Origin of the sequence: Bacillus sp. NPDC057893, assembly GCF_042796455.1 — a bacterium.
Classification (GTDB): domain Bacteria; phylum Bacillota; class Bacilli; order Bacillales; family Bacillaceae_G; genus Bacillus_A.
The window spans coordinates 1-55,910 of record NZ_JBHVNG010000015.1; the positions used below are offsets into that span (position 1 = coordinate 1).

66 protein-coding genes and 2 pseudogenes (1 of these 68 running past the window's edge) are annotated in these 55,910 nt (G+C 36.6%); 30 read left to right on the forward strand and 38 right to left on the reverse strand.

The features are described 5' to 3' along the window. The first annotated feature begins 424 nt into the window (after positions 1–424). Both ACFVQC_RS27495 and ACFVQC_RS27500 read left to right on the forward strand, forming a co-directional pair. A complete protein-coding gene (locus ACFVQC_RS27495; RefSeq protein ID WP_377894362.1) occupies positions 425–1,105 on the forward strand; it encodes an MgtC/SapB family protein in 681 nt (226 codons plus the stop codon). Between the two features lie 370 nt (positions 1,106–1,475). Continuing rightward, on the forward strand, positions 1,476–2,471 hold the full coding sequence (locus ACFVQC_RS27500; protein WP_377894364.1) for a potassium channel family protein: 996 nt from the start codon (positions 1,476–1,478) through the stop codon (positions 2,469–2,471). Here the strand turns inward: ACFVQC_RS27500 and ACFVQC_RS27505 are convergent. Then, positions 2,458–2,871, reverse strand: a complete 414-nt coding sequence (locus tag ACFVQC_RS27505) for a YugN-like family protein (RefSeq protein WP_377894366.1) — start codon at positions 2,869–2,871, stop codon at positions 2,458–2,460. The two genes, ACFVQC_RS27500 and ACFVQC_RS27505, sit on opposite strands and share 14 nt — an antisense overlap. Before the next feature lie 108 nt (positions 2,872–2,979). After that, positions 2,980–4,332, reverse strand: a complete 1,353-nt coding sequence (locus ACFVQC_RS27510; RefSeq protein ID WP_377894367.1) for a glucose-6-phosphate isomerase — start codon at positions 4,330–4,332, stop codon at positions 2,980–2,982. 281 nt (positions 4,333–4,613) lie between these two features. Here ACFVQC_RS27510 and ACFVQC_RS27515 point away from each other — a divergent pair, with 281 nt between their 5' ends. Next, complete coding sequence (locus ACFVQC_RS27515; RefSeq protein ID WP_002034535.1) at positions 4,614–4,847, forward strand: DUF378 domain-containing protein; 234 nt, start codon at positions 4,614–4,616, stop codon at positions 4,845–4,847. A 112-nt stretch (positions 4,848–4,959) separates the two neighbouring features. Here the strand turns inward: ACFVQC_RS27515 and yugI are convergent, their stop codons facing one another. The 3 genes from yugI to ACFVQC_RS27530 all read right to left on the reverse strand — a co-directional run bounded on the left by yugI (position 4,960) and on the right by ACFVQC_RS27530 (position 7,242). Beyond that, a complete protein-coding gene (gene yugI / locus ACFVQC_RS27520; RefSeq protein ID WP_002015848.1) occupies positions 4,960–5,304 on the reverse strand; it encodes a S1 domain-containing post-transcriptional regulator GSP13 in 345 nt (114 codons plus the stop codon). A gap of 253 nt (positions 5,305–5,557) precedes the next feature. Next, positions 5,558–6,748, reverse strand: coding sequence for an aminotransferase (locus ACFVQC_RS27525; RefSeq protein ID WP_377899870.1), 1,191 nt, complete (start codon positions 6,746–6,748; stop codon positions 5,558–5,560). Continuing rightward, on the reverse strand, positions 6,745–7,242 hold the full coding sequence (locus tag ACFVQC_RS27530; protein ID WP_002124435.1) for an Lrp/AsnC family transcriptional regulator: 498 nt from the start codon (positions 7,240–7,242) through the stop codon (positions 6,745–6,747). Before ACFVQC_RS27530 ends, ACFVQC_RS27525 begins: the two co-directional genes overlap by 4 nt. Before the next feature lie 448 nt (positions 7,243–7,690). Between ACFVQC_RS27530 and ACFVQC_RS27535 the strand changes: the two genes are divergently transcribed. Together ACFVQC_RS27535 and ACFVQC_RS27540 are read left to right on the forward strand one after the other, a co-directional pair. After that, positions 7,691–8,683, forward strand: a complete 993-nt coding sequence (locus ACFVQC_RS27535) for a 2-hydroxyacid dehydrogenase (RefSeq protein ID WP_033707944.1) — start codon at positions 7,691–7,693, stop codon at positions 8,681–8,683. 110 nt (positions 8,684–8,793) lie between these two features. Then, positions 8,794–9,633, forward strand: a complete 840-nt coding sequence (locus ACFVQC_RS27540) for an alpha/beta fold hydrolase (RefSeq protein WP_002112576.1) — start codon at positions 8,794–8,796, stop codon at positions 9,631–9,633. A gap of 211 nt (positions 9,634–9,844) precedes the next feature. Here the strand turns inward: ACFVQC_RS27540 and ACFVQC_RS27545 are convergent, their stop codons facing one another. Continuing rightward, the gene (locus ACFVQC_RS27545; RefSeq protein ID WP_002015854.1) at positions 9,845–10,096 is read right to left on the reverse strand and encodes a YugE family protein; all 252 of its coding nucleotides are present in this window, start codon (positions 10,094–10,096) and stop codon (positions 9,845–9,847) included. A 117-nt stretch (positions 10,097–10,213) separates the two neighbouring features. Here ACFVQC_RS27545 and ACFVQC_RS27550 point away from each other — a divergent pair, with 117 nt between their 5' ends. Then, entirely contained in the window at positions 10,214–11,365 is a 1,152-nt protein-coding gene (locus tag ACFVQC_RS27550; protein WP_377899871.1) for a MalY/PatB family protein, read from the forward strand. Positions 11,366–11,482: 117 nt separating this feature from the next. On the opposite strand, the gene ACFVQC_RS27555 is transcribed toward ACFVQC_RS27550, so the two are convergent. After that, positions 11,483–12,022, reverse strand: coding sequence for a superoxide dismutase family protein (locus ACFVQC_RS27555; protein ID WP_377899872.1), 540 nt, complete (start codon positions 12,020–12,022; stop codon positions 11,483–11,485). A 68-nt stretch (positions 12,023–12,090) separates the two neighbouring features. Continuing rightward, positions 12,091–12,267 carry a hypothetical protein gene (locus ACFVQC_RS27560; protein ID WP_000982763.1) on the reverse strand — a complete coding sequence of 59 codons (177 nt, stop codon included), beginning with the start codon at positions 12,265–12,267 and terminating at the stop codon, positions 12,091–12,093. Between the two features lie 174 nt (positions 12,268–12,441). Here ACFVQC_RS27560 and kapB point away from each other — a divergent pair, with 174 nt between their 5' ends. Continuing rightward, a complete protein-coding gene (kapB, locus tag ACFVQC_RS27565; RefSeq protein ID WP_001209324.1) occupies positions 12,442–12,825 on the forward strand; it encodes a kinase-associated lipoprotein KapB in 384 nt (127 codons plus the stop codon). 41 nt (positions 12,826–12,866) lie between these two features. Here the strand turns inward: kapB and kapD are convergent, their stop codons facing one another. After that, on the reverse strand, positions 12,867–13,490 hold the full coding sequence (gene kapD, locus ACFVQC_RS27570; protein WP_219920706.1) for a 3'-5' exonuclease KapD: 624 nt from the start codon (positions 13,488–13,490) through the stop codon (positions 12,867–12,869). A gap of 290 nt (positions 13,491–13,780) precedes the next feature. On the opposite strand from kapD, the gene ACFVQC_RS27575 reads away from it, so the two are divergent. Further along, positions 13,781–15,106: an ArsB/NhaD family transporter gene (locus ACFVQC_RS27575; RefSeq protein ID WP_002145115.1), complete on the forward strand. Its 1,326-nt coding sequence runs from the start codon at positions 13,781–13,783 to the stop codon at positions 15,104–15,106. Positions 15,107–15,209: 103 nt separating this feature from the next. Here the strand turns inward: ACFVQC_RS27575 and ACFVQC_RS27580 are convergent, their stop codons facing one another. Then, the gene (locus ACFVQC_RS27580; RefSeq protein WP_002015861.1) at positions 15,210–15,677 is read right to left on the reverse strand and encodes a hypothetical protein; all 468 of its coding nucleotides are present in this window, start codon (positions 15,675–15,677) and stop codon (positions 15,210–15,212) included. A gap of 118 nt (positions 15,678–15,795) precedes the next feature. Here ACFVQC_RS27580 and ACFVQC_RS27585 point away from each other — a divergent pair, with 118 nt between their 5' ends. Together ACFVQC_RS27585 and ACFVQC_RS27590 are read left to right on the forward strand one after the other, a co-directional pair. Beyond that, complete coding sequence (locus ACFVQC_RS27585; RefSeq protein ID WP_377899873.1) at positions 15,796–16,509, forward strand: DNA alkylation repair protein; 714 nt, start codon at positions 15,796–15,798, stop codon at positions 16,507–16,509. A gap of 581 nt (positions 16,510–17,090) precedes the next feature. Further along, positions 17,091–18,467, forward strand: coding sequence for a glycine--tRNA ligase (locus tag ACFVQC_RS27590; protein ID WP_002015863.1), 1,377 nt, complete (start codon positions 17,091–17,093; stop codon positions 18,465–18,467). 38 nt (positions 18,468–18,505) lie between these two features. On the opposite strand, the gene ACFVQC_RS27595 is transcribed toward ACFVQC_RS27590, so the two are convergent. Beyond that, positions 18,506–18,889, reverse strand: coding sequence for a hotdog fold thioesterase (locus tag ACFVQC_RS27595; RefSeq protein ID WP_002145111.1), 384 nt, complete (start codon positions 18,887–18,889; stop codon positions 18,506–18,508). A 97-nt stretch (positions 18,890–18,986) separates the two neighbouring features. Between ACFVQC_RS27595 and ACFVQC_RS27600 the strand changes: the two genes are divergently transcribed. Then, a complete protein-coding gene (locus ACFVQC_RS27600; RefSeq protein ID WP_016096630.1) occupies positions 18,987–19,730 on the forward strand; it encodes a DUF3298 and DUF4163 domain-containing protein in 744 nt (247 codons plus the stop codon). 50 nt (positions 19,731–19,780) lie between these two features. After that, complete coding sequence (locus tag ACFVQC_RS27605; RefSeq protein ID WP_377894379.1) at positions 19,781–20,374, forward strand: biotin transporter BioY; 594 nt, start codon at positions 19,781–19,783, stop codon at positions 20,372–20,374. Between the two features lie 45 nt (positions 20,375–20,419). Here the strand turns inward: ACFVQC_RS27605 and galU are convergent, their stop codons facing one another. Beyond that, complete coding sequence (galU, locus tag ACFVQC_RS27610) at positions 20,420–21,307, reverse strand: UTP--glucose-1-phosphate uridylyltransferase GalU (protein WP_002067929.1); 888 nt, start codon at positions 21,305–21,307, stop codon at positions 20,420–20,422. 152 nt (positions 21,308–21,459) lie between these two features. Next, positions 21,460–23,184 carry a phospho-sugar mutase gene (locus tag ACFVQC_RS27615; protein ID WP_377899874.1) on the reverse strand — a complete coding sequence of 575 codons (1,725 nt, stop codon included), beginning with the start codon at positions 23,182–23,184 and terminating at the stop codon, positions 21,460–21,462. Positions 23,185–23,327: 143 nt separating this feature from the next. Between ACFVQC_RS27615 and cdaS the strand changes: the two genes are divergently transcribed. Further along, on the forward strand, positions 23,328–23,933 hold the full coding sequence (cdaS, locus tag ACFVQC_RS27620) for a sporulation-specific diadenylate cyclase CdaS (protein WP_377894382.1): 606 nt from the start codon (positions 23,328–23,330) through the stop codon (positions 23,931–23,933). A gap of 79 nt (positions 23,934–24,012) precedes the next feature. Here cdaS and ACFVQC_RS27625 read toward each other — a convergent pair whose 3' ends face one another. The 4 genes from ACFVQC_RS27625 to ACFVQC_RS27640 form a co-directional block, all read right to left on the reverse strand. Further along, a complete protein-coding gene (locus ACFVQC_RS27625; RefSeq protein WP_377899876.1) occupies positions 24,013–25,494 on the reverse strand; it encodes a leucyl aminopeptidase in 1,482 nt (493 codons plus the stop codon). Positions 25,495–25,649: 155 nt separating this feature from the next. Beyond that, complete coding sequence (locus ACFVQC_RS27630; protein ID WP_002089307.1) at positions 25,650–26,276, reverse strand: 3D domain-containing protein; 627 nt, start codon at positions 26,274–26,276, stop codon at positions 25,650–25,652. Between the two features lie 86 nt (positions 26,277–26,362). Then, positions 26,363–26,680: a YuiB family protein gene (locus ACFVQC_RS27635; protein WP_002089308.1), complete on the reverse strand. Its 318-nt coding sequence runs from the start codon at positions 26,678–26,680 to the stop codon at positions 26,363–26,365. After that, positions 26,677–27,183: an NUDIX hydrolase gene (locus ACFVQC_RS27640; protein ID WP_002067921.1), complete on the reverse strand. Its 507-nt coding sequence runs from the start codon at positions 27,181–27,183 to the stop codon at positions 26,677–26,679. The genes ACFVQC_RS27635 and ACFVQC_RS27640 overlap by 4 nt, the downstream gene beginning before the upstream one ends. A 315-nt stretch (positions 27,184–27,498) precedes the next feature. On the opposite strand from ACFVQC_RS27640, the gene ACFVQC_RS27645 reads away from it, so the two are divergent. Beyond that, positions 27,499–28,545 (forward strand): FUSC family protein, encoded by a 1,047-nt coding sequence (locus ACFVQC_RS27645; RefSeq protein WP_377899878.1) that lies wholly within the window; start codon positions 27,499–27,501, stop codon positions 28,543–28,545. Between the two features lie 193 nt (positions 28,546–28,738). Further along, positions 28,739–28,918: a hypothetical protein gene (locus tag ACFVQC_RS27650; protein ID WP_377894391.1), complete on the forward strand. Its 180-nt coding sequence runs from the start codon at positions 28,739–28,741 to the stop codon at positions 28,916–28,918. On the opposite strand, the gene ACFVQC_RS27655 is transcribed toward ACFVQC_RS27650, so the two are convergent. After that, positions 28,915–30,123, reverse strand: a complete 1,209-nt coding sequence (locus ACFVQC_RS27655; protein WP_002067919.1) for an NAD(P)/FAD-dependent oxidoreductase — start codon at positions 30,121–30,123, stop codon at positions 28,915–28,917. The genes ACFVQC_RS27650 and ACFVQC_RS27655 overlap by 4 nt on opposite strands. A gap of 461 nt (positions 30,124–30,584) precedes the next feature. Here ACFVQC_RS27655 and ACFVQC_RS27660 point away from each other — a divergent pair, with 461 nt between their 5' ends. The 3 genes from ACFVQC_RS27660 (at position 30,585) to ACFVQC_RS27670 (ending at position 33,639) form a co-directional block, all read left to right on the forward strand. Continuing rightward, the gene (locus ACFVQC_RS27660; RefSeq protein WP_002145100.1) at positions 30,585–31,574 is read left to right on the forward strand and encodes an NAD(P)/FAD-dependent oxidoreductase; all 990 of its coding nucleotides are present in this window, start codon (positions 30,585–30,587) and stop codon (positions 31,572–31,574) included. Between the two features lie 166 nt (positions 31,575–31,740). Next, positions 31,741–32,217 (forward strand): GyrI-like domain-containing protein, encoded by a 477-nt coding sequence (locus ACFVQC_RS27665; protein ID WP_002112609.1) that lies wholly within the window; start codon positions 31,741–31,743, stop codon positions 32,215–32,217. Between the two features lie 174 nt (positions 32,218–32,391). After that, a complete protein-coding gene (locus ACFVQC_RS27670) occupies positions 32,392–33,639 on the forward strand; it encodes an MFS transporter (protein ID WP_002145098.1) in 1,248 nt (415 codons plus the stop codon). A gap of 17 nt (positions 33,640–33,656) precedes the next feature. Here ACFVQC_RS27670 and ACFVQC_RS27675 read toward each other — a convergent pair whose 3' ends face one another. Beyond that, the gene (locus tag ACFVQC_RS27675) at positions 33,657–34,538 is read right to left on the reverse strand and encodes a helix-turn-helix domain-containing protein (protein WP_377899879.1); all 882 of its coding nucleotides are present in this window, start codon (positions 34,536–34,538) and stop codon (positions 33,657–33,659) included. 80 nt (positions 34,539–34,618) lie between these two features. On the opposite strand from ACFVQC_RS27675, the gene ACFVQC_RS27680 reads away from it, so the two are divergent. Then, positions 34,619–35,080 carry a 2-thiouracil desulfurase family protein gene (locus ACFVQC_RS27680; protein ID WP_016096624.1) on the forward strand — a complete coding sequence of 154 codons (462 nt, stop codon included), beginning with the start codon at positions 34,619–34,621 and terminating at the stop codon, positions 35,078–35,080. Between the two features lie 30 nt (positions 35,081–35,110). Here the strand turns inward: ACFVQC_RS27680 and ACFVQC_RS27685 are convergent, their stop codons facing one another. The 8 genes from ACFVQC_RS27685 to ACFVQC_RS27720 form a co-directional block, all read right to left on the reverse strand. Beyond that, entirely contained in the window at positions 35,111–35,464 is a 354-nt protein-coding gene (locus tag ACFVQC_RS27685) for a YxeA family protein (RefSeq protein ID WP_377894401.1), read from the reverse strand. A gap of 105 nt (positions 35,465–35,569) precedes the next feature. After that, positions 35,570–36,208: an O-methyltransferase gene (locus tag ACFVQC_RS27690; protein WP_000809684.1), complete on the reverse strand. Its 639-nt coding sequence runs from the start codon at positions 36,206–36,208 to the stop codon at positions 35,570–35,572. Next, complete coding sequence (locus tag ACFVQC_RS27695) at positions 36,195–36,536, reverse strand: hypothetical protein (protein ID WP_377894403.1); 342 nt, start codon at positions 36,534–36,536, stop codon at positions 36,195–36,197. The genes ACFVQC_RS27690 and ACFVQC_RS27695 overlap by 14 nt, the downstream gene beginning before the upstream one ends. A gap of 158 nt (positions 36,537–36,694) precedes the next feature. Beyond that, a complete protein-coding gene (locus tag ACFVQC_RS27700; RefSeq protein WP_377894420.1) occupies positions 36,695–36,874 on the reverse strand; it encodes a hypothetical protein in 180 nt (59 codons plus the stop codon). 27 nt (positions 36,875–36,901) lie between these two features. Then, on the reverse strand, positions 36,902–37,660 hold the full coding sequence (locus ACFVQC_RS27705) for a hypothetical protein (protein ID WP_377899880.1): 759 nt from the start codon (positions 37,658–37,660) through the stop codon (positions 36,902–36,904). A gap of 268 nt (positions 37,661–37,928) precedes the next feature. After that, positions 37,929–38,282, reverse strand: coding sequence for a HesB/IscA family protein (locus ACFVQC_RS27710; RefSeq protein ID WP_016106515.1), 354 nt, complete (start codon positions 38,280–38,282; stop codon positions 37,929–37,931). A gap of 41 nt (positions 38,283–38,323) precedes the next feature. After that, on the reverse strand, positions 38,324–39,190 hold the full coding sequence (dapF, locus tag ACFVQC_RS27715; RefSeq protein WP_002145090.1) for a diaminopimelate epimerase: 867 nt from the start codon (positions 39,188–39,190) through the stop codon (positions 38,324–38,326). A gap of 328 nt (positions 39,191–39,518) precedes the next feature. Continuing rightward, entirely contained in the window at positions 39,519–39,758 is a 240-nt protein-coding gene (locus ACFVQC_RS27720) for a YuzB family protein (protein WP_002015892.1), read from the reverse strand. 426 nt (positions 39,759–40,184) lie between these two features. Here ACFVQC_RS27720 and ACFVQC_RS27725 point away from each other — a divergent pair, with 426 nt between their 5' ends. The 4 genes from ACFVQC_RS27725 (at position 40,185) to ACFVQC_RS27740 (ending at position 43,156) form a co-directional block, all read left to right on the forward strand. Next, positions 40,185–41,255 carry an NAD(P)/FAD-dependent oxidoreductase gene (locus ACFVQC_RS27725; protein WP_377899882.1) on the forward strand — a complete coding sequence of 357 codons (1,071 nt, stop codon included), beginning with the start codon at positions 40,185–40,187 and terminating at the stop codon, positions 41,253–41,255. Positions 41,256–41,480: 225 nt separating this feature from the next. Next, the gene (locus ACFVQC_RS27730; RefSeq protein ID WP_033717633.1) at positions 41,481–41,654 is read left to right on the forward strand and encodes an aspartyl-phosphate phosphatase Spo0E family protein; all 174 of its coding nucleotides are present in this window, start codon (positions 41,481–41,483) and stop codon (positions 41,652–41,654) included. Positions 41,655–41,718: 64 nt separating this feature from the next. Further along, on the forward strand, positions 41,719–42,378 hold the full coding sequence (locus ACFVQC_RS27735) for an ABC transporter ATP-binding protein (protein WP_377894410.1): 660 nt from the start codon (positions 41,719–41,721) through the stop codon (positions 42,376–42,378). Beyond that, positions 42,362–43,156 (forward strand): ABC transporter permease, encoded by a 795-nt coding sequence (locus tag ACFVQC_RS27740; protein WP_377899883.1) that lies wholly within the window; start codon positions 42,362–42,364, stop codon positions 43,154–43,156. Before ACFVQC_RS27735 ends, ACFVQC_RS27740 begins: the two co-directional genes overlap by 17 nt. Before the next feature lie 50 nt (positions 43,157–43,206). On the opposite strand, the gene phnA is transcribed toward ACFVQC_RS27740, so the two are convergent. The 5 genes and pseudogenes from phnA to ACFVQC_RS27765 form a co-directional block, all read right to left on the reverse strand. Beyond that, on the reverse strand, positions 43,207–43,548 hold the full coding sequence (phnA, locus tag ACFVQC_RS27745; protein ID WP_002112620.1) for an alkylphosphonate utilization operon protein PhnA: 342 nt from the start codon (positions 43,546–43,548) through the stop codon (positions 43,207–43,209). Between the two features lie 259 nt (positions 43,549–43,807). Further along, positions 43,808–44,593 carry a DUF2628 domain-containing protein gene (locus ACFVQC_RS27750; RefSeq protein WP_377899884.1) on the reverse strand — a complete coding sequence of 262 codons (786 nt, stop codon included), beginning with the start codon at positions 44,591–44,593 and terminating at the stop codon, positions 43,808–43,810. 270 nt (positions 44,594–44,863) lie between these two features. Then, complete coding sequence (locus ACFVQC_RS27755) at positions 44,864–45,826, reverse strand: Rpn family recombination-promoting nuclease/putative transposase (RefSeq protein ID WP_377899886.1); 963 nt, start codon at positions 45,824–45,826, stop codon at positions 44,864–44,866. 130 nt (positions 45,827–45,956) lie between these two features. After that, positions 45,957–46,331, reverse strand: a complete 375-nt coding sequence (locus ACFVQC_RS27760) for a hypothetical protein (protein ID WP_377899887.1) — start codon at positions 46,329–46,331, stop codon at positions 45,957–45,959. A 45-nt stretch (positions 46,332–46,376) separates the two neighbouring features. Then, a pseudogene (locus ACFVQC_RS27765) lies at positions 46,377–46,607 on the reverse strand (DUF7660 family protein). 89 nt (positions 46,608–46,696) lie between these two features. On the opposite strand from ACFVQC_RS27765, the gene ACFVQC_RS27770 reads away from it, so the two are divergent. Next, a complete protein-coding gene (locus ACFVQC_RS27770) occupies positions 46,697–47,167 on the forward strand; it encodes an SMI1/KNR4 family protein (RefSeq protein ID WP_377893048.1) in 471 nt (156 codons plus the stop codon). A 26-nt stretch (positions 47,168–47,193) separates the two neighbouring features. After that, positions 47,194–47,700 (forward strand): annotated as a pseudogene (locus tag ACFVQC_RS27775) (DUF4304 domain-containing protein); the annotation flags it as partial. Here ACFVQC_RS27775 and ACFVQC_RS27780 read toward each other — a convergent pair. The 4 genes from ACFVQC_RS27780 to ACFVQC_RS27795 form a co-directional block, all read right to left on the reverse strand. Continuing rightward, a complete protein-coding gene (locus tag ACFVQC_RS27780; protein WP_377899888.1) occupies positions 47,683–48,486 on the reverse strand; it encodes a leucine-rich repeat domain-containing protein in 804 nt (267 codons plus the stop codon). The pseudogene ACFVQC_RS27775 and the gene ACFVQC_RS27780 sit on opposite strands and share 18 nt — an antisense overlap. 11 nt (positions 48,487–48,497) lie before the next feature. Beyond that, the gene (locus ACFVQC_RS27785; RefSeq protein WP_377899889.1) at positions 48,498–49,166 is read right to left on the reverse strand and encodes a hypothetical protein; all 669 of its coding nucleotides are present in this window, start codon (positions 49,164–49,166) and stop codon (positions 48,498–48,500) included. 126 nt (positions 49,167–49,292) lie between these two features. Further along, positions 49,293–50,087 carry a nucleotidyltransferase domain-containing protein gene (locus tag ACFVQC_RS27790; protein ID WP_377899891.1) on the reverse strand — a complete coding sequence of 265 codons (795 nt, stop codon included), beginning with the start codon at positions 50,085–50,087 and terminating at the stop codon, positions 49,293–49,295. Between the two features lie 52 nt (positions 50,088–50,139). Further along, positions 50,140–50,448: a YuzD family protein gene (locus ACFVQC_RS27795; RefSeq protein ID WP_002145082.1), complete on the reverse strand. Its 309-nt coding sequence runs from the start codon at positions 50,446–50,448 to the stop codon at positions 50,140–50,142. Between the two features lie 206 nt (positions 50,449–50,654). Here ACFVQC_RS27795 and ACFVQC_RS27800 point away from each other — a divergent pair, with 206 nt between their 5' ends. Beyond that, complete coding sequence (locus tag ACFVQC_RS27800) at positions 50,655–50,891, forward strand: NifU family protein (protein ID WP_000431159.1); 237 nt, start codon at positions 50,655–50,657, stop codon at positions 50,889–50,891. Between the two features lie 333 nt (positions 50,892–51,224). After that, entirely contained in the window at positions 51,225–51,440 is a 216-nt protein-coding gene (locus ACFVQC_RS27805; protein WP_002068096.1) for a hypothetical protein, read from the forward strand. A 79-nt stretch (positions 51,441–51,519) separates the two neighbouring features. On the opposite strand, the gene yutH is transcribed toward ACFVQC_RS27805, so the two are convergent. Beyond that, complete coding sequence (gene yutH, locus ACFVQC_RS27810; RefSeq protein WP_219920735.1) at positions 51,520–52,521, reverse strand: spore coat putative kinase YutH; 1,002 nt, start codon at positions 52,519–52,521, stop codon at positions 51,520–51,522. Between the two features lie 120 nt (positions 52,522–52,641). Here yutH and ACFVQC_RS27815 point away from each other — a divergent pair, with 120 nt between their 5' ends. Further along, positions 52,642–53,133 (forward strand): phosphatidylglycerophosphatase A family protein, encoded by a 492-nt coding sequence (locus ACFVQC_RS27815; protein WP_002145078.1) that lies wholly within the window; start codon positions 52,642–52,644, stop codon positions 53,131–53,133. 19 nt (positions 53,134–53,152) lie between these two features. Here ACFVQC_RS27815 and ACFVQC_RS27820 read toward each other — a convergent pair whose 3' ends face one another. Then, positions 53,153–53,632 carry a GNAT family N-acetyltransferase gene (locus ACFVQC_RS27820; RefSeq protein ID WP_377893051.1) on the reverse strand — a complete coding sequence of 160 codons (480 nt, stop codon included), beginning with the start codon at positions 53,630–53,632 and terminating at the stop codon, positions 53,153–53,155. A 163-nt stretch (positions 53,633–53,795) separates the two neighbouring features. On the opposite strand from ACFVQC_RS27820, the gene ACFVQC_RS27825 reads away from it, so the two are divergent. Further along, positions 53,796–54,899, forward strand: coding sequence for an HpcH/HpaI aldolase/citrate lyase family protein (locus ACFVQC_RS27825; RefSeq protein ID WP_002145076.1), 1,104 nt, complete (start codon positions 53,796–53,798; stop codon positions 54,897–54,899). Further along, on the forward strand, positions 54,844–55,910 hold the 5' portion of the coding sequence (locus ACFVQC_RS27830) for a phosphoribosyltransferase family protein (protein ID WP_016096613.1). The gene runs 298 nt beyond the window's last position; only the first 1,067 of its 1,365 coding nucleotides appear in the window; it begins with the start codon at positions 54,844–54,846; its stop codon lies off the right edge, out of view. The genes ACFVQC_RS27825 and ACFVQC_RS27830 overlap by 56 nt, the downstream gene beginning before the upstream one ends.

The window sequence follows — 55,910 nt, forward strand, 5'->3', positions numbered from 1 at the left end:
CAGGATCAAACTCTCCAATAAAGTTAGTTTGTCTAGCATCTAAAAATAAAAATTGACGTTCACGTTGTTTGTTTCGTTCAGTTTTCAAAGAACTTATCTGCCGCTTCAGAAGCGACTTCATCATATTAACATCTTCATTTTTCGATGTCAACTATGTTTTTCAATTTCTTTTTTGTCGTTTTCTGCGTTTCTGCATCAGCGACGTTTATTAATATATCATGTGAAAAAATGAAATGCAACACCTTTTGAAAACTTTTTTGAAACCAACTACATTTCTTTTTTAATATCATATACTTAAACGAAACATCTCTTTCATTTCTAAGTAATTCCTACATATATTCTATAGAAAGTCACTCTGCCCAAAAGTGTTTCTTTCTATAGAAACGTTTTATTCATATACCATATCATACAAGGAGGAATATACATGGACTACACCGACTTATTAATAAAACTAGGTCTCTCGGCCATTTTAGGATTCGCCATCGGTTTAGAGCGCGAATTAAAACGTAAACCACTCGGTTTAAAAACGTGTTTAGTTATTTCTATAATTAGTTGCCTCCTGACGATTGTTTCTATTAAAGCAGCTTACAACTTACCACATACCGATCATATGAATATGGATCCACTTCGACTTGCCGCTCAAATTGTATCAGGAATCGGTTTTTTAGGTGCCGGTGTAATTTTACGAAGAGGAAACGATAGTATTGCGGGATTAACGACCGCCGCTATGATTTGGGGTGCTTCTGGCATTGGCATTGCCGTTGGAGCTGGTTTCTATATCGAGGCTACTTTCGGAATGTGTTTCCTTATGATTAGTGTAGAACTTATACCCTTAACGATGAAATTCGTCGGTCCTAGATCATTTCGTCAACGTGATATCGCAGTTAAACTCGTTGTACGAAATATGGACAATATCCCCATTGTAATTGAAGAAATAAAAGAAATGGATATAAAAGTTAAAAACATGAAGCTCAAAACATTGGAAAATGGTTCGCACTATTTACATTTGAAATTGTCTATCGATCAAAAAAGACATACTGCCGATGTTTACTATGCTCTTCAGCATCTTGAAAGTGTTCAACAAACTGAAGTGGAGAGTATGTAACATAAAGAAAAACGTAACTACTCAGCCATACATTTCATTCAGAATTTTGATAAGGAGTGTTAGTCCAGCGAAAATACGTACCTTATCGCCTATATTTTTCAGCATATGGATTGCTGCCATTGAGATAAGAATGGACCTACATCTTGCTACCTTTCTTTGTTTTAAAACTTTGCACGTGGCAGGAAAAGGCACTGACCGCTCCTATACATAGCCAGTCCCTCTCGACCATTTAAAAAAATGCTTTTCTGGCATTTTTTCATAGAGTGACTGAGTAGTTACAGAAAAACTCTCTTTTTAATTAGAGAGTTTTTCTTTTTTCTATAATGGTAACAATGAATGTAGTCCTGAAACGTAAGGAGGAATAAGGAACTTGAAATCCCGCTCGAATTTAGTAGATACATTTCGTGATTCCATTATTTTTCGTTTAATTTGTTTTATTATTGTACTTACTGCTTTTTCTGGCTTTCTTATACATACACTCGAGCCAGATCACTTCACCACATGGTTCGACGGGGTTTGGTGGTCAATCGTTACCATTTTCACCGTTGGATACGGCGATTTCGCCCCCCATACAACGATAGGAAAACTTATTGGTATCTGTATTATTTTATTAGGAACTGGATTTTGTTCTTATTATATGGTTCTATTCGCTACCGACATGATTAGTAAACAATATATGAGAATTAAAGGAGAAGAAGCTGCTACCTCTAATGGTCATATGATTATCGTTGGCTGGAATGAGCGTGCAAAACATGTTGTAAAACAAATGCACATATTACAACCGAACCTTGATATCGTTTTAATTGATGAAACACTTTCTTTACTTCCAAAGCCATTTCATCATTTAGAATTTATAAAAGGTTGTCCGCATCACGATCAAACTTTATTAAAAGCTAACATCGCAACAGCTCACACTATATTAATAACATCAGATAAAGAGAAGAACGAAAGCTTAGCAGATACACAGTCCATTTTAAATATTTTAACTGCAAAAGGACTTAATCCAAACATTCACTGCATCGCTGAACTTCTTACTTCTGAACAAATCCAAAATGCAACGAGAGCTGGCGTATCAGAAATTATAGAAGGAAATAAATTAACGAGCTATGTATTTACCGCTTCTCTTTTATTCCCTTCCATTTCAGGTGTACTATTCTCACTTTACGATGAAATCTCCGATAACAAATTACAACTGATGGAGATTTCCCCGTCCTGCACCGGACAATCCTTTGCAAATTGTAGCTATACTCTTTTAAAGCAAAACATTCTCTTACTAGGTGTAAAGCGCGACGAACAATATATGATCAATCCAGTTCATTCTTTCATTCTCATCGAAAGCGACATACTCATCGTTATTCACCATTAAAAAAATGATTTTCTAGTTCTTGTACCAGTACTTTACCAATACTGATATATTTTCTTTTCACGTCTCCATCGGGATCTTTCGGCTCAGCAAATTGATCAACTCCACTCGTTCCAGCTGTTAAAGAATTAACATTATCATCTAGTTCGTCTTGATATACGTGCGAAAGAATATACGGCGTTTCAAGACGGACTATTACCTCGGGCACATCTAGTTCTCCATCCACCGCTGTAAATGGTACTCGTAAAAATTGATAGCCATCTTCTTCGTCGATTTTATAATCAAAACATCCTTTATCATAATCCCAATTACCACCAATACTATATCCGAGTGGTTTCATAATCTCTTCTAACTTATATAACGCATATGTACGTCCTTCTAAATTTGATTGAATCGGAATCAAGCCCATCCCTCCTAGACTTTTCCTTTAGCATACCCATTCTAGTTTGAATATACCGATGTACTTTTTCGTAAAACAACAAAAAGCGACCGGAGACCCGATCGCTTTTTATTATTTTAAACGCTCTTCTAATTCTGCTTTTAACTCTTCAAATCCTGGTTTTCCAAGTAGAGCAAACATATTTTTCTTGTACGCTTCTACTCCTGGTTGGTCAAATGGATTTACGCCTAATAGGTAGCCGCTCATCGCACATGCTTTTTCGAAGAAGTATACAAGGTAACCGAATGTGTACTCGTTTAGTTCTGGAATGTTTACAATTAAGTTCGGTACTCCGCCATCGCTATGTGCAAGTAATGTACCTTCGTATGCTTTTGTGTTTACGAAGTCTATCGTTTCACCAGCAAGGTAGTTTAATCCATCTAAATCGTTGTCGTCTAATTCGATTTTTAGTTCGTGTGTAGATTTACCTACTTTAAGAACTGTTTCGAATAGGTCACGACGACCTTCTTGAATATATTGACCTAATGAGTGTAAGTCAGTTGAGAAGTTTGCTGAAGATGGGAAAATACCTTTTTGATCTTTCCCTTCACTTTCACCAAATAACTGTTTCCACCACTCAGAGAAGTAGTGAAGTGCTGGCTCATAGTTAACAAGCATTTCAATTGTTTTCCCTTTATTGTATAGGGCATTACGAACTACTGCGTATTGGTAAGCTGGGTTTTCTTCAAGTTCTGATTTCGCGAAATCATTATGACCCGCAGCTGCACCGTTCATCATCTCTTCAATGTTTAGGCCACTTACTGCGATTGGCAATAAACCTACTGGTGTTAATACAGAGAAACGACCGCCAACATCATCTGGAATAACGAACGTTTCGTAGCCTTCATTATCAGATAATGTTTTTAAAGCACCGCGCGCTTTATCTGTAGTCGCATAAATACGTTTGCGTGCTTCTTCTTTTCCATACTTTTCTTCTAATAATTTACGGAAAATACGGAATGCGATTGCAGGCTCTGTTGTTGTACCTGATTTGGAAATAACGTTAATAGAAAAGTCTTTCCCTTCTAGTACGTCCATTAAATCTTTCATGTAAGTGGAGCTAATGTTTTGTCCAACAAATAGCACTTGTGGAGTTTTACGTTGTTCTTTAGAAAGCGTGTTATAGAAAGAATGGTTTAACATTTCGATTGCTGCGCGTGCTCCTAGGTAAGAACCACCAATACCTACAACAAGTAAAATGTCAGAGTCATTTTTAATTTTTTCTGCGCATTTTTGAATGCGAGCAAATTCTTCTTTATCATATTGAAGCGGAAGCTCTACCCACCCAAGGAAATCGTTCCCAGCTCCAGTTTTTTCGTGGATTGCATGATGTGTTACTTTTACTGCATCACGTAAATAAGTTAGTTCATTTTCACCGATGAAGGATAACGCTTTAGAATAGTCGAACGTTACATGTGTACTCATCTTTTTCCCTCCAATTATGTATATGTATTTCTGTATTCACTTTAGCGAAACTAAAGTTGTAAATCAAGCGATTCAATAATTGTAAACGTAACCATTATTTATTTTTTAGAAAAAGTTCATTTTTTGCATAAAAATTCGCATTTTTCGGTATAGATGTATATACATCGTTTTTCGTACATTTTTTATGTATAAAAACACCAAAACTACCCCATTATATAAAGGAGTTAAATTTTCTTATTAACTCTTCACTTGCTCATGCTTCACATTAAGGGGGCTTTTTCATGAGTACATTGCAACGTATCGCATTAGTCTTCACTGTAATCGGCGCTGTTAACTGGGGACTGATCGGGTTCTTCCAGTTTGACTTAGTAGCAGCTATTTTCGGTGGGCAAAACTCCGCTCTTGCACGTATTATTTACGGCATCGTTGGTATTTCTGGGCTTATCAATCTCGGCTTACTATTTAAACCATCCGAGAATCTTGGTACTCACCCAGAAACACATGAAATTCAATAGTCAGTATGTCTTTTTCGCCTCCGACATACGAATATGATTGCATGCAATCATATTTGCAAATATATATATCATAAGTCACAGTAAAAGAGGAACGCTCATATGCGTTCCTCTTTTACTTTATTACCTCCGATTCTTCAATCCATTCTGCTAGCTTTTCACGCAGCGTATTAAATCCATTCTCAGATGGATTCGGTATAAGAATTCGTCCTTGCTTTCTTTTCGCCGCTTTTAACGATAAACTCATTTTTCTGTGTTCTTCATCAATTGAAAGTACTTTTACTTCTACTGTATCCCCGACCTTTAAAAAGTCATGAATGTCTTTTACATACCCATTTGTGATTTCAGATATATGCACAAGTCCTTGTGTTTCTGCATCCAAAGCTACAAATGCACCGTAATCTTGAATTCCAGTTACTTTCCCTGTTACAACCACTCCCGTTGTATATTGTTCTGACATGTGAAACACTCCCATACGTTTACCATTTTCTCTACAATTGTAAATAGCAAAGCAGATGTATTTATTGTTAAATATCCGATTAGTGAGTAAGTATCCTAAGTAAAACACCGGGGATACTCCCACCTTATATTAGTAAATTATACCACTTTGATAGAGCTCATTCAAAATTCACGAAAAAATTTCCTGTAATACGTATAATTCTCCAATATTAGGATAGAATACTAACACATGGCTTTCTAGTATTCCCCCCCTTTTATGGACAAAACGTATTGTGTTTTGTCCTTTTTTTATTCTCTATGAACCGTTCCATTCTCTTCATTGCTTCCATAAGTTGCTCAAGCGATGTTGCATATGAACAACGAATAAATCCTTCACCACTCCCGCCAAACACATTTCCAGGAACAACAGCCACTTTTTCTTCTAATAATAATTGTTCTGCAAATTCTGCTGAAGATAGTCCGGTTGAAGCTATAGAAGGGAAGACATAAAATGCCCCGCCTGGTACATGACATGTTAAGCCCATTTCATTGAAAGATGTCGTCATAAAGTTACGACGTTGTTTATAGCTATCTCTCATTCGAATTACTTCATCATTTCCCCCGCGTAATGCTTCAAGTGCTGCAAATTGAGACATCGTCGGTGCACACATCATTGAATACTGGTGGATTTTGAGCATTAATTCTGAAAATTGCACAGGGGCTGCAATCATCCCAAGACGCCATCCTGTCATCGCAAATCCTTTTGAAAACCCTGAAATTAAAATTGTATGGTCACGCATATTTTTAATACTCGCGAAACTCGCATATGCTTCGTCGTATACGAGCTCTGCATAAATTTCATCAGATAACACGATTAAATTATACTTCTCAACAATAACTGCTAGCTTTTCTAATTCGGATTTATTTAACATTGCGCCTGTTGGGTTATTGGGAGAACAAAGTAATATTGCCTTTGTTTTCGTTGTAATAGCTGCTTCAATTCGATCTGGCTGTACTTTAAATTCATCTTCTAATGAAGTCGCTACTGGAACTGGGACCCCGCCCGCTAACGTAACAAGTGGTGCATACGAAACGAAACTTGGTTCAATAATAAGTATTTCATCATCAGGGTTTACAATAGCGCGCATCGCTACATCTAGCGCTTGACTCGCCCCAACTGTAACAATGATTTCATCATTCGGATCATAAGATACTCCAAATTGTTTTTTTAGATACTTTGCTATTTCTTGACGGAGCTCCAATAATCCTGCATTTGCTGTATATGACGTATATCCTTGTTCTAAAGAACGAATACATGCTTGCCTTACATTCCAAGGTGTAACAAAGTCCGGCTCCCCCACTCCAAGTGAAATAACACCTTTCATACTTGCCGCTAAATCAAAAAACTTTCGTATACCGGACGGTTGTAAAGATTCTGCTACTCTAGATAGGTCAAATTGCTTCACGGTGTCACCACAATTCTCTTATCATCATCTGTCTTTTCATAAATAATCCCCTCATGTTTATACTTCTTCAAAATAAAATGAGTTGTCGTTGAAACGACAGATTCAATTGTTGCTAATTTCTCAGAAACAAACATCGCTACTTCTCCCATCGTCTTCCCTTCTAATGTAATAGAAAGGTCATATGTCCCAGACATTAAATAAACGGATTTCACTTCTGAATAGCGATAAATTTGTTCAGCTACCGCATCAAAACCCACACCACGCTTCGGTGTAACTTTCACATCAATCATCGCCGTTAAACCAGTATGTTCTTTCACTTTTGTCCAATCGATATGTGTTACATAGTCCACGATAATCTTTTCACTTTCTAATTTCGCAACCATTTTTTTCGCTTCTTCTACTTCTATATTTAACAACTTCGCTAATGTATCTACAGATAAACGACTATTCTTTTCAAGACAAGCTAATAATTCCAATTCTTTCTCTGTCACCATATAAATCATCCTTCCTTTTAGTTTGTGTCTAAATTATACAAATACTCTTTCCAGTTTGAAAAGAAGATTTTTTTTGAGAATTATGTCAAAATAAAGTGAAACTTTAATCAGTGGAATGCTTTATCCCGCTGATTATTAGCACACACCAATCGGGCCTTTACGGACAGTTGCTTTCTAACTTATATTCTTTGCCTTAGCTGTTCTTCAAGGCGGAAAGCTTACTGCCCGCAAATAGCGGGGTAAAGTGAAACTTGAATCAGTGGGAGGGTTCATACCCGCTGATTATTAACCCGCACCAATCGGGCCTTTACGGGCAGCCCGGACTCCCACCTAACCTCTTTGTGTCAGCCGTTTTGGGAGCCGGGAGTCTTACCGCCCGCAAATAGCGGGGTAAAGTGAAACTTGAATCAGCGGGAGCTTCATACCCGCTGATTATTAGCACACACCAATCCAGGTAAAGAGGAAAGGGGATGGAACCGTGAAACCAAAAGTATATATTGCCGAACCTGTTCCAACATTTGTAGAAAACTATTTATCAGAACACTGTGATTTTGAAAAATGGGATCAAAACGAAAAAGTACCTCGTGATGTTCTATTAGAAAAAATAAAAGATAAAGATGGGTTATTAAATTTCGGATCTACTATAAATGAAGAGTTATTGCAGGTTGCTCCTAATTTAAAAGTAGTAAGTAATATTTCTGTTGGCCATGATAACTTTGATTTAAAAGCGATGGAAAAACAAAATGTTATCGGAACGAATACGCCATATGTGTTAGATGATACAGTAGCCGATCTCGTTTTCGCTCTTATGCTATCTGCTGGTCGCCGTGTTTGCGAACTCAATTCCTATGTAAAAAATGGTGAATGGAACGCTGAAATTGGAAAAGAACACTTCGGACTAGATGTACATCATAGTACGATTGGTATTATCGGAATGGGACGAATTGGAGAAGCTGTCGCAAAACGAGCGAAATTCGGCTTTGATATGAATGTCCTTTACTATAACCGTCGCCGTAAAGAAGAAGCTGAGCAAAAATTTGATGCTACATATTGTGATTTACAAACTCTAATCAAACAATCTGATTTTATTATTCTTCTTACTCCATTAACAGATGAAACGTATCATCTTATCGGTGAAAAGGAATTTTCACTAATGAAAGAAACAGCAATTTTCATTAATGCTTCTCGCGGGAAAACAGTAGATGAAACTGCATTAATTCATGCGTTAACAGAAAAGAAAATATTTGCAGCCGGCATCGACACATTTACACAAGAGCCGATTCAAAAAGAGAATCCGCTCTTATCATTACAAAATGTTGTAACTTTACCGCACATCGGATCTGCAACATTAAAAACTCGGCAGCAAATGGCAATGACAGCTGCTGAAAATTTAGTAGCAGGATTACAAGGGAAAACACCACCTAATATTGTGCGTGGGTAATTATAAATACGCAAAAGGCAAGATGACGATGTCATCTTGCCTTTTTTTGTTAACATATTTTGTTTCTTGTCTGGAGATGATATGAACAAAAATCAATGGAGTGAAAAAAAATGAACCATGAATGCAAATGCCCTTACTTCACTTTTTCCACTCGCGGGACTACTATTCATTACGAATTGTATGAACATAATACTAAAAAAGAACGACCTACTTTCGTACTCGTTCACGGCTTCCTCTCTTCCTCATTTAGCTATCGACGACTCATTCCTTTACTAACAAAGGAAGGTACAGTAATTGCCCTTGATTTACCACCATTCGGAAAGAGTGATAAATCTCATCTCTTTAAATATTCTTATCACAATTTAGCAGCTATTATTATCGATTTAATCGAACATTTATCTCTTTCGAATATTGTATTAGTTGGTCATTCTATGGGCGGACAAATTTCACTCTTTGTAAACCGCCTGCGCCCTGAATTAATTTCAAAGACGATTTTACTATGTAGCTCTAGTTATTTAGCACGTGCAAACTTCCCTTTACTGTACTCCTCTTATTTACCGTTCTTCCACTTATACGTGAAGAACTGGATTATTCGAAGGGGCATCGTTCATAACTTAATGAATGTCGTTCATGACCATTCATTAATTGACAATGAAATGATGGAAGGCTATGCTGCTCCTTTTTATGATGATCGTATATTCCCTGCTTTAACTCGAATGATAAGAGACCGTGAAGGTGACTTATCTTCAACTGAATTGCAAAAAATCGAAACCCCAGTATTACTCATTTGGGGTGAAAAAGATCGCGTCGTCCCTGTACATGTAGGACACCGTCTCCATAAAGACCTACCTAATTCAACTTTCATTTCTTACGAAAATACAGGACACTTACTACCTGAAGAAAAGCCCGATCATGTTTATGAAGAAATTATTGCGTTTGCGGCGCAATAAAGTGAAGCTTTAATCCGTGGGAGGCTCTACCCCCACGGATTATTAGCCTTCACCAATCGGGTTTTTACGGGCAGTTTGATTTCTCGCCTAACCTCTTTGCTTCAACCGAATTTTGAGGCGGGAGTTTTACTGCCCGTTAAAACGGGATAAAGGGAAGCTTTAATCAATCCGAACGAAAACAAACAAAAAGGCTGTCGTAAATTCCGACAGCCTATAATGAACAACTTCCGCCTTCTTTTAGTACGAGTAACTCTACTGCTAATTTTTCGCATTTTTCAAGTGCAGGTACTTCTTCAAAAGACATAAAGTATATATGTTGAATCTTCTTTGCGATGTATTTCGGATCATCAAACACACTTACGACGTTTACGACATCGCTCGCTTCTGTTTCATAAAACTCCGGTCCCATTTGAAACGGATCCCAATTTTTCACAACCTCAATCATTTTGTCATATGCACCCATCTGATTCCCGCCTTTTCACTTTTTAATGCTTTTCTTTATCGTATCATATCAGCTATTCTATAAGAAGAGTGAGAATTTTCATAACTTAACAGTTTGACAGAAGAAAGGAGCAAACATATGCAACTATTTCATAAAACGGTAAATCGTCGCGGAACACATAGTACAAAATGGGATACATATAAAAATGAAGAGCTCATCCACGCTTGGATTGCCGATATGGATTTTGAAGTACCAAAACCAATTCAAACTGCATTACAAAAACGCATAGAACACCCTATTTTCGGCTATACACTTCCTCCTGAAAATATTGGGGATATCATTTGTAATTGGACGAAAAGCCAATACAATTGGGAAATACAAAAAGAATGGATTGTATTTAGCGCAGGTATCGTTCCAGCTCTTAGTACGAGCATACAAGCTATAACGAAAGAAGAAGATGCCGTACTCGTACAACCTCCTATTTATCCACCATTTTTTGAAATGGTCAAAACAAATAATAGACAATTATGTGAGAGTCCCTTGTTTAAACAGAATGGCATATATAAGATAGACTTCGAGCATCTAGAAACTCAGTTTAAACAAGGTGTAAAACTAATGCTTCTTTGCAGCCCTCACAATCCTATCGGACGCGTTTGGACGAAAGAGGAGCTAATAAAACTCGGTGCGTTATGTACGCAATATAATGTAACCGTTGTCGCGGATGAAATTCACGCCGATATTATTTATAGAGGCCATACTCATACACCGTTTGCTTCTTTATCTGAAGAATTAGCAGCACGCACTATTACTTGTATGGCTCCGAGCAAAACATTTAATATCGCTGGATTACAATCATCAACCATTATTATTCCGAATGAAAATCTCCGTAATGCCTTTATGTCTATCCAACATAGACAAGGATTCCACGGATTAAATACATTTGCTTATACAGCAATGCAAAGTGCCTATACAGAATGTAATGATTGGCTAAATGAAATTCGATTGTACGTTGAAGATAACGCTCAATTTGCTTGTGAGTATATTCAAAATCACATACCAGCTCTTTCTATAATTAAACCAGAAGGCAGTTTTTTACTGTGGATTGATTGTTCCCACTTGGACCTTTCTCAAAATAAACGAACAGCCTTGCTTGAAGAGAAAGGTAAAATCATCGTTGATCCTGGTGAGAAATACGGAACAGGTGGAGAAGCCCATATAAGAATTAACATTGGCTGTCCTAGATCTGTTTTAGAAGAAATTTTAAACAGACTGCGTCATACATTCTCCTAACAAAAAAAGAGGCTGTTCCAAAATCATTTTGGGACAGCCTCCTTTTTTCGGTAAATCGATATAATTCCACTTACTATCATGTGGTTTCTCAACAAAATCTACCATTCACGGTACATTCTATTTTTTCTTCATGTCCGACGCTTTTTTTACGATAACACCGCAAACAATTCGATCACCAGATTTTCCTGTTGGTTGTGTCATACCATCATCAGGGTTTTCTGTAATTATAATAGACGCTCCATCTTTTCTATGAATCGTCGTTTTTCCTTCTTCAAGCGTTATATGCGGCGCATCGATTTCCGCTTTAATCTTTCCAGAACCGTCTGCAATTACGTTCGGTAAATCACCATTTTCTGCACCCTTCGGATTGAGGCGTCCGTGCTTTTTATTGTCTGGATTAAAATGATTCCCAGATGATTCAAAACGAGGTGCTTTACACTCTCCAATTTCGTGTACATGTATTCCATGCGGGCCTGGTGTAAAACCTTCCGCTTTAATCTTAATCTTCACTCCACTTGTTTGCTGAACTACTTTTGCAGTCCCAACTTCATCACCTGAAGCATTATGTAATTTCACGTCAATTTCTTTCGGCTTTCCTTGGTCACAACCCGCCATCAGAAATAACAAACAACAACTGAAAAAAAGCCGTCTTTTCATTCAATTCCCTCCAAAATACTTTCTGCCCTTAGATTGTCCGAGCATAGAGGGAAACATGCAAAAATGAATTACTGTTTCTTTTCAGCTAAAAGCTTTTCTTCTACTTTCTGTAATCGCTCTGCTTCTCGTTTTGATACACGAATAAACATACGCCACGTAGCAACCGCACCGATGATAAATAGAACGCAAACAATACCTGGAATAATATACTCCGTTTTATCTTCAGGAAAATATAAAGGCATCATACAGAACACTCCTTATCGAGGAATTTATGGCGAAAATAAACATCAGAATTTTCTGTTTTATCATCTTAAATTATAATTGAAGCCTGTCATATTCTCAAGGGGGGCGTTCCGAAAGCGAATGATTTCTTTGACTCCTTCGCGCACTTTCCTTACTATAAACTTGAGGTGAAAAATATGAGAGAAACATTTGAAATTGGTGAAATCGTTACTGGTATTTATAAAACTGGAAAATACATCGGCGAAATTACAAATAGCCGTCCTGGCAGTTACGTCGTAAAAGTATTAGCTGTTTTAAAACATCCGGTGCAAGGTGATTTACATAATGTAAAACAAGCTGACGTACCATTCTTCCACGAAAGACGCGCTTTAGCTTTTCGTGAACAGACGAACATTCCAGAGCAAATGGTGAAGAAATATGAAGGAGAAATTCCGGATTATACAGAGTCACTAAAATTAGCATTAGAAACTCAAATGAATTCATTTTCTGAAGATGATTCACCTTTTGCGGGGCGTAGTCTAGAAACACTTCAACAATTGAAGCAAGATTACAAACTTTAAAAAAACAAAACGACCAAATTACATGTTTTGCAATTTGGTCGTTACTGTGTACTCACATTCTTTAACACTTTCGAAAAATCAACAAGTTCTCCTAATGTCGGAGGTGCTGGTTTGACTAAATACTCTTTATCTTTTTCTACTAACTTAAAAATATTATATGTCGTCATCGCATCATCAAGCGCACAATGATGCTTTCCTGTTCCTGCTTTTCCATAAGCCTCAATTGCTTTCCACAGCCCTGTTTGATTTCTTTCTCCAAAAAACTTCTTATACTCAAGCGATAAATCACGACACTGTCCAAAGAATGGAAATTCTACTCCCGCCATTTCGCAATTTTGCTTTAAGACTTTCATATCCATATTTCCCCACGTTACAATTGTCGGTTTACACCTCTTTTCATATTCTGCAAGTTTCTCAACAAGTTCATGAAAAGAAATTCCTTTGTCCACTACTTCCTGTTTAATTCCTAAAAATTTTTTACATCGATCCGTTAAAGACGGAAATGTTTTCGGTCTAACATGCGATGAATACGTATCTTCCACCTTACAACCAACAACTGAAACGAGTCCGACCTCAATAATTTCTGGGAAAAAACCTTTTGGCTTTTTTCTATGCTGGGGCATCGTAAACTCAAAGTCTAAAAACAAAAATCGTTGTTCATCCATACGATCCCTTCCTTATCATCTTTGTCATTCCTTTCTATTTGACACTCCTACACGAACAAGCTCGAATGCTGATTCGATTTTAAATATTCAGATTGGATGTATCTTATATATATGTCAGATGCCCACAAATATTTTTAAAAATAAGAAAAAATGACCTATGCAGAAAATATGACAAAATAAACCCTTTCATTTACATCCGCCATTTTTCTACTTTATAATGACGTTATGTGTGTTTCATCTAGTTAATTTTTTGACACACTAAGAAAAGTGAATGAAAGGAGATGAGAGTTTTGCACGAAACAACGCAAGAACTCGCAAACTGGCAGTATTATTTCGCTATCGCAGTCTTTTTAATTACATATGCCATTATTATTTCTGAAAAAATTAACCGCGCTGTCATCGCACTTCTTGGTGCAGCATTTATGGTAATTGCCGGGGTCGTTGACTTACACAATGCCTTTACGAAACATATTGAATGGGGAACAATTACATTACTCATCGGTATGATGATACTGGTAAACATTACAAGTAAGTCAGGTGTCTTCCAATACGTTGCCATTAAAGCCGCAAAAGGAGCACAAGGAAATCCAATTAAAATTTTAATTTCACTTTCCTTACTTACCGCGCTTGGCTCCGCATTTTTAGATAACGTTACAACCGTACTTCTTGTTGTTCCAGTTACTTTATCTATTACGCGCATCTTGCAAGTAAATCCTGTTCCATATTTACTTTCTGAAATTATTTTTTCAAACATCGGAGGAACAGCAACATTAATTGGTGATCCGCCAAATATTATGATTGGTTCTGCTAATAAACATTTAGATTTCAATGCTTTCTTATTCAACTTAGCACCTATCGTAATCATCATTATTGCTGTTACAGCAACAATTCTTTACTTCATGTACCGTAAGCAATTAATTGCTGATCCTGTACAAATTAAAAAATTAATGAGCTTAGATGAAAAACAATACATTAAAGACCCAGTATTAATGAAGAAATCTTTAACAGTACTTGGCCTTACTATTTTAGGTTTCATGACTCATTCCATTTTCCATATTGATGCAGCTATCATCGCCTTAACTGGCGCTACTGTACTTATGCTAATCGGTGTGAAAGAGCATGAAATTGAAGAGGTATTCGCAAGTGTAGAGTGGGTAACAATCTTCTTCTTCGCGGGACTATTCGTACTCGTTGGAGGACTTATTGATATCGGGCTTATCAAAATGTTAGCTCAAAAAGTAATTGGAATAACAGGCGGAGATATTTCTCAGGCATCTATCCTTGTTCTATGGGTATCTGGTATCGCCTCTGCAACAATTGATAACATTCCATTCGTTGCAACAATGATTCCACTTATTAACGATATGGCAGTTGGGCTAGGTTTATCACCTTCCGACGCACAAATCGACGTACTATGGTGGGCATTAGCATTAGGTGCTTGCTTAGGTGGAAACGGAACATTAATCGGGGCTTCTGCTAACGTAATCGTAGCCGGAATCGCAAGTCGTGAAGGACATAAATTCAGCTACATGGAATTCCTTAAAGTCGGCTTCCCAATTATGATCGTTTCATTAATCATTTCTCACATTTACATTTACTTACGCTATCTTATGTAGTAGAAAAAAGCGCCCTGCTCAGCAGGGCGCTTTCGTTCTTTTTTCAGCATATCCGAATTATTATGAAACCAAATATATCGACCGCTCGACAACTTTGATACGCCTACTCGTTATACCTCACCGGCTCATTCCGAATAATGAACAAATGAATCGGCAAGAAAACCGAAAATGTGATTGTATGAATGATCGTAAATAGTATGGAATTCGTTCCGTATCTATCCAAAATAGCGTAGATAAGATAAATAGACAGTACAAGTGATACAGCTGTTGCTAATATATATAGAATTGGTACGAAATTAAAGATGAAGCATCCGACATATATGCCAAATACTTTCCACCCTGCTTCTTCTTTCAAGAAATCTGGTAATTTATCTTTCGCTAAATCACCCCATATCTTACTATTGATAAACGGAATAAAAGCAAGAACACCATCAGTTGCACCATCATTTTTCGCCATCGTATAAAGTGCAAAAGCCGTTAACAAATACGAAATAATTGCCCAAATTATTATAACAAGAATAAACGCAAAACTAAGAGCAAAGAAACCTGCTAGTACGCCTTGATCTTCCATCTTATCCTCTCCTCTCTCTTCTCAACATATTTCATTACAGTGCAAGTTATGTTTTAAAATTCAACCAAACTCTCTGTATAATAAGAGGAGAATGATAATAAGAGAGGAGCCCATACCTATGCATCCATTTGTAAAAGCATTACAAGAGCATTTTACAGCTCATCAAAACCCAGCAAAAGCAGAACCAATGGCACGTTATATGAAAAATCACTTCCCATTTCTCGGTATTCAAACACCTGAAAGACGACAATTATTGAAAGACGTCATTCAAATACATACTCTCCCAGATCAAAAAGACTTCCAAATTATCGTACGTGAGCTTTGGGATTTACCAGAACGTGAATTTCAGGCAGCTGCACTTGATATTATGCAAAAATATAAAAAGCATATTAACGAAACTCATATCCCCTTCTTAGAAGAACTGATTGTAACAAAGTCTTGGTGGGATTCTGTTGATAGCATCGTCCCTACATTTTTAGGTGATATCTTTTTAAAACATCCAGAATTAATTTCTGCATATATTCCAAAGTGGATTGCATCAGAAAACATATGGTTACAACGTGCCGCTATTTTATTCCAGCTAAAATATAAACAAAAAATGGATGAAGAACTCCTTTTCTGGATTATCCGACAACTACATTCCTCAAAAGAATTTTTCATTCAAAAAGCAATCGGCTGGGTCCTTCGTGAATACGCAAAAACAAAGCCAGATGTCGTTTGGGAATACGTCCAAACTAACGAGCTCGCTCCATTAAGTAAACGCGAAGCAATTAAGCACATTAAAGAAAATTACGGAATAAATAACGTCAAAATAGGCGAGACTCTATCATAGATAGGCACGTCCCTCTATTGTGATTTAAAAAAGAACGTGTTAGAATATGTTCATTATTATTAATATAAGTAGCGATGACGGACTTATAAGTACTTGCACAAAAAGCGATTCAGGGATAGTGAAAGCCTGAAGCCGCAAGGAAACGGCAGTCTCGAGCAATACGTGATGAAAGTGGATGCGTCAAATGCGCATCAACTAGGGTGGAACCGCGGGTATATACAAGCTCGTCCCTAGGCATGATTGCCTAGAGACGAGCTTTTTTGTATTTAATTTAAAAGCGGAGGTGACTCGCTCAGAACAGGAGGGCATTGGAGCTCCTGACGAAGAGGCGCTTTTCGCCTCACAGGAAGGCGCGAAATGACCGACTGTTCTAGTCACCGGAGCTGGATAATTTAAAAGCGGAAGCGGCTCGCTCAAAATGTGAGGAGGATGGATCTTCTGACATAGAGGCGCTTTTTGCCTCGGCGGAAGAAGCGAAGCCACCGAACATTTTAGCCGCTGGAGCTAGCGGAGATGCCCCGTTTCCAAAGTACCCATCACGTCATCGCAAATACGTTAACTTTCAAAAGGAGGATTTTATTATGTATTCAATGGAACAAGTTGTAAACTTAGCAAAACATCGCGGTTTCGTTTTCCCTGGTTCTGAAATTTACGGTGGTCTTGCAAACACATGGGATTACGGTCCACTTGGTATCGAATTAAAAAATAACGTTAAAAAAGCTTGGTGGAAAAAATTCATTCAAGAATCTCCACACAACGTTGGTTTAGATGCTGCTATTTTAATGAACCCAAAAACTTGGATCGCTTCTGGTCACGTTGGTAACTTTAATGATCCAATGATCGACTGTAAAAAATGTAAAGCTCGTCACCGTGCTGACAAATTAATTGAAGATGCATTAGACGCAAAAGGCATCGAAATGGTCGTTGACGGTCTTACTTTCGACCAAATGGCTGACTTAATGAAAGAACATGAAGTAAAATGCCCTGATTGCGGTAGCCAAGAATTCACGGAAATCCGTCAGTTCAACTTAATGTTCAAAACATTCCAAGGTGTTACAGAGTCTAGCACAAACGAAATCTTCCTTCGTCCTGAAACAGCACAAGGTATTTTCGTAAACTTTAAAAACGTACAACGCTCTATGCGTAAGAAACTTCCATTTGGTATCGGTCAAATCGGTAAAAGTTTCCGTAACGAAATCACACCTGGTAACTTCACATTCCGTACACGTGAATTCGAACAAATGGAACTTGAATTCTTCTGTAAACCTGGTGAAGATTTAGAGTGGTTCGCATTCTGGCGTGAAACTTGTAAAAACTGGTTACTTTCACTTGGTATGACTGAAGAAAGTATGCGTCTTCGTGACCACGGTGAAGACGAATTATCTCACTACAGTAACGCAACAACTGATATTGAATTCAGATTCCCATTCGGTTGGGGCGAACTATGGGGCGTTGCATCTCGTACAGACTTCGATTTAAAACGTCACATGGAACACTCTAACGAAGACTTTAACTATATCGATCCACAAACGAATGAGCGTTACGTACCATACTGCATCGAGCCATCTCTAGGTGCAGACCGTGTAACATTAGCATTCTTATGTGATGCATATGAAGAAGAGCAATTAGAAAACGATTCTCGTACAGTTCTTCGTTTCCACCCTGCTTTAGCACCATATAAAGCAGCTATCTTACCATTATCTAAAAAGCTATCTGAAGGTGCTACTGAAGTATTCGCAGAACTAGCTAAAGACTTCATGGTAGACTTTGATGAAACTGGTTCTATCGGTAAACGTTACCGTCGTCAAGACGAAATCGGTACACCATTCTGTATCACATACGACTTCGACTCTGTTGAAGACAAAGCTGTTACAGTACGTGACCGTGACACTATGGAACAAGTTCGTATGCCAATTAGCGAACTAAAAGGTTTCTTAGAGAAAAAAATCCAGTTCTAATTATAAAAAAGAGGCAGCTCATAAGAGCCGCCTCTTTTCTATTTTTCACGTTTTTCTTTAATTGCTACTGTACATCTTGATATGCATAGTAAATCATCATTTTCATCAATGATGCGAATATCCCAAACCATTGTCGATTGTCCTCTATGTATCGGTGTTCCGATTGCTGTTACAATTCCATCTTGCTTTGAGCGAATATGATTTGCATTAATTTCTAATCCGAAACAAATACATTTCTCTTGATCAATTAAATTGTATGAACCAACACTTGCCACAGTTTCTGCTAATGCAACAGATGCACCGCCATGTAAAAATCCAAACGGCTGATGCGTACGTTCATCAACAGGCATTGTAGCAACTACTTTATCCTCTGTCATTTCTAACAACTCAATTCCAAGCGAATCCATTAAAGTTTTTGACATATCGTTTCCCCCTTTTCCTCACTTTTAATTAAATGTATATTTTTACCTATTTACTTTCAAACTACCTATAACACTTATATAAGGAGGTTTCACCTAAATGAAACAGAAATTTTGTATACTACTGCTTATGTTCTCCTTACTCACTATTGTACCAAATTGTACGCATGCAGCCAAAGCATCCAACCTGACAATCGATGTGAAGACTGTAACGCAAAAAGGTAAGAAACCTTATATAGAATATCAAATTAATAGGCCTTCTTTTCACAATTTTTCTGATTCACAATTCCAAAATAAGCTGAATTCCTATTACAAAAACTCTACTACTAAATTTAAAAGTAAATTAGAAAAAGAAGCGAAGAAATATTATAAAGAAACAGAAGGATCTAGCACACCTTTTCATCCCTACGTTGCAAATGTTGACTATAAAGTAGCTTTAAACAAACCACCTTTCCTAAGTCTATATGTGAATTACTATCAATATACAGGCGGAGCGCACGGACTTTATACGTGGAAGGCAAATACATTTGATTTAAACGAAAAAAAATTATTACACTTAGACGATTTATTTCAGCAAGAGGATAAATATAAAGAAATAATTCGCACAGAGATTGTAAGACAAATTAAACAAAATGAAAGCATTTATTTTCCTGATGCAGCCGAAAAGGTAACGAGCACTAAAAAGTTTCACTACTTTTTAGAACCGGATAATCTTGTAATTTATTTCCCTTTATATGAAATTGCTCCTTATTCAAGCGGAATTCCGCAATTTCGTATTCCATACACATTGCTTAGAGACTATTTAAAGCCTTCTTATCAAAATATTTTGATTGACAACAAGTAAATATTTTCGCTACGATAATGTTAACCTAAACACAACTGGAGGTTAACATTATGAGGAAGCTTCATGTTTTAGATTTAGCATTAGCTGCCATGTTCGTCGCTCTTATGGCTATTGGTGCAAATATTGTATCTTGGGCGCCATTCTTACAGGTAGCGGGCGTTCCATTATCTATGCAACCATTTTTCGCAATTTTAGCAGGTCTTCTTCTTGGAAGTAGACTCGGGGCATTATCAATGACTGTTTACATGCTTGTTGGAGTAGCAGGTGCACCAATATTCGCTAACTTCAAAGCTGGATTCGGAGCACTTTTAGATCCTACTGGTGGTTTTATTATCGCATTTATTATCGTTGCTTACGTATCAGGAAAAATAGTAGAACAAAAAGAACGACCAACATTCAGCACCTTTGCAATTGCTTCTTTCGTCGGAATCATTTTAACGTATATTATCGGTACTACTTATATGTACGGGGCAGTGAATATTTTCATGGGTGGTAATATGAGTTATAAAGCTGCCTGGATGATTATGATGTGGTTTGCAGTAAAGGATATTGCGTTTACAATTATCGGCGCTATTATCGCACCTCGCATATACTATGCTGTACGTCGTTCGGCTTATCAGCGTTCTCATTCGACGATTTCATAATAAACAAGGAGCTGTTCCTATAGGAACAGCTCCTTGTTTATTATATTAAGACTCTTGCTTCATTTGCTCTTCTAAAATTTTCTTCATCATTACTAGCATATCATCACGTAATTCTGGGTGTTGCAATGCCATTTCAATTGTTGTTTGAACAAATCCTAATTTTTCACCAACGTCATAACGCTTTCCTTCGAAATCATATGCAAATACACGTTGAATTTCATTTAAGCTTTGAATTGCATCCGTTAACTGAATTTCGCCGCCCGCTCCCACTTGTTGCTGTTCCAAGAACATAAAGATTTCAGGAGTTAAAATGTAACGTCCCATAATCGCTAAGTTTGAAGGTGCAGTACCTTGCGTTGGTTTTTCAACGAAATTACGAACTTGATAACGACGTCCCTCTTGCTCTAACGGATCAATAATTCCGTAGCGATGTGTTTCTGCTTCAGGAACAGTTTGTACACCAATAACAGAAGAAAGTGTTTTATCATACTCGTCCATTAATTGACGTAAACATGGTTTTTCAGCTTGAACGATATCATCGCCTAATAATACTGCAAACGGCTCATCACCAATGAATTTACGCGCACACCAAACAGCATGTCCTAATCCTTTTGGTTCTTTTTGACGAATGTAATGGATATCTACCATTTTAGAAGAAGCTTGTACTTTTTCAAGTAACTCATACTTTTTCTTCTCTAATAAGTTTTGCTCTAATTCAAATGCGTTATCAAAATGATCTTCGATAGAGCGCTTTCCTTTACCAGTAACGATAATAATATCTTCGATGCCTGATTTTACTGCTTCTTCTACGATGTATTGAATTGTTGGTTTATCTACAATTGGAAGCATTTCTTTTGGCATTGCTTTCGTTGCTGGTAAAAAGCGTGTTCCTAATCCCGCTGCCGGGATAATTGCTTTTCTCACTTTTTTCATGACAAATACCCTCGCTTTTCATTCTAATTCTCTTAGTAAAGTGCAAATTTATAACACTCGCTCGTAATAATCCTCTACATCAAACAAAACTATAAGAAAAGAGGAGGCCGTTCTCCGTTCTCCTCTTTTCCTATCAGTAGCACTCTATTCTATTATAAACGATTCATAATATCTTCTTTAATAGTAAGTAACTTTTGTTCACTATTTTGTAAGGAATCATCTTGTACACCAAAGTAGAATTTAATTTTCGGCTCTGTTCCAGATGGACGTAAGCAGAACCAAGAACCATCTTCTAATTGATATTTTAACACATTTGATTTCGGTAAGTGAATCTCTTCCTTATTTCCATCTTGTAACGTTGTAATGATGCTTTCCTTATAATCCTCAACTGCAACGACTGTTAAACCAGCTACTTCTTTCGGAGGATTCCCGCGGAATGTTGCCATCATCTTTTGAATCTGTTCGGCACCGTCTTTTCCTTTTAACGTTAACGATACAAGGTCCTCGCGGAAGAACCCATACTTCTTAAATACTTCTAACAGGCCATCATATAACGTTTTACCTTGTGATTTGTAGTACGCAGCTACTTCACATGCAAATAGAACGGATTGTACTGCATCTTTATCACGGCAGAATGGACGGATTAAATAACCATAGCTTTCCTCATAACCGAATTGGAATTCATATTGTCCGCTTTCTTCATACTGTTTAATTTTTTCACCGATAAATTTAAATCCAGTTAACGTATCAACTGTATCTAAACCGTATGCTTTTGCGATTGTACGGCCAATTTCAGACGTTACGATTGTTTTTAAAACAACACCGTTCTCTGGAAGCGTTCCGTTTTTTTTCTTTTGAGATAATAAATAATCAAGCATTAATGCACCTGTTTGGTTACCAGTTAATACTTGAAACTCACCATCATGATTACGAACTGCTACACCAAGACGGTCTGCATCAGGATCTGTTGCGATTAACACATCAGCGCCTACTTTTTCACCGTCGCGAATTGCATACTCAAACGCTGCATGCTCTTCTGGATTTGGTGATTTTACTGTAGAGAAGTTTGAATCTGGTAACTCTTGCTCTTTTACAACTGTTACATCTGCAAATCCAACTTCTTCTAAACCACGGCGTACCGAAATATTTGATGTTCCATGTAATGGTGTAAAGACGATTTTTAAATCTTTTCCTACTTCTTTCACCATCTCTTTATTAATAATGACATTGTTCAATTCTGCCGCATATGCATCATCTACTTCTTGTCCAATTATATGTAATAAACCGTCAGCTTTTAATTGCTCAACATCAGCAACTTCAACTGTTAATTCATTTTCTACTGCATTTACGTAGCTAATTAACTCATCAGCTTCTTTTGGAGGCAACTGCCCACCATCTTCACCATATACTTTATAACCGTTATATTCGGGCGGATTATGGCTTGCCGTAAGAACGATTCCACTTACTGTATGTAAATGACGAACTGCGAAAGAAAGCACTGGCGTTGGACGTAAGCTTTCAAATACGTATGTTGTAATACCCTGTGCACCAAGAGTAGCAGCTACTTCCATTGCGAATTCAGGTGATTTATGACGAGAATCATACGCGACAACAACACCACGTTTTTTCGCGTCTTCACCTAATTTTTCAATAAACCTAGCTAATCCTTTTGTTGCTTTACGAACTGTATATACATTTAAACGGTTCGTACCAGCACCAAGTTCACCACGCATACCACCTGTGCCGAACTCTAGATTTTTATAAAAGCTATCCTCGATTTTCTTCTCATCTTGCTTCATGTTTTCTAGCTGTTCTTTTAATTCTGCGTCTAATTCTGCATATGAAAGCCAGCGACTAAATTCTTGTTTCCAATTCATACTTCCATCTCCTCTCGCCTGTCGTACCTTCATTATATGAAAAAAACAACCTGCATCTCAATATTTTTTAAAATCTAACAGGATTTTACTATAAATATTTGTATACACTATGGTTAAATACTCCACCAAAGGGAATGAGGATTATGCAAGAATGGGGCTTGTCAGAAGAGCTCAAAATAAAAACAAAGCAGATGATTGAAATTGCTGAAAAAGAATTATCAAACATGAAGCATGCAATCGATAAAGAAGATGAATGTATTTTATGTAAAATGGAAGATATTCATCATATGTTAACAAATGTACAGACGTTAGCAGCTACATATTATATTCAAGCATATTTATCACCTTATACGGAAAGTTCACATTTCATCACTACAGCTGTCCAACATTTAAGCGCTCGAAAACACGGTGCTCTTATTATCGTGGAACGAAGTGACGCTCTTGATTCTTTCATTCAAACTGGAACGACATTAAACGCACACTTAACCGCGCCACTACTTGAATCGATCTTTTATCCAGGGAACCCTCTTCATGACGGAGCCGTTCTCATTAAAAATAATCATATTCTCTCAGCAGCTAATATTCTTCCATTAACAAAAAGCACAGAAATCAATCCTGAGCTAGGAACACGTCACAGGGCTGCAATTGGCTTATCAGAGAAAAGTGATTCACTTATATTAGTTGTCTCTGAAGAAACTGGTCGTACTTCATTCGCTTTAAATGGAACGTTATATACGATTTCTTTATAGAATACCTATAAAATAAAAAAAGCTGTTCCGGAAAGGTTCATTATGTAATGACCTTTCCAGACAGTTTTTTTTGCATTCTTTATTCTTCTCCGAAACGCTCAACAAGTGTTGCAAGTGTACGCACCATTGCACCTGTTGCCCCGGCCGGTCCTAAATCATGTGTTCCTGTTGTTTCAGATGTTCCAGCGATGTCTAAGTGTACCCATGGTGTTTCTTCTGCAAATTCACCAAGGAATGTCCCAGCCATAACCGCATGTCCTTCACGGCCTGGTGAGTTATTTAAATCAGCAAATTTACTGTTTTTGACACGTTCTTTATCACGTTCAAAAATCGGCAATTGCCAAATTGGCTCATCCGTTTCCATAGAAGCCTCTAACACTTGTTCAAACAATTCTTCATTATTTGTCATTGCACCTGTTGTATGATTTCCAAGTGCAACAATTATACCGCCTGTTAATGTTGCAACATCAACTAAGTAATTTGCACCAAGTTTCTTCGCATACGTAATACCGTCAGCTAACGCTAAGCGACCTTCTGCATCTGTATTTAATACTTCAATTGTTTTTCCGCTCATAGATGTAATAACATCATCTGGCTTAAATGCTGTACCACTTACAACGTTGTCAGTTGATGGAATAACAGCAATTACATTTTGCTCAGGGCGAAGTTCACCGATGATCTCCATCGCGCCAAGAACAGCTGCAGCGCCGCCCATATCACCTTTCATACCAACCATGCCTTCACGTGGTTTTAAAGAATAGCCGCCAGTATCATATGTAATCCCTTTTCCAACAAATCCAATTACATCTTTCCACTCTTCTTTTCCTTTATAAATAAGAGCAATCATTTTTGGCGGTTCAGTAGATCCTTGGTTTACTGCAAGTAATGCACCCATACCAAGCTCTTCCATCTCTTCTTTCTCAAGAACCTTATAATCCATATCGTATTTTTCCGCTAATTCAACTGCATACTCAGCAAGCTTTGTCGCTGTTAATACGTTTGGCGGCATATTTACAAGCGTACGAGCTGAATTCGTTGCACGTCCATGTACGTATCCTACCGTTAATGCTGCTTCAATTTCTTGTGCATCTTCTGCTGTAATAGCAATCAGTTTTTCTAACTCTACTCTTTCTTTTTCATCCGTTTTATATGTTTGTAATCCGTATGTACCAAGGCAATATACTTCCGATGCAATATGAGCTACATCAATCGCGTCTAATTTATCTGTTACGAAAGAGTCAAGTAAGATTGCTGCGTCTTTTACTTTTGCTGATTGTAACGATTTAAAAGCTTTACTAAGAGCCGCACGTAACGTTTCTGTTGTATATGACTCTTTCTTACCTAAACCAACAAAATAATAACGTTTAACATTTGTTTTTCCTAAGCTATGTACTTTTGAAATGGCTTTCTTCTTAGTTGAAAGTTCTTCTTCTAATAAAACTTGTAATTGTCCTTCAAACGCTTTATCCAGTTCTTGTACAAAGCTACTCGTTTTATCTTCTTCAAATAAGGCAACAATTACCGCTTCATGACTTGCTAATTCTTTTTGTACTTGAAACATGTTCAGACCCCCTAAATTTCTCTACGTCCATTATAACTTTATTTTCGATAAAATGCGACAATTCTAAATTCTATCGTTTCATATGAAGATACTATTTCCAATATCTTCTATGGTGAAATAAGACAAGAAAAAAGTCTAGCGTTATTACCACTAGACTATCTTTGTTTTAAATATTGTCCACGAAACACTTGCATCGTTTCGTCTTGATTTAACATCGTTAACTCTTCTTCCGAAAACTTACCATTTCCTATTTTCACTATATACACATTTACTTTTTTCTTACCCCATTGGCTATAAACATCTTTCACCGTATCATAATATAAATCGAGACGATTTCCTTTTATAGCACCGCCCTTATCAGCTACAACACCATATCCGTAACCTGGCACGAATAGAATTGTCCCGAGCGGGAATACGCGCAAGTCAGCAGCGATTGTGGAATATAAATCCCTTTTTGCTTTAACACCTGAATATGTAATGCCATACTCTGGATGCCCCGGTCTCTTTCCAGTTGACTCTATACCTGATGTATAACCAGTTGCAGTCATTTCTATAACACGATATTTAGACCAGTCATTTGCCTGTTCTAAAGCATTTATCACTTCTTTACTCGGAGCAACTTTTTTCTCAATTTCTGCTGCATGTACTTCTTTTACACTTGTTCCTTCATATGATTTTATAATCTCTAATAAAGAAACTCCTGTGAAAGCCTGCCATGTTACGCATAATGCGAATGCAAGTAAACAAGTCATCATAATGCGAATACAATATCGTTTTAACATTTTTATATTCCACACTCCTTCATCGTTAATCATTCCCTATACGATGAAGGAATATGCAAAAAAATAATCTCCAAATTGATTGGAGATTAAAACATTTGATATCCACTTTTCCGAAGCTTCTTAATTATAATTCCTGCTAAAGCAGCACCTACTAATCCAGTAGATAGAATAAACACATCTGCGTGTCCTAAATGCGATACACTTGTCCCAAATGAAGAAAATGTTTCTTTTGGCTTTGAAAAATAGTCCCATACACTCGCTTTATTAATAATAAGCATACAAATAATCGGATACACAATAACCATTACCCACGTAGCTCGCAAAATCATGTTGAGTAAAAATCCAATTCCAAAAAATAAAATAAAGAACAACATCATTGAAATAAGTAGTACCGGTATACTCACTTCTTCTCCCTCTCCTTCGCATACGCCGTAAACACATGATAAGCCGTATAACCAAACTGCTCTCCTGGATTTAATGTTGTGTCCATTTCAAAATGCGACTCTGCTCTTCCTTCTAATAAATATTTGATGAGTACAGAAGTATTTTGATCATCTGCAATGTTTTCTGGATGTAAAAAAGCTACTTCCGACAATTCTTTCTCCTGTACGATAACGTCTTCTCCCTCTGGCTCTAAAAGAAAAATAATCATATTATCACTAATTTCATTATGAATAACACCTGAGCGAATACCAATAATCCCCTTTACATGAGCAACAATGCCTGTCTCTTCCAAAATTTCACGTTTTACAGCTTCATCAACAGTCTCGCCTTCATTAACAAAACCAGCAGGTAAAGACCATTGCCCTTTCAATCCACCGTATTTTTTCTTAACGAATAGCCATCTCCCATCTTTTGTAGCTACTAAACCACTGACAGCTAACCACACTTTCCCTCGCTTCCCCATGATATAACCTCCTCCACCGAACGGACAGAATATTCTTTCTTTTTTATATATTATACTATATTTTTAAGTACACTGTGATTTTTCCTTTCTTAGGGTAATGCCCCATTACCATCAACTTAAAAAATTGGCATTTCCCCATATTGAAAAAAATGAGCTGAATTATTATAAATAACTCTGGAAAGATAAAGTTTTCATTTTGGGGATACTTCAAAATATTAGCCTGATGGACATAGGTATCACCACATGTCCACGGATTAAAGAAAGAGCCTATTATTAAACTGTACCCTACTCTTTGGGTCTGAAGAGGTGCTATAGATGAATGTAAAGACATATAGGGCTCAAGTGTTTTCTTGGTCTAAGGAGACCAAGGTAGAAATAGTAGAACTCATTTCCGCCGGCATAGGTATGGCCGGACCTGTTCTGTTCGCCACAGTTCTAGGCTATCCCGCTCTTGGTTTTGCTGCATCAGTCGGCAGTTTGGCAGTCAGTAGCGTGAAAGTCGGTTCGAGTTTTATAAATCACGGGAAAAATTTGGCATCAGCACTGATATCAATAGTGCTTGCTGCGATTGCTGCTGTTCTCTCTTTCGGACATGGCTATCTAACATTTGGAGTCTTGATCCTGCTGGTAAGCCTTGCTGCGTTAATTGGCGGATATAGTCGTGCCTTGGCGGTGGAAACAACACGCTTTTTCGTATTCCTGATCATCATCCTCAATATGGTCGATCAGACGGAGTACCGGATGGAACTAATTTTTTCAATCTTAGCAGGGGCGATTTGGACCGTCAGTATCAGCTTGGTGCTAGGCATCTGGGTACACCGTTGTTTTAAATCATCGCTGGATGGAGCTGTGAAAGGGCCAACATCGAAAAAAATCATTCTATGGCGGAATTCTCTTGCACACCTATCCGGTTGGCAATTCCCAATCAGGCTCGCATTATGTTTAGGTATAGCTGAGGGATTGCGAATACTTTGGCCCGAGCACCACTTCTATTGGATTGCAATTACCGTAGCGATCCTTACTCAGCGGAAAATAGAACTCTTTCCAATCAAAACAACACAACGAGTGCTTGGTACAGTAATCGGCGTGATTGTTGCGAGTTTGCTTCTCGCAACTAGCCTACCAATTTGGGGGTTGGTTATAAGTATCGGGCTATTTGCAGGTGTTCGACCTCTTCTAAAGGTTCGAAATTATCTTGTATACTCTGCAACCATGATCCCGCTCATTATTTTGATCATGGAAGCCGGAAAACCGTTCCAGTTTATCATTCTGTTCGACCGTGTATTTGCAACCCTTATCGGCGCAGTCATCGTGATTGCAGTGAACTTGATATTCAGTAGAGCGATGGCGAAATCAGTGTAAAGGTGGTTATCTAGCGAAAGATGCTTTAATATTTCGGGTATCTTTTCTAGTTGAACAAAATCCCCCCTAAAATGAAAAAATACGCTATTCTTTCTGTAGAATCATAAGAAAGGATGGCGTTTTTGTATGTCTATTTCTGTATCTGATGAATTACAACTATTTGCTAAAAAACTATATGGAAGGGAAAGTAAGTATGAAGAAAACGAAACAGTGGCCTGGCGAATCTGCATTTTCTTTCTTCGGAAACGCAATTATTCTATATGGAATTCCTTTCACTTTTCACCCTCTTTTTATTACTATATCGAAAACGTGTATTATACAAAAAAAGCAGAAACAGCTCATAGCCGTTTCTGCTTTTTCTACTATATATTAAAAGAACTTCAATTTACCTTTTTTAAGAACTAATAAAGGTCCGCCTAGTAAGAATAAGTAACGGTTGTCGATTACTTTCTTCATGAATGAAGCTTTCCAACCTGTTAACTTTTTACCCATAACAACGCCCATTGCATCGTCATGACCTAATGAACATACAGATCCTTTATTATCAAATGCAAACTTTTTCATTTCGCCTTTGCCGCGAACTAACACAGTTAAATTGTGTGCAATATTATAACCTTCTTGAATTGCAATCTGTGCTGTTGGTGGGTATGGACGGTTAATCTCCTCATTGATGATTAACGCTGCGTCACCAACCATGAATACATCCTCATGACCCGGAGCGTGCATGTACTCATCCACTTTAATACGTCCGCGCATTGCTTCAAATCCAGACTCTTCCACAATACCGTTACCACGAACACCTGCAGCCCAAACTACAGTTTCAGATTTAAGAAGTTCAGCATCATCACCGTTTGCAACGATAATACCTTCTTCAGTTGCTTCCTTAATTGCTGTACCGATGCGGAATTCTACACCTTTTTTCTCAAGTTGTTTTACAGCGTACTCTACTAATGCTGGATCGAAACCAGGAAGTGCTGTTGGAGCAGCTTCTACACAGATGATACGTGCTTTTTCACGTGGAACGTCGTACTCTTTGCAAAGTTCAGGAATACGATTTGCAAGCTCACCTACGTACTCGATGCCAGTAAATCCAGCGCCACCAACAACGATTGTTACTAACTCATCGCGTTTTTCAGTCGCATATTGAGCGAATTTTTCTTCCATATGCTCACGAATTTGACGAGTTGCATTAATGTTAGTGATTGAGAATGCATGCTCTTTTAATCCTTTAATTCCGAACGTTTCTGATTCGAAACCAAGACCGATTACTAAGTAATCATACTCTAATTCACCATCTTTTAAGATAATACGTTTTTCAGCAGCTTTAATCTCTACTACTGTATCTTGTACAAAGTTCACTTTATTTGTATCGATAACGTCTTGAATATCTAGACAGATTTTATCATCTTGTAATGTACCAGCTGCACTCTCATGTAACCAAGTTGCTTGGTAGTGATAGCTGTTGTTGTTTACTAACGTAATTTCAGCTTCACTTACAGATAATGTTTTTTGCAGACGAACAGTCGTAATCATCCCGCCATAACCTGCACCTAAAACTACGATTTTTGGAGTCTTCACCAAATCACAACCCTTTTCTTTATATAATAGTAATTAAAAATAATACCAAGTACTAAAAACTCTATTTGTCAAGAATGTGGAATTTATCACATTCTATATCATAACAAAACGTAGTCAAAAAATCGTACGAAATTTGTCATAGAAATTTAACATAATACTTCCCTATATTAGTCGGTTTCATTCCATAATTCAAGCACCTAGAGAATTATCAATATTTTAAAATAACATAGCGTTTTCAAGGGTTTTTTAGCCTTTTTTTCATGTATTTTCCTTTCGTTATATTTTATACGATTCTAAAACATCTATGCGCAAACTTACTTATTATTCAGTCGTTTTCAGAAGTATTATTAACTGAAATATGCTATCATTTATTTGAAAGTGTCATCATTTGCAGGATTTTCGTGTACATATGAACAATATATGAAATCAATATTAAAATTCCATCTATAGGGGGAATGAAAGTGACAGAAAATCAAAAAGTTTACGACATAACGATTATTGGTGGTGGCCCAACAGGACTATTCACTGCATTTTATGGCGGAATGAGACAAGCAAGTGTAAAAATTATTGAAAGCTTACCTCAACTTGGAGGGCAATTATCCGCACTATATCCCGAAAAATATATTTATGATGTAGCTGGATTCCCAAAAGTGCGTGCACAAGAGTTAGTTGATAACTTAAAAGAGCAAATGAAGAAATTTGATCCAACTGTTTGCTTAGAGGAAGCTGTTGATACGCTTGAAAAACAAGCTGACGGTATATTTAAACTTGTTACAAATAAACAAACTCACTACTCTAAATCTGTCATTATTACTGCTGGTAATGGTGCTTTCCAACCACGCCGCTTAGAATTAGAAGGCGGGGCAAAATACGAAAAGAAAAACTTACATTATTTCGTTGATGATATGAATAAATTTGCTGGAAAACGCGTCGTTGTATTCGGCGGCGGTGACTCAGCAGTAGATTGGACAATGATGTTAGAACCGATTGCGGACAAAGTTACAATTGTTCATCGCCGTGATAAATTCCGTGCACATGAACATAGCGTAGAAAGCTTAATGAATTCCCGTGCAGAAGTAAGCACACCTTACGTTCCAGTTGAACTCATCGGTGATGATACTATTGAACAAGTTGTTCTTCAGCACGTAAAAACAGAAGAAAAAGTTATCATCGATGTTGATGACGTAATCGTAAACTACGGCTTCGTTTCTTCGCTTGGTCCAATTAAAAATTGGGGCTTAGATATTCAAAAGAACAGCATCCTCGTGAACTCAAAAATGGAAACAAATATTCCTGGCATTTACGCTGCTGGTGACATTTGTACATATGAAGGAAAAGTAAAACTCATTGCTTGCGGCTTTGGTGAAGCACCGACAGCAGTAAACAATGCAAAAGCTTACTTCGATCCAAACGCAAAACTTCAACCAATGCACAGCTCAAGTATGTTTTAATATAGAAATGAAAAGAACTCTTTTTACATGAAAGGAGTTCTTTTCATACTCTCTCCTTCTCCTAACTAAAATACATTCCAATTTTATAAAAAACACTACTTCCTTCCAAAATATGTTACAATAAAACAAGAACGTACGTTTCGTTTAATAAAGGGAGGTTTTATTAATGAAAGAACCTATTATCGTAAAAAAAGAAGCTTTCCAAGCAATCGGTGTCTCTATTACGACGACTAACGAAAAAGAAGCATCGACTGAAGGAAGGATTCCAATGCTTTGGAATCGCTACTTTCAAGAACAAATCATGCATCAAATTCCAAATCAACAAACAAAAGAAACATTCGCCTTCTATTCAAACTACGAATCAGATGAAACTGGTACGTATCAATTTACGATTGGTATGCCTGTTTCTTCATTAGAAGACGTTCCTGAAAATATGACAACTTTAACAATACCTGCTACTACGTATGCGGTATTTACAACGAGAAAGGGACCAGTTTCTGAAGTCGTTTGCGAGGCTTGGGAATATATTTGGCAATGGTCGAAAGAAAACAAACGTGCCTTTACAACAGATTTCGAACTGTATGATGAAAAAGCAACAGATCCAAATAACGTACAATTGAATATTTATATTGCATTAGCCTAAAACATTAAAAAGAAGATGCCCTTGGTATCTTCTTTTTTGTCGTGAAATAGCCACTGTGCAAATTCATTATTATTGTCTACAATGAGAAAGTGCAGTATAGAACTATTAGAAACTGTATAAAACGATTGTTAATAGGTTTTTCAGTCTAAAATCGGTACATAGAAAGGAAGCAATATGGAGGAACTACAACAAAATAAATCTGCTTTAGAAGGAAGCGGAAAACCGTTATTAAAAAATACGAACTTCCTTTTTCTTTGGGCAGCTACTCTCTTTTCAAGTTTTGCTTTAGCCTTTTTTACTTTTTCACAAACATGGTACATAGCAAAAACATTAAACCTTGAGGCTTCACTCGGTATTGTTTTCGTGGCTCTTAGTGTTCCAAGGCTCATCTTTATGATTATCGGCGGAGCATTAGCTGATAAATTCCCGAAAAAAAACATTATGTTTTATTCTAATATTATTCGCGCTATTCTTGTCGCAACCATTCTCACCTGGTTCATCGTCGGTGATGTAACACTATATACATTTGCCTTGTTCGCTTTGTTCTTCGGACTTGCTGACGCTTTCTTCTGGTCAGCCGATGGATCTATTCTGCCTGAACTTGTAGAAAAAAGCCGTTTAACACAAGCAAATTCACTTACTCAAATGACAAACCAAGCATCTGTCATTTTAGGACCTGTACTTGGCGGTATTCTCATTAAATTTACGAACTATGAGACAATTTTTTCAATTACAATCCTGCTACTCATTATCGCTGCAATACTCGTTCAAAAAATACAATTTACCGTACCCGAAAAAAATGAAACAGACAAAGGCATGTTCACTTCTATTAAAGAAGGAATCTTATACGTAAAGGAATCACCATTCCTTTCAACTTTCCTGATTTGTAGCGCCTTTCTAAACTTATTTTTAATCGGTCCGATGCAAGTCGGTTTCCCGCTTTTTGTTAAAAACGTTCTGCACGGTGATTCACTTCAGTTTAGTTACTTAGAAGCATCTGTCGGCGGTGGAATGGCGATAGGAGCTATCATTGTCGGGTTAAAAAACATTAACCGCAGACGTGGTCTATTTTGTATTATCATGATGCTACTGTCTGGTGTATTCTTCTTATCCATCAACTTTAGCACTGTACTTTGGCAAGCTCTATTAGCTGGAATGTTTTACGGTATTACAATTGCGATGGCTATCGTTCCACTTATGGCAATGATCCAATCAACAGTAAAAGAAGAGATGATGGGACGCGTTATGAGTTTACTCATGCTTTCATCGATGGGATTCATTCCGCTCTCTTACGCATTTACATCGCTTGCACTTGGGATCGGTATTCCAATTGTAACGGTTATGAAAAGCGGTGCAATCGCTGTTATCGTCTTCGTACTATTTGTAGCGATTCGTGTTCCAGTTGTAAGGAAATTCGATTAGCTACTAAGAGTCATGTATTATACGCATGACTCTTTTTTAAATGGATCGAATAACGGTATTCCCTTACTTCTCCTTAATGCCGCTCCCCACTCTAATCCAATTTCTAAAAATAAATCTCGCATCGTACTATACAACAGTGCTCCAACATCTTTACGAATTTCTCCGTACTTATACGCCCTCACAACACTTTTAGCCCGCCAAATTAAATTTCCATACGCTTCTTCATCAGCTAAAATCTGGCCTAATAAAACACCTTGCTCTAGTAATCCGCTTTTTTTGTAAGCAAGCTCCACTTTACTCCAAAGTGTATTAAGCTTCTTCGGATTACTCGTCATCGGCACCAGTGCGTATATAAAAGGCTTTGGTATATCGTGACGACAATACGTTTCATCAAGCTCGTACGTTACTTTTCTTTTCTCTTTTATTTGTGGAATGTTTTTAGAAAGAATTGTTTCTCCCGCGCATTTTTGCTCATTTCCACTACAGCCATCTGCACAATCACCACTTTCACATGCGGACATTTTCATACGGTCATCCATGCGGTCAATCGCAGATGTAAGAAAAACATATAAGTTTGCACTGTACCCACCGCGCTTATATCTCTCCTTTGTCGCAACACGCTTTATAATTCCTAGTTCCTCTAGCTTTGCAATTGAGCGGCGTACTGTACGCATACTCTTTCCGACATTTGTAGCAATCGTCTCCATTAACGGACAAGCAACCCCCACTGTTTTTTGTTTCTCATTCACCGCATACTTTCCTAAAAAATGAATAATGATAGAATCAGTTTTATTCAATTGAAATCGATAGCATTTAAAAACTTGTTTTTGATATGTATTAAACTCTTCTTTACTTCGAAATTCACTGTATGGTTTCATTAAATTATATAAGCTTCCCATTTCTATCACCTCATTTTATAAGTAAGAGGCAGTAAGCGAAATTGGCGTGATAGTTAATATTTTTTATTGGAGATGACAATATGATCGTAATTAGCGCTTGTTTAGGTGGTATCGCTTGCCGTTATGACGGTAACGATAATCTCGTTTCAAAAATAGAAGAGTTATTACAAAGGGAAGACACCATCCTCGTTTGTCCTGAAGTATTAGGAGGATTACCAACGCCTCGCCCTTCAGCTGAAATTATTGGAGGAAATGGCGATGACGTTTTAGACGGAAAAGCGCAAGTGATGACAAAAGATGGTGAAGATGTCACGGAGGCTTTCGTGTTTGGTGCTTATAAAGCATTAGAACAAATAAAAGGTTTAAACCCAGAATATATTATTTTAAAAGAACGCAGTCCATCTTGTGGTAGTTCTACTATTTACACAGGAGAATTTAATGGCAATAAACAAATCGGTTACGGGGTAACAACAGCTTTATTTAAAAGACATGGATTTAAAGTCATTTCAGAAGAGGATTTTGAGAACGAAAAAAGGAATTGACCCTGTTCGTCAATTCCTTTTCTAACTGTCTTATTTCACACCTAGTTTTTCTTTCACTTTCGCAGGAAGCTCGTCTTTCTTCACTTCTTCCCAAGCTGTTACACCTTTTTTATCTGAGTGGAATACACGTAGGAATGCTTCTTTACGAAGATTTTTCACAGCGGTAAATTCCATTTCTTTTTCTTTACCATCCTTATCAAATCCAGGTAACTTATACTCGAATGATTTGTGCGGCTGATCATTATCAACTTTTTCATTCTTTTCGATTCCATCAGTAGTAATTTGAACGTAGTACTCATCTTTACCCATACGGTTTAAATCACAGCCAACTAATAGACTTGCAAATACAACTAAAATACTAAAAAGTGCAATATATCTTTTCATTTCCTTCACCTCATGTGTTTTTCTTATATTGTTATCTTAAAGCCTAAGCTTTAAAGAAGAAATTCAAAAACATGACATGAACATTACACTTTTGTAAGATAACAATTATTTCTTCACTTTAGAAATCGTCATCCCGTCACCAATTGGAATGAGTACAGATTCTAAATTCGGATGAGTTGCTACTATTTCATTAAACTTCTTCATAACTTCTGTATAACGTTTTGATTTCACACTTTCATCTGCTACACTACCACCAGCTAGAACATTATCTGTAACAATTACAGCTCCTGGCTTAGCAAGTTTAATACAGTATGTTAAATAGTTTTCATAATTCTCTTTATCAGCGTCGATAAAGAAGAAATCAAATCGCTTATTATCACTAGCTAATATTTCAAGACTTTGTAAAGCAGCACCAGTCATATACGACACTTGTTTTCCAAATCCCGCTTTATGTAGATTGCTATGTGCTACCTCTGCATATTTCTCTTCTAGTTCAAGAGAAGTTAACGTACCCTCTTCCCCAAAACCTTTCGCAAGACAAATTCCGCTATAACCACCTAATGCACCTATTTCTAAAATATCTTTCGCTCCAGAAATAGAAACTATCATCGTTAAAAGTTTGCCCGAAGAAGGCGATACCGATATCGGAGGCATTTCGTTTTCTTTTATGGAAGCAATCACTTCATCCAAAAGAGCATCTTGACCACAAAATACTGAATCGATATAACGATTAATTTGTTTCATCAGATGCAGTCCCTTGCTCTAGATTTGCCTTCTCATCTAACATAGGCGCTTCTTCTGTTTCACTCTCATGTATTTCAAATAGTTGTGTAAATTCATTAATGACCATATCAATTGCCTTCAGTTCCCCCACTAAAATTTGCTGAATGGACTGGAATTCCGGCTCACTTAACTGCTGCTTAATCGTAGCACGCTTCAAATTCATCATTTCTAAAAAGGCAATCGCTCTCCCGCGGCGAAACGTTTTCGGCCCGCGATGATGTGATCCATCTCTTCCTTTATGACGTTCACCACGGTGGTGTCCTTCTTTCATGAACTTATCTTTTCCCATTTCAAATCCCCCTTTGTATACAAATGTATACATGTTTTATACCCTTAATCGTATACATTTGTATACAACATGTCAAAATAAAAGAAAAACCCTTTATGAAAAAGGGAGCATTTAACTCCTTTCTCATAAGGGTTTTATCATGTAAATCTTTATTAGAGCTAATAACGTCTTCCACGCCAATTTTTCCACTTGTCACGAATCTTATCACGGAATTTCCTTATACCGCTTATTACACCCTCTATTACGCACTCTATTATGATATCTATTACAATGTAACTTACAAATCTAATTATAGGTTTAATCACATATCTCCCTACGAACTCAAAAATATCGTCAATCTTGCGTCCCCTCCCGTAATTAATTTACTATCGTGGTAACCCATCTTCTACTACCTGCGTAACAGTCCCATTCGGTTCGAAGATTACGCGTAATGTTCCTTCGCCGCCATACCCGGTATAGCCGTATACTGAATACGATTTATATTTCTCAATCATACGTGGCTGTCCAATCGCTGCTTTTACCTGATTTGCGGTCATACCTTTTTTGATTTTCAAATAGTGATTATAGTCTACTTCCGCCGAATCGTTATTTACATCTTTATACCACGGTACGCGGTCGTTTTTTTCTTCATATTCCTTTACAGGCTCTTCACTGCGTTTCGTAGATACCTGATTCTCTTTATCCGCATCCCTTATAGCAGTACGTTCAATATTTACAACGTAGCCATACGTATTTAATTCAACCATAATTTCATATGTACCATCCGTATCCTTTTCAGTATAAAATACGCGTTTTTCCTTGTTATTATAATGTTTTAGGTTCTCACCACCGTAGTCAATCTCGTTAAGAATATCCGTATATGTCATGCCTTCCTCAATTTTTTTAGCTTCATCACTAGAAATATAACGCTTCTGTGACGATTTAGCATCCTCATATTTAATGCTGTCACGTTTGCTCGTAGTCATAGGCGTTTCCTTCTGTTCTTTTAGTACTTCCGCTTCCGATTTCACTTGTTGCTTTGCTCCCGCTTTTGTTAACACGTCTGTATCGTTAGAACAAGCTCCAAATATTGATGCTGTAGCCAACGTCATCCCTAATAACAGTACTTTCTTAAATGACTTCATTGTAATTCCCCCGGTATTTTTTAATGTCTAGTAATCTGCGTATTTTAATTAATATGGAATTAGTCAGTTCTATGTAATTTAATATAGACTTCCTCTTCATGCATCCTCTTTAGCCTTCTTCTTGCATATATTCACTATCTTTGTCCTGCTCTTTTTCTTTTTAAAGGCAAAAGAAAAGACCTTCTAACGATTTGATCTCATCGCTAAGAAGGTCTTTATATGCAACCTACCCATTCAATTTCCATTTAGCATAACGGAATGAAAAAACTTAGCACTCTTCCGGCTTACCAGCATTCGACGATGTACGGAAAGATGATCCGCATCCACATGATGCAATTGCGTTTGGATTATCAATTGTGAATCCGCCGCCAAGCATAGATTGCTTATAGTCAACTTTCACTCCTTTAACAATCGGAGCACTTTCTTTATCGATAACAAATTCAACACCGAAAAACTCAAGAACTGTGTCGTCTTCCTTTGGTTCTACTTCAAATCCTAAGCCGTAAGAAAGACCACTACATCCGCCGCCATGTACAGCAAGGCGCACGTACTTCTCTCCATCTTCAGCATCTTTTAACATATCTTTAATTTGAAAAGCTGCTTGTTCTGTTACTTCAATCATGAAATACACCATCCTTTCTGTTCTCATTCTATTATACATCTTTACGCTTCTATCTTGTACTCATACACTCCGCGGCAAATTATTTCCGCAGGTCCTTTCATTAATACATTTCCTTCTTCTGTCCATGCGATCATTAGGTCGCCGCCTGCTAAGTGAACTGTAATTTCTTTATCGTGTTCCATTTTTCCATTTAAAATTGCCGCAACGACAGCTGCGCATGCTCCTGTCCCGCAAGCTTGTGTTACACCAGATCCACGTTCCCAAACACGGAAATTCATCTCTTCATCATTCAAAATCTCGATGAATTCAACATTCACTCGCTCTGGGAACATTTCATGTGTCTCAAGAACCGGTCCTAACGTTGTAAGAGGCGCTTTTTCTACATCATCAACAAAAATAACCGCATGCGGATTCCCCATTGAAACAGCTGTAAATGCATAACGGTGATTATTGTATAAGAAGTTTTCACGAATAAATGGCGTTTCTCCTTCACCAAGCATCGGTATCTCTTCACGTGTTAAACGAGGTGCTCCCATGTCGATTTTCGCTAATGTAACTTTGTCATCTTCTACCGTTACTTCTGCCGTAACAATACCAGCTAACGTTTCAATTGTGAAAACTTTACCTTCTACTAGTTTATGCTCATACGCATATTTCGCTACGCAGCGTAAACCATTTCCACAGCTCTTTCCTTCTGAACCATCGTTATTAAACATGCGCATTTTTACTGGTGCCACGTCAGAAGGACAAATTAAAATCATTCCATCTGCACCAATACCAGTATTAATATTTGAAACCTTTTCGGCTACAAGAGCTAAATCTTCTTCTCTAATTTGTTCCTCAAACATATTTACATATATATAACTATTTCCAAGACCATGCATTTTTGTAAAAGAAAATTGGCTCATTTTTATTCACTCCAAAAATAATTTATTATTTCAAGTATAAAATGCATGCTTTTAGAACACAATATGAATGTCCCCCCTTTCTCATATTTGACAGTATTTTGGCAATAAGCCGTTCTTACACAAATCGCGTAAGAAAAAAGCCCTTCTAAAAGGGCCTTTTTTTTCGAAATAAACACTCCTAATAAAGTGAAACTTTAATCAGTGGGGGTTTTGTTCATCCCCCACTGATTATTAGCCTTCACCAATCGGGCTTCTACGGGCAGCACGACTCCCGCAAATAGCGGGATAAATGAAAAAAAAAAAAAAAACGTTGCCTGTTTGCAACGCTTTAAAACATTGGATTTTCATCCATATAATCATATACATTATTTACAAGTTCTTCTACTGTTGCCCCTTGTACAACTTCACCATTTACAAGTGCAAATGGACCTTCAAAACAGATGCCACAATATCCTAAACAACCATATTCCATTACGTCTAAATTAGGATCTTTTTCTAATTTTTCTAAAGCCGCTTGCGAACCGCTTGCAAGATTACCTACACAAAATTCGATTAATGGTTTAATCAAAACTCTCCCCCCTGTATCTCTAAACAAATTACCATTTACTTTAGCAGGTATGTGCATACCTAATTTGCGAAACGGATAAGTAACCCTCTCTACTTGTTACCATTTCACTTTATTTATAAGAAGAAAACTAAGCTGTTTCTTGTTGTTTTCGTTATATATTCTAAACTATTTAGTTACTTCACTATTTCACTTCAAAATAGATAGTCTTCTTTATATAACATACTACTCATAATGAAATAGTAAATAGTAACTAGAAAATGAAAACAGTTTACTTTACTTTTCTTCTTATTGTACAACAGAGTATTCATTCATGCATTGTTATTTGTTCACAAATTCGATATAATTTGATTGTGTAAAGTCAAAATATTTTATTAATATAAAATTGTATGATTAGGGGATATTTCAACAGAAAAGGGGTAATCCATCATGAAACACCTCGTACTACTAGGTGGTGGCTACGGTGGAATGAGAATTCTGCAGCGGCTACTTCCAAGCAACCAACTTCCAGATGATGTACAAGTGACATTAATCGACAAAGTACCATACCATTGCTTTAAAACTGAATATTATGCATTAGTTGCGGGTACAATTTCAGAAACGCATATTCGTATACCGTTTCCTGAGCACCCACGTCTCAATATTCAATACGGCACAGTAACAAATATTGACCTCGAAACGAAAGCCGTTCATCTCGATGGCGGTGAAACGATTCAATATGATGATTTAATTATCGGGCTTGGCTGTGAAGATAAATATCATAACGTTCCTGGGGCGAAGGAATATACACATAGCCTACAATCAATTGAACAGACACGTAAGACATATGAACAATTAAATAGCTTAGAACCAAATGCAACAGTGGCTGTCGTTGGGGCTGGTTTAAGCGGCGTTGAAGTGGCAAGTGAACTTCGTGAGAGCCGTTCAGATTTGAAAATCTATTTATTTGATCGAAAAGATAGAATTTTATTCCCGTATCCAGAGAAATTAAGTAGATACGTAGAAGAATGGTTTGTAAAACATAAAGTTACCATTATACGAAACTCTAACATTACAAAAGTGGAACCAAACATTGTATACAACCATGATGAACCACTTGAATGTGATGCAATCGTATGGACAGCTGGTATTCAAGCAAATGAAGTTGTTCGAAACCTTCCAGTTGAACAAGATGGTAGCGGACGGGTTGTTTTAACAAAATATCACAATATTCCAAATAACGATCACGTTTATGTAGTAGGAGATTGTGCAGCACTTCCACACGCACCATCTGCTCAACTTGCTGAAGGTCAAGGAGAACAAATTGTCCAAATATTATTAAAACGTTGGAATAATGAACCACTTCCTGATGAACTGCCTGTTATTAAATTAAAAGGTGTTCTCGGTTCTCTCGGCAAAAAACACGGATTTGGTTTACTAGCAAACCAACCATTAATGGGGCGTGTACCGAGATTATTAAAATCCGGTCTTCTTTGGATGTACAAATATCATAATGGTTAATACTTTAAAGGCTGCCTACATAGTAGACAGCCTTTTTCTATTCATTTTTTTAAAAATAACTTTCTCAATATAGATTCACAAAATTTTTACATTTTAATATTAAAAACTATCGATGAAAAGTGTATGCTATTTGTAAGTTGTTTTATTATTTCCTTTAAGACCGAATTCATTCGGTCTTATTTTTTATGTTGTAAATACTTTTACAGGAGGCATTACATTTCACTTATGAACTTAATGAAACTAAACGATCGAATAGAAGCAAAGAAGAAAGAATTGATCTATCTCGTTGAAAAGTATGGATTCACTCATGATAAAGTGATTTCTTTCAGTCAAGAATTAGATCGTTTACTTAATTTGTTAATAGAGCTCAAAACTAAGAAAAAACGTTGCTCATTATAACCTTATTTTTCTATTTCCCTCTCTTTTTTGATACGATATAACTAGAATCAGAAAGGAGCAACTTATGTTTATATTAAAAGACATCAAATATAAAGATATTCTACACATTCCTTACTTACAAATTCAACAAGAAAAAATAACTTGTATTATCGGTGAAAGTGGTAGCGGAAAAAGCACATTACTTCGTATGTTAAACGATTTACAATCGCCAACATCTGGCACAATTGAATATGACGGAAAATCTATTTTAGATTATCCTCCCATTCAATTACGCCGTGAAGTTGTCATGCTCGGACAAACTCCGCCTATTTTTGATGGAACAATTAAAGATAATTTATTAATGGGACTTCGATTTTCTGAAAAGCCATTTCCAAATGACGATGCCCTGCGGGACTCATTAACGACTGTTAGTCTAGATAAAAAATTAGAAGATAGCGCCTCTTCTTTATCAGGTGGCGAAAAACAAAGACTTGCTTTCGCTCGTATTATACTAATGGATCCGCCCGTCTATTTATTAGATGAACCAACTTCGGCATTAGATAGCGATACAGAACGCCGCGTTATGAAACAATTTACTATACTGGCAAGAGAAAAGAAAAAAACAGTTATCTTCATCACGCATTCGCAACAACTTCCAGAAGAAATTGCAGACGATATTATTGAAATTAGTAAAACAAATGGTGCTACTAGAAAGGAAGTGCTCTCAGTTGAAGGGCGTTATTGAACTCCAAATTTGGCAACTTGCCGCTGCATATATTTTTATTCTTATTTTAATCGGGCTTGTAAAACTAAAAGGAATACCACGCGAGAAACAAATCGCGCTCGCAACATTCCGTATGACGATTCAGCTCGTACTCGTTGCTTACGTCCTAACATACGTATTTGAAAATAGTAACCCATTTTATACAATTGCTCTCATTACTTCTATTACTACCTTTGCAATTTTCAACATTTATAAACGAGTTAACATCCCGATGTCTAAAGAGTTAAAACGAGTAGCTGCTCTTTCTATGGTTGCTGGCTCAATCGGACCATTGCTACTATTTATCTTCGTTATTATCGGTCATGATCCCTGGTATGCTCCGCAGTATATCGTTCCTATTGCCGGTATGCTAATCGGTAATGCCATGACAGGTATTTGCCTCGGGGCAAATACCTTTTTAAACAGTATGAAATCACAAAGAGATCATATCGAAGGTGCACTTATGCTCGGCGCAACACCGAAAGAAGCAGCTGCTCCGCTCATCCGAGACGCTTTTGACTCTGCCATTTTACCAACAATTAATTCTATGGTCGGAATGGGAATTATAAGCTTACCAGGCATGATGACAGGACAAATTTTATCCGGTGTATCACCATTTACAGCTATTCAATATCAAATTGCGATTATACTTGGTATTTCTGGAAGTACAGCTTTCTCTGTTATTATCTTCTTACAGCTTGGATATAAAACGTTCTTTAATAAGCGGTGCCAGTTGAAAGAGGTTGAAGCACAATCATAAAAAAGACGCTCTGCAAGTTACTTACAGAGCGTCTTTTTTCTTTGCTAATCTTACGCCTTCTTAACGAACTGTGATTTTAACTTCATAGCTCCGAAACCGTCGATTTTGCAATCGATATCGTGATCTCCCTCAACTAGACGGATACTCTTTACTTTCGTACCAATCTTCACAACTGAAGAAGTTCCTTTTACTTTTAAATCTTTAATTACAGTAACAGCATCGCCATCTTGAAGAACGTTTCCGTTCGCATCTTTTACAACTTTTGCACCATCATTATTTTCAGCTTCCGCTTCTTGACCCCACTCATGGGCACATTCTGGACATACGAAAAGAGCGCCATCCTCATACGTATATTCTGAATTACATTTTGGACAATTTGGTAAAGTAGCCATAAATCTATTTCCTCCGTTCATTATTTATACGTAAAAATCAAATCGAATTTTTACATGTCGATAAATAAAATTTGTATAGCATTTCTTTATACTGCCATAGTCTCACGTTATTGACAAGCCTACCTCAAATTCTCATTTTTTATTGTATTTTACAAAATTTCAATTAGTATTCCGATCCCCTCACATTCTGTTACAAATTCTTACAAACAAAAAGAAGAACCTTCATAAGGCCCTTCTTTTAAAATAATCTAATTACGCTCTAGAAAAACCACATATTTTCTTCAACGTAAGTTCGATACTCATCTAATTCTTCTTCACTTAATTTCTTATTATTTAAATATGCTTCTTGCCATTCAAAGTAATCATCATTTAAATATACAGCGAATTTAATTTTCACATTCTTTTTTTCTTCATAATCATAACCAGTAAATTCCACTATGTCATACTCTTTTTCTTTTTTAACGTACTTCCAATTTGGATTATCAGTTATAGTCTCTAAAACATCGCCTTCAAGACTTAAACGAACAACGTTTTTAATATTCGGTTCAGTTGGTAAATAAGATAAGCCAAAACTAATTGCACCAACTACCGCAATTACTATCGCTTGTAAACCAATCATAACTCCGATATGAGCGCCGCCCTTTGATTGTAAATAATACTCTTTCTTATAATCCGGCACATCTTCTACTTTACGTAAAATGCACGTAACATGCTTATAATACAAGCGATTTCCTTGCCATCCAGTAAACAGCATCGTTCCAGCATATATTATAAAATCTATCCACATTGGTATATCAATAAAAGTAGCTATAATTAAAGTAGGAACCGCTAATAGCGTAAGTATAATAAATAACTTATACATTTTACGATAAGCTAACCAGAAGTGCGGGAAGATACATGCTACCCAATTCCACGTATTTTCTTTCTCCGGATTCTTCACTTGCCCCCATTTAAAGTCGTAATAGGCCGTATTCTTTCTCACAACTTTATGTAATTCTTGCTGAGAGATTGTTTCTTGTAAAACAGGTTCCTTCACGTACATCATCCTTCTCTTATTTCTATATACTTTTATTGTATATGTACAAAACGAAGGAATCTAACAAAAAATAGTTATATTTTATAAAAATGAGCGAAAATCGAATACATTCCGACAATTACCCATTCTATATTCCATTTTACTATTAAATATATTAAAATACTTATATATAAACCATTTAATACACCATGTTAATTATTTCTTAATTTATATAAAAGAGGAATCCTTCAATGGATTCCTCTTTTATAACATATTTTCTCCTTAAAGAACGGCTAAATCTTATCTTAATAACTCCCTAATTTCCTCTATATTTAAATCAGTAAACTTCGCGATATCTTCAATCGGCATCCCTTTCTCATACATCCCACGAATTAACTGTATTTTCCCTTTTTCGATTCCTCTTTCAATTCCCTTTTCAATTCCCTTTTCAATTCCCTTTTCAATTCCCTTTTCAATTCCCTTTTCGATTCCTTGTTCGATTCCTCTTTTAAGTCCTTCCTTTTCTGCATGCGCAAATTTCGCAGCCTCATCCATTAGTACTTTTTCTCTGGCGTCATATGCTTGCCTGAAAGAAGAATCTCGGCTCATATCTTCCCATTTATTCATCGCTTTTTGTAACATTGGGTCTTGGCTCATCGCAATATCCTCCAATAGTTCTGTCAATTGTTCATCTTCATTCGCCGGTAACAATAACAACCAACGTACAAATGCATCTTCCCAAGGATTTATTTTTTCCGCTTTCCACTGCCGCATTAATTTTGGAATCTCGACAACATGAATTTCTATGTCATCGCTTAATATTCTTTTCTGTTTCCTATTCCAAAGAACCCCCGTTGTATGAAACTCACCATACTCAGGAAACATGTTAAAATTCAATAAGTTCACAGTAATTGTTTTACAAAGTTCACTATACGCCATCCCTTTTTGCATTTGAGATGTATATAATTTTCCCCAATAGTATAAACTTCGTTTTATCATATGATGATTATTATTCAACTGAATCTCCACATTAACCTTTGTACCCGTATTTAATGTAGCTAAAACATCTAAAATCGATAATTTATCGTCCTCATATTGACGATGTAAATGAGGATCCTCTAGTTGTAATGAAGCAATTGGTGATTCCAAAGATTCCTGTAACATCGCATTCAAAAATGTAATAAGAATATCTTCGCTACCACTTGTACCAAATAATTGTTTAAACGCAAAATCAATACGTAAATTAACTAATTTCTTGGACATGTGTCTTTTCACCTGCTTATTTTATTTATAGTTTCATTTTACATAACAAAAACGTAAGTAGGCAAATAAGAGCTTGAAATAATAAAGAAAAAAAGAGCTCTAATTAGAGCTCTTTTTCATCACCACACAACTATTCCACATTTCCTTTCACTTTCTCAATAACATCTTCTATACGCTTAGCTATACATTCCGGCTCCCAATCTCCTTCACCGTGCATAGCTGTATAAACTGGACAATTCTCATCATTACTATCTACAAAGATTGGATCTCCGAGATATGAATCTATCCCAATTACAATCCATCCATCTTTCCAGTCTCCTTCTTCATCCCCGATTAAACTTTGACCTTCATCATCAAAGCTATAACCAAGTTGCCCTTCTTCTATTTCTTCACTTTTAAATAATCCTATCATCAGTGGTTCAAATTCATACTCTAATTCAATTTCATTATCCTCAGCACGATCTACATATGCTAAAAGTTGTTTAATTTTATTATGGTTAATCATAATATTTTCTCCATTCTATCTTTTAAAAATCTAACTTTATTCATACTAAGCTGCCGCAAGTAACATCTGGGCAATAAACTTCCATGGAATATTTTCTGGAAGCTTCTCCCCTTGATTTATATAAACACCTTCATAATCACCTAACCAACCATGTAATGCCTCTAAATAAGTCTCTACCTCTATATTCTCCTATTCACTTTAAAATCCTTTTGAAGATATAAACCTCAATAAGTCTTCTTTAGAATTTACGTGCTCAAGGGATTCATACACATCCATATTATTCTCATCCTTCTATTGCTCGTCATTTAAACTAACTATAATATATGAAATAAGATTCTTAAAACTATTATTTGAGGTGATCCAATATGAAGACTACACTTTGGGCAGAAGATGATTATTTAAAATTAGCCCCTATTAACGACGAACTAATAAAAAAAGCAGAAGAAGTACTGAACGTAAAGCTCCCAGAATCATACATAAACCTTCTAAAAGAACAAAATGGGGGAACTCTTCGCCTTGATGCTCACCCTACTTCAGAGCCAAATTCTTGGGCAGATGATCACGTTAATGTTTCTGGTTTATATGGCATTTCTTTTAATGAGAATGAATCTAGTATTTTAGAGAGCCATTATTTAATTCAAGAATGGGAAATGCCTGAGAATATCGTACTTTTATCTGGTGATGGACATACATGGATTGCATTAGACTATCGAAATGTAGCTAAAAACCCTCCAGTTATATTTATCGATAATGAGTTTGAGGAAATTATTGAATTAGCACCTAACTTTGAAAGCTTCTTACAAAACTTAACTACTTACGATTATGATGAAGAGTAAACCTATCTCTAAAGAAGTGCGCAATAGTGCAAGATTTCATTACAAATTTACACGCTGCTTTAAAACCACTTGGGTTTAAGAAAAAAAGACATACATTTTCCAAAGCTGACAACGGATTTTATAAGATCATTCATATACAAAAAAGCCAGTTTGGAGATGATTTCTATATAAATATAGGTGTTCATCCAATTGGTCTCCCGCAACTTATTACGGACCAATTACAAGTAAAAGAAAACATCTCACTATTCGATTGCATTCTACGAACAAGGATAGAGCCTATACATATGAAACAGAACCAGTTATTACATAATGTTTCACATGAAACTATCGACATTCCGAATTACCTTTCTACTATTTTCGACTGGTTTCAAACGTGGGCATCTTATGAAAATTTAATAAAGACAACTATACATTCCATTACTTCCATAATAGCTGTCGTTCCAATATTACAAGAAAAAGCATTTTTGCTTCTTACCTGTTTTTCTTTCTACAAATTAAAACAGCACAATGTAATTTCACATTGTGCTTTCTACTAGTGCTTTATATTCTTCTTGTAGCTTTTTAAATTGTTCTTCATACTTTTGCATCTTTACGGTATCCGTTTTCGAATTCAGGAATGGCCTTCTTCTTCCGGTCACCATTATATTTTTCCCGTCTATTGCATCGTTCATATATACATAAGGTTTAAAAAACTCACATTCCGTATATCGCAATACTACAGATAATTTTGCATACTCTTCCACCTTAAATTGATTAGATAAGCTTAACTCCCTCAAATTTTTTAATTGTATTAAAGGTTCTAACGAATCATCTTTAACCTTTAAGTTCATAAGAGTAAGCTTTTTCAAATGCTGTAATTCAGCAAGCGGCTTTAAAGTTTGTACTTTCATCGCTGTATTTATCCCGCCGCCCATATAGAAGGTATTGAGTTGTGGACACTTACCTAAAGCACTTAAATCTTCTAGCTTAGAAAAATCATCAATTAGTAAAGATTTGAGTTGTTTATTATACTCGATATCCCATAACGTCTTCGCTTTTGTATTCCAGCATATATATAACTGTTGTAAATTAGATAATTTCTGAAGACTACTTAAATCCTCGACCCTCATTTCGTAAACGTATAATATATCGGGACGAACATACGTAAGAATATGCTCAAACTGCTTTTGATTTACTGCGAACACCCATAACTTCTTAACTTGTAAAGATGCTAGTCGTTCTATATTTTTTGTTTTCCCCTCAATCGCTAGCTCTTCTAAATCGCCAGCTATACTTACTAAATCTTTCGTAATATTCGGCTGCTCACCAATCGGAAACATTTTATCCTCCCCTACAACTCCCAAGTAATATTCATTTCTTCAAACGACTCTTTACTCACTTCCAACCCTTCGTTATCATTTGTTCCAATCATCGCTACCTCTTCTTTAGACAACATAATTTCCTCGTTTGGATTTTGGATTTTTCTCTCATACACTAATTGTAAAAGCTCTATTTGTTCCTCTGTCAGTTCATACTCTTCTTCCAATCTTTCAATTGCTGATTTCGTATCAAGTAGTGGGATTTCTAATAAGAATCCACCGTGTTCTTCCATCTCTTCAAATGAATCGATTGAATATGCACCGTTATCATCAATCCAAAATGCTGTTGTAATGAAAGGAACTGTTTCGCCTTCTACTTCTTCTAATACGTATTGAAGTGCTTCTTCTTTAGCAATGTCTACTACTTTCGAAGGTGCCCCTTCAAAATAATTTGCCGCATCAATCCACTCTTCTATTCTCTCGCTATTCACATCTTGAAGACATACGATCGTGTACTTCGGATGAAAAGTAATTGTCCCTCGTCCGCCTTGACTATCTTGCACACTATAGTTAAAACCATCCCACGAACTTTCAGGTGAGAAATCTGGATAATGCGCCACACTAATTGCACTCGCAATCGAATTAAAAATGCATCCTTTCCATAGTTGTTCTTTACTTATATGAAAGTTATATTTACTCATTCTCTTCCCCCGTATATATATGTTTTTTAATATTATCTTTCGACTTCTCATTCCTTGTAAAATACTTTTTCATTATCTAAAAATAGTAAAAGCACCCTTCATACAAAGGATGCTTTTACTATTCACCTACCACTTTCGCCTACACTCCTCAATCACACTAAGCAAATACCTCTTCGTCATATCAGCCTGTCTCCAACTAGAGAGCTTTCGCTTTTCTTTTGGATTATGCCGCATTCGCTCTACTTCTCTTAATAAAGGTTCCCACTTATGAGAGTAAAGTTCCAACATGTATTGCAATCCTCTATCTTTTGAAACGATTGTTTTATGATCTAACGTATATAAAATGCGTCCCATCGTAACGACAGCTGATTCTACCCATTCTTCTATGAAAAATAAATAGGGACGCTTCGCTTTTTCACTCCAGTAATGTTCTACGTTATATTTCATTGTATTTACTACATCGTCCCACTTTATTTGAAAGGGAAGGTCTTCCGCTTCTTTCCCGATAACTGTAATACCTTGGTTTTTCAACGTCCACCATGTTACTGCATTAATGTCCCAGTAACCACTATCCGCTTTCCCCTCTGCACAATACACGTACTCATTTATTTCATGATTGTATTTCCCTAAATCAGCAAGCGGAATATACATACCATCCATTCTTTTACCTAACGTACTTTTCCTAAGTTTTTTATGCAGCTCTATAATTTGCTGTTTTTCAGCTTTATTCACGGAATCACTTATTACCGTAACAAAGTCCACATCGCTCGTTTCTATATGAAATGCTCCTAGCGCGATTGATCCGTAAATGTATACCCCGACTATTTTTTCATCCGAAAAAATTTCTTTTAATTCTACTATGTACTGCTCCATTAACTGTTTCACTTCTCCTGGTAAAGCATGTTTTATTCCATTCTCCACATCTATCCCTCCATTAAAAAAAGCCTTTGCAAATTCGCAAAGACTTCCTGCTTTATAAATATTTCTCGATTTCTTCGTAAACATCCTTCAAACGAGGATTTCCTTCTCCAACAATCTCTCCATTTACAAGAACGACTGGATAAAATAAATCTTCCTCCACTACTCGCTCTGCGAATGCTTTTTTCTCTTCATCTTCTTGTTCTTGTTGAAAATCAATATACTCGAAATTAAATTTATTTTCTTGTCCTTCATATTTACGACCAATCGCCGCTTGTAACCACTCAAACGTTTCTGTTGAAGATGGCATTCCGACGCAACTCGCACAAATCACTTTCGTCCCATACACTTGCACATTAACCATTTCTTCTCCCCCACTTCTTGCTCTAACAGTATATTCAGATACCTTAGTACATAAGCACATCATTTTACAAACTTATTCCATACCCCTATACTGAAAAAACACGTTGTACACATGATAAAATATTTCGACAATAAAACAAGAACAGAAAAAATAGATTTTCCCCTCTATCTTGATTATAATAAAACTGATGAAAGGAGTCGATAAAAATGGAAAACCCACATATGCAAGAACAAGTACTAGAAGTATTAGATAAATTACGTCCATTCTTACTTCGCGATGGCGGAGACGTTGAATTAGTAGACATTGAAGAAGGTATCGTAAAACTACGCCTTATGGGTGCATGCGGAAGCTGCCCAAGTTCTACAATCACACTAAAAGCTGGTATCGAACGCGCACTACTTGAAGAAGTACCAGGCGTTATTGAAGTAGAACAAGTATTTTAATCTAAAAGCGGAAGCGGCTCGTTCAGAACAGAAGGTCATTGGAGCTCCTGACGAAGAGGCGCTTTTTGCCTCACAGGAAGGCGCGAAATGGCCGACTGTTCTGAACGAGCCGCTGGAGCTAGACATTATCTAAAAGCAGAAGCGGCTCGTTCAGACTCGCTTCCAAAAAAAAGAGACCATATTTGGTCTCTTTTTTTGTACGCAAACAAAACATACTCCCCCACACTATTAACATCATAAAACAAAATTGGAAATCCTTCTCAAAAAATGCGATAATTAATATATAGTGAATCGTTCACACATATAAAGCGAAAAACATAGGGGGGACGACGTATGCCAAAAATAGGGAGTACTTTTGTAACAATTCAAGAATTAGAACAGAAAAAAGAATATTTATTAAGTCTTTCACCCGTTATACCGACATGGAATACGAGCTATCAATTTTTATTTAAAGAAATACAACAAGAATTATTAAAAAAGGTAAATGAAAAAATTGAAAGACACCACATTATTTTAACTATATGTACAGATCAAAAAGTAGGAGCATAGCTTCTTATTATATAAAGATAGAAACGGGTATCTTTTATGGTATAAAAAAGAGACCTCAATTGGCCTCTTTTTTATACTTTTAAGATAGCCAATCTAATTTCCTAATGCCTAACTTATCAACTGGTAAACGAAATGACTCGTAAAAATGATTCATAAATTGCTCAGTGCGCTTCACATCATGTAAAATGATTTCTAAACGAGCTCTATATATGCCTTTTTGTTCTTCGTTTCCTGTTTGATAATATCGTTCAACCGTTTCAAAGTAGTGAAGCGGGAACAGAAGCCTTGCGAATAATAAGCGCCAACCAAATGAAGAGAGCGAATAATTACGTTCATAATCTGTAATGAATTGAACTACCGTTTGCTCCCAATCTTTCTTTTTTTCTATCATCATATAGCGAATACATTCTGCTATATCCCTACTTGGGTGATCATATACCCAATCAAAAGGAAGTTTTAAGCGCTTCGTTTGATGCCATAATAAAGGTGTAAATCGTTCTTGGCAAATTGTTGCTGCGTCAGTTATTTGTGGTGTATCGTCCATTTCTGTATCGACAACATATTGAATTGCATTTTCTGCAACTCCTAAGTAATACGGGAAGGATTCAATAAACAATTGATCGAATACGTCTGAAGGATGGTTCATCACTTGCGATTGCCAAAACTTTTCTAATTGGTCGAGCCTTTTTTCCCATAATGCTTTCCATTCACCAATGCGGCTTAATTGCTCAACTTCTTCTGGAAAGAATGCGCCACGTTTATGGAATATAGAAAGCTCACTTCCTAATGATGTAGCATGTCGCTCTAACATACGCATACCTTTTAATAAGCAATAATTTTTTTCTTCTATCTCACTTACATAGTAGCCGTGTATAGTCGGAACGAAAGTCGAAACAGTTATATCCCCTTGCTGGTTCATATAATCACTGAGCTTTTTCATCTCTACAAGTACTTCTTCCTCCATTTCTCCAATTGGAACAAGTACATAAATTTTGTTGCGAATCCAAAAGCTTTTATAGGGGCCAAGGGGGATTAATTCTTTAACATGCATGTGATAATGCTCATAAATATGCTGAATCATCGCAGTCGCCACCTATGGTTTTTCTTTATATATATGAGCTTGTGCTCGCCTTTCATTCCTATGCACATGATAAAGCAACGAAACGTATACAAATACTAAAAAGAAAAAAAGGTGATAAACATGAAAGACTCAAATCAACTACAAGAAAGAGCATTACAACTATTACAAGAGCGCGGTGTAACAATTGACGATATTGCTGATCTTGTTCATTTTCTTCAAAAGAAATACCATGCAAATTTAGAGATGTCAGAATGTCGCTATAACGTTGAGCGTGTACTATCAAAACGAGAAGTACAAAACGCACTTATTACAGGCATTGAACTTGATGTCCTTGCTGAAAAAGGACTATTAAGTCAACCGTTACAAGATATCGTAAAACGCGATGAAGGACTATATGGAATCGATGAAGTCATCGCGCTTTCTATCGTTAACGTGTACGGTTCTATCGGTTTCACGAACTTTGGATATATCGATAAATTAAAACCAGGTATTTTAGAATACTTAAATGATAAATCAACTGGACAGGTGCACACATTCCTTGATGATATCGTTGGCGGAATCGCTGCCGCTGCTTCAAGCCGTTTAGCGCACCGTGCTGAGCATTCAGAGTAACGTATCTAGGCCGTCAGTTTCATACTGACGGCCTTTCATATTCCATAAGCATAAACTCTCTTCCACGGCTCCAAAAAACAGGTCCTACTTGAAATCCAATATTTTCATATAGCCTAATCGCTCTCTCATTAAATGTCGCTACACTCAGTCGCAACATTTTCGAATTGAATTCCTCAGCAGCAAACGCTATCCCAGCTTGAAAAAATTCTTTTCCCATCCCTTTCCCTGTTAACTCGGGCTTCATTCCAATTCCTATATCTACTACATCTTCGCCTTCATATAAATTGGCATCTCTTCTGCCTGGAACTTGTGCATTTTCTCCAAAACAAAAATAGCCGATGAATTCTCGCTTCTCATCACAACAACCGTAATACGTCCCATCTAATAGCTCTTCTATTACTTCAGCATCTCCTGAAAAGCTATATAACGTATACGGTTCATCGTACGTCCACGTACTTATTTCGTTTGCTTCTTCTTCTGTTAACTTATGTATATCCATCTTCCCTTGTCCCCCTATTATATGCCTACTAACAATATTCGATATTCATCTTATAATTCATCTTTCTCAATATATTTTTTATATTTTCTACTTTATTTCCATGGAAGATTTTTCTTATTATGTTACGATTAAACAGAATCATTCAAATTAAGGTGGTGACAATTTGAATTACTTTTCTTATCTATCTTTGGAAGAGAAACGAAAATTTTTCTATAAAGAACCTCTTAGTTTTTCAAAAGATATAGAGAAAGGGCAATTGGCTTACGCACTAGGTGCTACCCTTTATACACCCGGTACGAAAGAGACGATTGCTGAAGATATCATTAGAAAAAAACATATAGGTGCTACATCGATTATTCTTTGCCTGGAGGATTCTATTAGTGATGAGGAAGTAAAACTTGCAGAACAAAACATCGTAGTCCAAATACAACAAATCGCCAACTTAGTCAGTGCTAACATACTGCACCAAACAGACATACCACTTCTTTTCATTAGAGTTCGAAATCCAAATCAAATGAAAGTAATTGTTACTGAACTAGGCAGTGCCATTCATTGTTTATGTGGCTTCGTCTTCCCAAAATTCACACCAATTAATGGAAGATTATACATCAATCAGCTTAAATATATTAACGAGCTATATTCACTTTCACTTTACGGAATGCCGATTTTAGAATCACCGGAAATCATGCATAAAGAAACGCGCTTAGAATCACTATTACAAATAAAAGATTTGCTAGATTCCTACTACGATTTCATCTTAAACATACGCATTGGTGCTACAGATTTTTCAAGTATATTTGGCATTCGTCGTAATAAATATACTCCTATCTATGATATTACTGTTATTCGTGATTGTATTTCGGACATTATTAATATTTTCTCTAGAGCAACTAACCAATATATAATTTCAGGATGTGTATGGGAGTATTTTTCTAATGATTATGAAGATGGGCTCATACATGAAGTATCACTTGATCAAGCGAATGGATTAATTGGAAAGACAGTTATTCATCCTTCTCACATTAATATTGTACAAGCGATGCACATTGTCACACTGGAAGATTATTTAGATGCAAAATCTATTTTACAAAATGCTGATACGTATAACGGAGTGCTAAAAAGTAGCTTTGCTAACAAAATGAATGAAGTAAAGCCACACTACAATTGGGCTCACAAAGTCATTTTAAAATCTAATATTTACGGGGTGCTACATGAAAATAAAAAATTCACCGATCTCCTTATTACAAACGCAAAGCAACACGTATAACATTTTAAATGATATACAAGTTCATATAGAAATACGTGATGATCCATATAACTTAGCGCTAGACTCTTTTTTTCAAATGGCTGCGAGGGTAAATAAGAAGCGTAGCTTTTTATTTGTGAGTACCATTCTTGGAAAGCACCTTCCTGTTAAACCAGTAGTTGCTTTAGCAAGCGGGTACGCTCTTGCTGCAAGGTATATGGAAATACTACATAACAATGTTCATCCATTTCAGAAAGAAATTTTAAATCTCATTTCTTCAGAAATGGATGAAATTCCAGAAGAGGTATTTCATTATCAATATCCGTTACAGGAAGAAGTTTTATTTATCGGCTTTGCTGAAACAGCAACGGCACTCGGTCACTCTATGTTTCAATGTTTCAAAAATGCAAAGTATGTGCATACAACTAGGGAATCGATACCTGAGCTTGAACCCGTTATTACATTTGAAGAAGAGCATTCCCATGCAACATCGCACCGTTGTTATGTGGATAAAAATTTTTTCCAAAACAAAAATCCAATTATTCTTGTAGATGATGAGATGACAACAGGAAAAACAGCATTAAATATTATCAGGTCCATTCAAGAGAAATTCCCACGAGAAGAATACACCATCGCCTCTTTACTAGATTGGCGTTCCGATACACATCGAAACAAATTTAAAGAACTAGAAGGTGAACTTCAAATAAAAATTCACGTTATTTCTTTATTGGGCGGAACCATTCGTGCGACTGGACATCCATTAACTACTTCCAAGAAAGATATTCACAACAAAGGAACAGAGCCTCATTTTCAAAAGCATACAATTGCTTGTCCGACATTACCTTATACATCTATTGAACGTAAAGCAAATTATATAAAGCATACAGGTCGCTTCGGTATTTCAGCGCATGAACAAATACAAATCCATAATTTCGCTCAAAAGGTTGGCAATGAATTAAAGAAAAAACGAATAGGAAAACGATCGCTTTGTCTAGGAACTGGTGAGTTTATGTATATCCCTATGAAAATTGC

Bases quoted from the DNA above. Each gene is read 5' to 3' on its own strand.
- ACFVQC_RS27495 (WP_377894362.1), top strand. From the start codon at position 425: ATGGACTACACCGACTTATTAATAAAACTAGGTCTCTCGGCCATTTTA.
- ACFVQC_RS27510 (WP_377894367.1), bottom strand. From the start codon at position 4,332: ATGAGTACACATGTAACGTTCGACTATTCTAAAGCGTTATCCTTCATC.
- ACFVQC_RS27515 (WP_002034535.1), top strand. From the start codon at position 4,614: ATGAGTACATTGCAACGTATCGCATTAGTCTTCACTGTAATCGGCGCT.
- yugI (WP_002015848.1), bottom strand. From the start codon at position 5,304: ATGTCAGAACAATATACAACGGGAGTGGTTGTAACAGGGAAAGTAACT.
- ACFVQC_RS27530 (WP_002124435.1), bottom strand. From the start codon at position 7,242: ATGGTGACAGAGAAAGAATTGGAATTATTAGCTTGTCTTGAAAAGAAT.
- ACFVQC_RS27540 (WP_002112576.1), top strand. From the start codon at position 8,794: ATGAACCATGAATGCAAATGCCCTTACTTCACTTTTTCCACTCGCGGG.
- ACFVQC_RS27545 (WP_002015854.1), bottom strand. From the start codon at position 10,096: ATGGGTGCATATGACAAAATGATTGAGGTTGTGAAAAATTGGGATCCG.
- ACFVQC_RS27550 (WP_377899871.1), top strand. From the start codon at position 10,214: ATGCAACTATTTCATAAAACGGTAAATCGTCGCGGAACACATAGTACA.
- ACFVQC_RS27555 (WP_377899872.1), bottom strand. From the start codon at position 12,022: ATGAAAAGACGGCTTTTTTTCAGTTGTTGTTTGTTATTTCTGATGGCG.
- ACFVQC_RS27560 (WP_000982763.1), bottom strand. From the start codon at position 12,267: ATGATGCCTTTATATTTTCCTGAAGATAAAACGGAGTATATTATTCCA.
- kapB (WP_001209324.1), top strand. From the start codon at position 12,442: ATGAGAGAAACATTTGAAATTGGTGAAATCGTTACTGGTATTTATAAA.
- kapD (WP_219920706.1), bottom strand. From the start codon at position 13,490: ATGGATGAACAACGATTTTTGTTTTTAGACTTTGAGTTTACGATGCCC.
- ACFVQC_RS27580 (WP_002015861.1), bottom strand. From the start codon at position 15,677: ATGGAAGATCAAGGCGTACTAGCAGGTTTCTTTGCTCTTAGTTTTGCG.
- ACFVQC_RS27585 (WP_377899873.1), top strand. From the start codon at position 15,796: ATGCATCCATTTGTAAAAGCATTACAAGAGCATTTTACAGCTCATCAA.
- ACFVQC_RS27590 (WP_002015863.1), top strand. From the start codon at position 17,091: ATGTATTCAATGGAACAAGTTGTAAACTTAGCAAAACATCGCGGTTTC.
- ACFVQC_RS27595 (WP_002145111.1), bottom strand. From the start codon at position 18,889: ATGTCAAAAACTTTAATGGATTCGCTTGGAATTGAGTTGTTAGAAATG.
- ACFVQC_RS27600 (WP_016096630.1), top strand. From the start codon at position 18,987: ATGAAACAGAAATTTTGTATACTACTGCTTATGTTCTCCTTACTCACT.
- ACFVQC_RS27605 (WP_377894379.1), top strand. From the start codon at position 19,781: ATGAGGAAGCTTCATGTTTTAGATTTAGCATTAGCTGCCATGTTCGTC.
- galU (WP_002067929.1), bottom strand. From the start codon at position 21,307: ATGAAAAAAGTGAGAAAAGCAATTATCCCGGCAGCGGGATTAGGAACA.
- ACFVQC_RS27615 (WP_377899874.1), bottom strand. From the start codon at position 23,184: ATGAATTGGAAACAAGAATTTAGTCGCTGGCTTTCATATGCAGAATTA.
- cdaS (WP_377894382.1), top strand. From the start codon at position 23,328: ATGCAAGAATGGGGCTTGTCAGAAGAGCTCAAAATAAAAACAAAGCAG.
- ACFVQC_RS27625 (WP_377899876.1), bottom strand. From the start codon at position 25,494: ATGTTTCAAGTACAAAAAGAATTAGCAAGTCATGAAGCGGTAATTGTT.
- ACFVQC_RS27630 (WP_002089307.1), bottom strand. From the start codon at position 26,276: ATGTTAAAACGATATTGTATTCGCATTATGATGACTTGTTTACTTGCA.
- ACFVQC_RS27640 (WP_002067921.1), bottom strand. From the start codon at position 27,183: ATGGGGAAGCGAGGGAAAGTGTGGTTAGCTGTCAGTGGTTTAGTAGCT.
- ACFVQC_RS27645 (WP_377899878.1), top strand. From the start codon at position 27,499: ATGAATGTAAAGACATATAGGGCTCAAGTGTTTTCTTGGTCTAAGGAG.
- ACFVQC_RS27650 (WP_377894391.1), top strand. From the start codon at position 28,739: ATGAAGAAAACGAAACAGTGGCCTGGCGAATCTGCATTTTCTTTCTTC.
- ACFVQC_RS27665 (WP_002112609.1), top strand. From the start codon at position 31,741: ATGAAAGAACCTATTATCGTAAAAAAAGAAGCTTTCCAAGCAATCGGT.
- ACFVQC_RS27670 (WP_002145098.1), top strand. From the start codon at position 32,392: ATGGAGGAACTACAACAAAATAAATCTGCTTTAGAAGGAAGCGGAAAA.
- ACFVQC_RS27675 (WP_377899879.1), bottom strand. From the start codon at position 34,538: ATGGGAAGCTTATATAATTTAATGAAACCATACAGTGAATTTCGAAGT.
- ACFVQC_RS27680 (WP_016096624.1), top strand. From the start codon at position 34,619: ATGATCGTAATTAGCGCTTGTTTAGGTGGTATCGCTTGCCGTTATGAC.
- ACFVQC_RS27685 (WP_377894401.1), bottom strand. From the start codon at position 35,464: ATGAAAAGATATATTGCACTTTTTAGTATTTTAGTTGTATTTGCAAGT.
- ACFVQC_RS27690 (WP_000809684.1), bottom strand. From the start codon at position 36,208: ATGAAACAAATTAATCGTTATATCGATTCAGTATTTTGTGGTCAAGAT.
- ACFVQC_RS27695 (WP_377894403.1), bottom strand. From the start codon at position 36,536: ATGGGAAAAGATAAGTTCATGAAAGAAGGACACCACCGTGGTGAACGT.
- ACFVQC_RS27705 (WP_377899880.1), bottom strand. From the start codon at position 37,660: ATGAAGTCATTTAAGAAAGTACTGTTATTAGGGATGACGTTGGCTACA.
- ACFVQC_RS27710 (WP_016106515.1), bottom strand. From the start codon at position 38,282: ATGATTGAAGTAACAGAACAAGCAGCTTTTCAAATTAAAGATATGTTA.
- dapF (WP_002145090.1), bottom strand. From the start codon at position 39,190: ATGAGCCAATTTTCTTTTACAAAAATGCATGGTCTTGGAAATAGTTAT.
- ACFVQC_RS27725 (WP_377899882.1), top strand. From the start codon at position 40,185: ATGAAACACCTCGTACTACTAGGTGGTGGCTACGGTGGAATGAGAATT.
- ACFVQC_RS27730 (WP_033717633.1), top strand. From the start codon at position 41,481: ATGAACTTAATGAAACTAAACGATCGAATAGAAGCAAAGAAGAAAGAA.
- ACFVQC_RS27735 (WP_377894410.1), top strand. From the start codon at position 41,719: ATGTTTATATTAAAAGACATCAAATATAAAGATATTCTACACATTCCT.
- phnA (WP_002112620.1), bottom strand. From the start codon at position 43,548: ATGGCTACTTTACCAAATTGTCCAAAATGTAATTCAGAATATACGTAT.
- ACFVQC_RS27750 (WP_377899884.1), bottom strand. From the start codon at position 44,593: ATGATGTACGTGAAGGAACCTGTTTTACAAGAAACAATCTCTCAGCAA.
- ACFVQC_RS27755 (WP_377899886.1), bottom strand. From the start codon at position 45,826: ATGTCCAAGAAATTAGTTAATTTACGTATTGATTTTGCGTTTAAACAA.
- ACFVQC_RS27760 (WP_377899887.1), bottom strand. From the start codon at position 46,331: ATGATTAACCATAATAAAATTAAACAACTTTTAGCATATGTAGATCGT.
- ACFVQC_RS27770 (WP_377893048.1), top strand. From the start codon at position 46,697: ATGAAGACTACACTTTGGGCAGAAGATGATTATTTAAAATTAGCCCCT.
- ACFVQC_RS27780 (WP_377899888.1), bottom strand. From the start codon at position 48,486: ATGTTTCCGATTGGTGAGCAGCCGAATATTACGAAAGATTTAGTAAGT.
- ACFVQC_RS27785 (WP_377899889.1), bottom strand. From the start codon at position 49,166: ATGAGTAAATATAACTTTCATATAAGTAAAGAACAACTATGGAAAGGA.
- ACFVQC_RS27795 (WP_002145082.1), bottom strand. From the start codon at position 50,448: ATGGTTAATGTGCAAGTGTATGGGACGAAAGTGATTTGTGCGAGTTGC.
- ACFVQC_RS27800 (WP_000431159.1), top strand. From the start codon at position 50,655: ATGGAAAACCCACATATGCAAGAACAAGTACTAGAAGTATTAGATAAA.
- ACFVQC_RS27805 (WP_002068096.1), top strand. From the start codon at position 51,225: ATGCCAAAAATAGGGAGTACTTTTGTAACAATTCAAGAATTAGAACAG.
- yutH (WP_219920735.1), bottom strand. From the start codon at position 52,521: ATGATTCAGCATATTTATGAGCATTATCACATGCATGTTAAAGAATTA.
- ACFVQC_RS27815 (WP_002145078.1), top strand. From the start codon at position 52,642: ATGAAAGACTCAAATCAACTACAAGAAAGAGCATTACAACTATTACAA.
- ACFVQC_RS27820 (WP_377893051.1), bottom strand. From the start codon at position 53,632: ATGGATATACATAAGTTAACAGAAGAAGAAGCAAACGAAATAAGTACG.